Below are 57671 nucleotides of genomic sequence, written 5' to 3'. Positions count from 1 at the left end.
GTGCGGAATCCCGCGCCGCTCCGCTACGGGCAGTTTCGCGGTCCCGATGTCCATCCCCCGGTACTGCTGCATCGCGTCGATATTGACGATTTCGCCGCCGAGTTCCTCGGCCAGATCGAGAGCCAGGTCGGATTTGCCTGCGGCAGTCGGTCCGATGACCGCGACCGGAGTCGTGGCCGAGTCGCTCGCCCCGTCAGTCACGAGCCCAGGTCCCCACGAAGTACCCGACCCCGAAGGGCGCACCTCGGTAGAGCTCTCGCGTCGTCGTCGCATCGGGACCAGCGAGTGCTGCCAGCACCTGCCACGCCGCTCTGCCGCCGACACCGAGCGATGCGCACAGGTCCGGATCCAGACCCGCCAATGCATGGACGTCGGCCGTCGCGAGGGCATCGTCGATCCGGCGCTGGACCGCGTCGGCGCGCTCGTCGAACGATCCAGGGGCCTTCGAAGTCAGTGTGTTCGCCCCGTCTGCCAGCACCAGAACGCCCCAGCTCTCCGCCGAAGCGTCGAGCTCTCGGCGCAGCTCCTCCCCGAACTCTGCGCACCACCCGGTGCTCGCATCGGCCGGGATCGTGCGGACCTCGACCGCATCGTCGGGGGCAGCCACTCCTCGCAGCCACCCGGCGATCAGAACGGCCAGCGGCAGGTCCGGGTCTGCGGCAGTCTGCGCTGTGCCGCCGGACAGGCTCACCACGACATCGACTCCGAAGCCCCGCAACGTTCCGACCGTGGCCTCGCCGTACGTGGAGGACGTGCGATCGACGCCGACGGCGATCCAGCGGTCGACCGTCGACGCCAGGTGTGTCGTCGCGCCGACGGCGGCGGTCCGAAGATCGGCTGCCTCGGCCGCCCTCGCGCCCATCAGTTCGGGGACCAGCAACGGTGGAGAGGGCACCAGGGCCGCGACACGAAACACGTGCACCACGCTAGTCGTTGACGCGACTTGGCCGGACGAGTCCACCTCGAGTCGTCTGAGCTGTTTCAATGGTCCGATCGGTCGTCACCTAGTTCAATGGTGTCCAGATCGCGATTGAGGCAGCCGTGACGCGCGGCAGAGATGAGGAACAATGACCGACCCGAACGCCGGCACCCCCACCACCCCCGAGGCCGCATCCTCGGATGCACCCGCACAGACCCCCGGTGCCACCGCGCCCGGTGCGGCGAACCACGGCGGACCCAAGCCCGGAGGTGGACCCAAGCCGGGCGGTGGACCGAAGCCCGGTGGAGGACCCAGGCCCGGCGGCCCGGGTAACGGTTCTCCTCGTCCCGGTGGTTCGGCCGGTGCCAAACCTCACCCGACCCCCTCACACGTCCCGACCGCGATCCCGACGGTCGCGCCGGCGAGCGATCCCAGCACGTTCGGCAGAGTCGACGACGACGGCACCGCGTGGGTGACCACCTCCGACGGCGAGCGGCAGATCGGGTCATGGCAGGCCGGAGACGCAGCGGAAGGACTCGCTCATTTCGGTCGGCGCTACGACGATCTGGCCACCGAGGTCGGTCTGCTCGAAGCTCGATTGACCTCCGGTACGGGCGATGCGAAGAAGACCAAGGCCGCAGCGTCAGCGCTGCTGGAGAGCCTGCCGACTGCGGCAGTGATCGGCGACCTCGATCTGCTCGCCAGGCGACTCGACGCGGTCGTCGAGCATTCGGACGCAGCAGCAGCGGTGGCCAAGCACGAGAAGGAGCTCGAACGCGCCGAACATACGGCACGTAAGGAAGCGCTCGCCGTCGAAGCCGAGCAGATCGGCAGCGAATCGACCCAGTGGAAGCACGCGGGAGATCGGCTGCGAGAAATCCTCGACGAGTGGAAGACGATCCGCGGGGTCGACCGCAAGATCGACGATGCCTTGTGGAAGCGATACTCCAAGGCACGGGAGAACTTCAACCGTCGCCGCGGCGCACACTTCGCCGATCTCGATCGTGAGCGCGGTGCGGCCAAGACCCGCAAGGAAGAACTCGTCGAGCGGGCCAAAGCCTTGTCTTCGTCCACGGATTGGGGTCCCACCGCAGCCGCGTTCCGCGATCTACTGGTGGAGTGGAAAGCATCCGGTCGTGCCCCACGCGATGCCGACGACGCCCTGTGGAAGAACTTCAAGGCCGCACAGGACGTGTTCTTCGCTGCCCGCAACGCGGCTGCCTCCGAGCGGGATGCCGAGTTCGAGTCCAACGCCGATGCCAAGGAAGCCCTGCTGGCCAAGACTCACATCGATCCGAGCAAGGACCTCGATGCTGCCCGTTCGGCGCTGCGCGACCTGCAGGACAAGTGGGATGCCATCGGCAAGGTTCCGCGCGAGAAGATGCAGGAACTCGAGGGCAAACTGAGGGCCATCGAGAAGTCGGTCCACGACGCGGTGGAGTCGCAGTGGCGTCGTTCCGACCCCGAGGCCGTCGCTCGCGCCGCGCAGTTCCGCGAGCGGGTGGTTCAGTTCGAGGATCAGGCCGCGAAGGCGACCGCAGCAGGCAAGACCAAGGACGCCGAGCGTGCGCTCGCACAGGCGCAGCAGTGGCGCGAGTGGGCCGACGCAGCAGAGAGCGCCGTCGACGAGTTGTGATTCGCCGGCTGCACTCCTGACCGGGGACGGCCGTTCGGGCCTACGGGGCCGAGTGGCCGTCCCACAGTCGCAACTTCTGTTCACCCGACGCGGCGGCGATGCGCCGCTGCTCCTGAGCGGCGAGCTGGGCGTTCGTCTTGTTCCACACGGCCTTGAGCCAGTGGAACGTCAATGCGATCACGGCGATCCACGCGATGATCAGGCCGATCCCCGGTCCGCCGCCCTGCAGGTTGTCCGGCACGGTCTGCCGCGTCCAGATCGAGAACATTCCGTACACCGACGACACCGCACACCCAGCGAGGGCAGCCCAGGCCAGCGCCCATACACGGGTGACGAGCGCGAGCACCGACATCACCACACCGAACGTCAGCACCAGCACGACAAAGACGCGCGACGGCAGTGCAATCGACTCCGCAACTGCGGCGTCGCTGCCCGTGAGCACGTCGAACCCGCTGGCCGATCCGGTGTGCGGCAACGCGAACGTGACCAACAGGACCAGCACCAGCCCGGCCACGACCAGGGCCCGCGCTCCCGGGTCCAGCTCGGTCATCACCGCTCTCTCCGTACGTCCGAGTTCTTCTGCGGATCGAGAGGGTACGACGCGATCGGGTCCGTCTGTGTCTGTCATGCGGTGCATCCTGTCTCTGCCGGTAGCGGCGCCGGTGCGCCGATCGAGGGAAGTCCGAGGCCGACGCCGATCGGTGCCGTCTTCGGCATCACTCCGCGTTCGTGGGCGTCTCCTGCTGCCGTACGGCGGTGGGTGAGCACGCCGGCATCGGCGATGAGGTGGTACGGAGCGGCCGCAGTGAGCGTGGTCGTGACGACGTCACCCGGGCGAATCTCGCTCGCCCTGTCGGCGTCGACGGCGAAGTGCACGAGTCGCCCGTCCCTGGCTCGCCCGCTCATCCGATGGGTTGCCGCGTTCTTCCGGCCTTCACCAGTGGCGACGAGCAGTTCGACCTCGGTACCGATCAGAGCCTGGTTGGCAGCGAGAACGATCTCTTCCTGCAACGCGATCAATCGCAGGTACCGTTCTTGCACAACTTCTTTGGGCACCTGGTCGGGCATGTCGGCGGCAGGCGTTCCTGGCCGCTTGGAGTATTGGAAGGTGTAGGCGTTGGCGAACTTCGCCCTCCGCACCACGTCGAGCGTCTGCTCGAAGTCCTCCTCGGTCTCGCCGGGGAAACCGACGATGATGTCGGTGGTCACGGCCGCATGCGGCATCACCTCGCGGACCTTGTCGATGATGCCCATGAACTTGCTCTGTCGATAGGACCTGCGCATCGCCTTGAGGATCCGGTCCGAACCGGACTGGAGTGGCATGTGCAAGGTGGGGCAGATGTTCGGGGTGGACGCCATCGCGTCGATGACGTCGTCGGTGAACTCGGCCGGGTGCGGTGACGTGAACCTCACTCGCTCGAGACCCTCGATCGAGCCGCATGCGGTCAGGAGCGACGCGAAAGCACCGCGGTCGCGAGGCATGTCCGGATCGGCGAACGAGGCACCGTACGCGTTGACGTTCTGGCCGAGCAGCGTCACCTCGAGTACGCCCTGATCCACCAAAGCCTGTACCTCGGCGAGGATGTCGCCCGGCCTGCGGTCGATTTCCTTGCCGCGCAGGGCCGGGACGATGCAGAACGTGCAGGTGTTGTTGCACCCCACCGAGATCGACACCCAGCCGGCGTACGCGGATTCGCGTTTCGCGGGCAGGGTGGACGGGAACGCATCGAGAGATTCGAGAATCTCGACCTGCGCCTGGTCGTTGTGCCGGGCGCGCTCGAGCAATACCGGCAGCGACCCGATGTTGTGGGTACCGAAGACGACGTCGACCCAGGGAGCCTTCTCGACGACGGTGTTTCGATCCTTCTGCGCCAGGCAACCGCCCACAGCGATCTGCATGTTGGGGTTGCGCGTCTTCGCCGGGCGCAGCATGCCGAGGTTGCCGTACAGCTTGTTGTCGGCGTTCTCTCGTACCGCGCACGTGTTGAACACGACCAGATCTGCGTCGGTGCCTGCGTCTGCCGGAACGTAGCCGGCTTCCTCGAGCAACCCGGACAACCGCTCCGAATCGTGGACGTTCATCTGGCAACCGTGCGTACGCACTTCGTAGCTGCGGGGACTCGTTGCCGACCCGTCGGTGAACGGCACGGGTTCGTAAACCCCGTGTTCTGTCACGTCCACGGCCGGAAAAACACTCGTTTGCACCCCTCCAGGGTACGGCCATCGCACCGACGGACACGCCGGGGTCGAGGGCCCCACCGGAGACTGTCCAGGGCCGATGCGGACCGTCAGTAAAGTTTCCATTACATAATCGAAGATGACGGGCGAAAACGCCGGTCGGCGAGGAAACTACGCATAGGGTTTCGATCTATGACGCACGCCACCGACGCGCCGGCATCGACACCCCAGCCGAACGCACCTTCGATGATCTCGCTCAAATCCGTCGACAAACATTTCGGTGATCTGCACGTCCTCAAGGACATCAACCTGGAAGTGCCGGCCGGACAGGTCGTCATCGTCGTGGGTCCTTCCGGATCGGGCAAGTCGACCCTGTGCCGGACGATCAATCGGTTGGAGCCGATCGACTCCGGTGCCATCGAAGTCGACGGAGACCTGCTCCCCGCCGAGGGCAAGGCCCTGGCCGCACTGCGTGCCGACGTGGGCATGGTGTTCCAGTCGTTCAACCTGTTCGCGCACAAGACGATTCTGCAGAACGTCATGCTCGCGCCGATGAAGGTACGCAAGCAGAAGAAGGACGAGGCAGAGAAGAGCGCCCTGGCCCTCCTCGAGCGCGTGGGCATCGCCAACCAGGCAGACAAGTATCCCGCTCAGCTGTCCGGTGGTCAGCAGCAGCGCGTCGCCATCGCTCGATCTCTCGCCATGAATCCAAAGGTGATGCTCTTCGACGAGCCCACCTCGGCCCTCGACCCCGAAATGGTCAACGAGGTACTCGACGTGATGACCTCGCTCGCCAAGGAGGGGATGACGATGCTCGTCGTCACCCACGAGATGGGCTTCGCCCGCAAGGCCGGCGACCGCGTCATCTTCATGGCCGACGGTGCCGTCGTCGAGGACACCGATCCGGAGACCTTCTTCAAATCTCCCAAATCCGAACGAGCCAAGGACTTCCTCGGCAAGATCCTCGGCCACTGACCCGCTTCACCGTTCATCCCGTTTGCCCGACCCGATCCTTAAGGACATTCACAGTGAGAATCACCCGCCCGATCCGCCTCGGAGTTGCCATTGCAGCTCTGTCCATCGTCGCGACCGCCTGCGGCGGCGGCGAGGAAGCTCGCACCATCTCGACGAGCGCCGAGTCCGGCAACCTCATCGTCGGCATCAAGTTCGACCAGCCCGGCCTCGGGCTGCGCAACCCCGACGGTACGTTCAGCGGATTCGACGTCGAGGTGGCCAAGTACGTCGCCGGTCAGCTCGGTGTCGACGAGGCGAACATCGAGTTCAAGGAGTCCCCCTCGGCCCAGCGCGAGACCCTGATCGAAAACGGTGAGGTCGACTACATCGTCGCCACCTACTCGATCACCGATACGCGCAAGGAAAAGGTCGGCTTCGCCGGACCGTACTTCGTGGCGGGCCAGTCGCTGCTGGTGAGCCAGGACAACACCGACATCACCGGTGCCGATTCGCTCGAGGGCAAGCGTCTGTGCTCGGTCACCGGCTCCACTCCCGCACAGAACATCGCCGACGAGTACCCGGGCGTGCAGCTCCAGCCCTTCGACACGTACTCCGCCTGCGTCGAGGCACTGCGCAACGGCACCGTCGATGCGGTGACGACGGACGACATCATCCTCGCCGGCTACGCCGCACAGTCTCCCGGACAGTTCAAGGTGGTCGGTGAACCGTTCACCACGGAGAACTACGGCATCGGCCTGAACAAGGACGACACCGAGGGACGCAACCAGATCAACGACGCCATCGAAGAGATGGTCTCCAGCGGTGCCTGGGAGCAGGCCTTCAACGACACCGTCGGTGCATCGGGCTACCCGCTTCCCGCCGAGCCCACAGTCGACCGCTACTGATCGACTCGATCGTCGTGTCCCGCAGCCTCGCTGCGGGACACGACGGTTCGATCTCTCCTAGCCGTGAGGATCAACAAGCACCGTGAATCTATTGAGCAAGTACGGCGATCAACTGATCGACGCATTCCTGACGACCATCTATCTGACATTGGCATCCCTCGTCGGTGCGCTGATCATCGGAACGATCGTCGCCGCCATGCGGGTATCGCCCATTCCGATCGCGCGCGGAATCGCTGCCACGTACGTCACCATCTTTCGTAACACTCCGCTGACCCTGGTCATCCTGTTCACCTCGTTCGGCCTGTTTCAGACGATGGGTGTCTCTCTGGCCTCTCAGTCGTCCCCGACGGGCCTCGCGGACAACAACTTTCGCCTGGCAATCCTCGGTCTGAGCATCTACACCGCGTCGTTCGTCGCCGAATCGCTGCGGTCGGGAATCAACACGGTCCCGGTCGGGCAGGCCGAAGCGGGCCGCTCTCTCGGCATGACGTTCACGCAGAACATCTCCATCGTCGTTCTCCCACAGGCATTCCGAGCCGTGATCGGACCTCTCGGCAGCGTCGTGATCGCGCTCACCAAGAACACGACCATCGCATCGGTCATCGGCGTCGCCGAGGCGTCGTTCCTGATGAAGAACATGATCGAGAACGAGGCCGCGATCTTCGTGGTCGGCGGCATCTTCGCGCTCGGTTTCATGATCCTGACGCTCCCGACCGGGTTGCTGTTCGGCTACATCAGCAAGCGATTGGCGGTGTCCTGATGAGTGATGCAGTAGCAGTTCTCTACGACGTTCCGGGACCCAAAGCGGTTCTGCGCTACAGAATTCTCTCCGGAGTAGTTGCAGTCGTCTCCCTCGGAATTGCGTTCCTCATCTACCGTGCGTTGGACTCGAAGGGCCAGCTGACCGCGGAGAAGTGGGACCCGTTTCTCCAATCGACCACGTGGACAACGTATCTGTTGCCCGGCATCCAGGGCACGCTGGTGGCAGCGGCCCTGTCGATCGTGTTCGCCCTGATTCTCGGTGCTGCACTCGGTATCGGCAGGTTGTCCGATCACCGGGTGGTTCGGGTGATCAGTGGCGCATTCGTCGAGGTGTTCCGCGCCGTTCCCGTGCTGATCCTGATGATCTTCCTGTACGCCGTCTACGCCGATTACGAGGTCTTCAAGGTCAAGTACCTGGCCTTGGCGGCAGTGGTCACGGGCCTGACGCTGTACAACGGTTCGGTCATCGCAGAGATCGTGCGTGCCGGTGTCAATTCGTTGCCCAAGGGCCAGAGGGAAGCAGCGTCGGCTCTCGGAATGCGTAAGAGCCAGGTCATGCTCCTGGTCCTTCTCCCCCAAGCCGTCACCGCCATGCTTCCGGCGATCATCTCGCAGATGGTGGTAGCGCTGAAGGACTCGGCGCTCGGTTACGTCATCGGTTACGTCGAGGTCGTCCGTTCCGGTCAGCAGGTGGGTGCGTTCTACAGCAACTACCTGCCGTCTCTGATCATCGTCGCCGTCATCATGATCATCATCAACTCTGCGTTGACGAAGTTGGCCACCGTGGTCGAACGTCGTCTGCGTTCTCGTAAGCGCAAGGCCGGGGCGACTGCAGTTGTGCCGGCTCTCGACGGCGGTCAGGCAGCCTGACCTCGCGTCGGCCGCAACTGAGGAAGCCCTCGACGAGTAAGGCCCGCAACACCAGTGGTGTTGCGGGCCTTACTGTTTCTCGACGGCACCGGCTCGAGGTGGACGATCACATCGAGTCGGGGCCGTCGAAGTCTTCGGTGTCGGCACCTGCGTGGTCGAGCTGTTCTTTGACCACCGCAAATGCCATCGACTGGGAGTAGCCACGGCGTGCGAGCATGCCGACCAGTTTTCGCACTACCTTGTCTCGATCGGCGCGAGCGTCGGGTCCACTCGGATCGGGCAACTGCAGTGTGCGAAATCGCTTGCGTACCAACTCGGCTGCGCGCTGACGCTCGTCGTCGGCGTCGATCAGATCCAGTGCATGCACTGCGAGTTCGTTACTGACTCCCTTGTTGCGGAGCTCCATGCTCAGTGCACGTTTGCCCTTGCCGGAGTATTTGTGCCGAGATTGGACCCACTGCTGCGCGAACGATTCGTCGTCGACCAGTTTGGCCTTCTCGAGCCGGTCGAGAACGGCGTTCGCGATCTCGGTGGTGAAACCCTTCTTGGCAAGGCTGGCTTCGAGTTCGTGCCTGCTGCGTGCTCGGTCGGTCAGCAGCCGAAGGCAGGCATCTTTCGCCTGCGCCTCGGTGCCGCCGCCTTCGTCTCGCTGCTGCACAGCGACGACAGGTTAGAAGTCGACCGGAGCAGCTGCGGGCTCTTCTGCGGTGACGTCCGCGCCGATCTGCAGCTTCTCCATGATCTTCTTCTCGATTTCGTCCCGCACGTCCGGATTCTCGAGCATGAACTTGCGGGCGTTCTCCTTGCCCTGGCCGAGCTGGTCCCCTTCGTAGGTGAACCACGAACCCGACTTACGGATGAAGCCGTGCTCGACGCCCATGTCGATCAACGAGCCTTCGCGGCTGATGCCCTTGCCGTAGATGATGTCGAACTCGGCCTGCTTGAACGGCGGCGCAACCTTGTTCTTGACGACCTTGACCCGGGTGCGGTTACCGATGGCGTCGGTTCCGTCCTTCAGGGTCTCGATGCGGCGGATGTCGAGGCGAACCGAGGCGTAGAACTTCAATGCCTTACCACCGGTGGTGGTTTCGGGAGAGCCGAACATGACGCCGATCTTCTCGCGCAGCTGGTTGATGAAGATGACGGTGGTACCGGAGTTGCTCATGGCACCGGTGATCTTGCGCAGCGCCTGGCTCATCAGGCGGGCCTGCAGACCCACGTGACTGTCGCCCATCTCGCCCTCGATCTCGGCGCGCGGTACCAGTGCCGCCACCGAGTCGATCACGAGGATGTCGAGAGCACCCGAACGGATCAGCATGTCTGCGATCTCGAGAGCCTGCTCACCGGTATCGGGCTGCGAGACCAGCAGTGCGTCGGTGTCGACACCGAGCTTCTTCGCGTAGTCCGGATCGAGGGCGTGCTCGGCGTCGATGAACGCAGCGATGCCGCCTGCCCGCTGCGCACTCGCTACCGCGTGAAGGGCAACGGTGGTCTTACCCGAGGATTCCGGACCGTAGACCTCGATGACACGTCCACGCGGCAACCCTCCGATGCCGAGTGCCACATCGAGCGCGATCGATCCCGTGGGGATGACGGCAATGGGCTGGCGAACCTCGTCACCGAGGCGCATCACCGAACCCTTGCCGAAGTTCTTGTCGATCTGCGCGAGTGCGAGATCGAGTGCTTTGTCGCGATCGTATGCAGCCATCGTGAGCTCCCTGTGTCGTGTCGTTCAGCTGTGTCGTGTCGATCAGCTTTGTCGTCGGTAACGCTAGATCGGGGTACCGACAAGAAGTTTCTCGAAACCGCCCGGCAACCGTTGACACAAGCATAGGGGAACACGTGTTCGAGTCAACTACCGCAGCACTCGACACGCCGAGAGGATCGAAAGGACCCGAGGAGCTACCAGCGTTCTTTCGGCACATCGAACTCGTAACAGATCGATCGCCACACTTCCCGTGGATCGACGCCGTCCTCGATGGCTTGCGCTCCGGTTCGGCCGATACCGGACAGCACATGATCGGTCAGCAGGGAATCGCCACGAACGGAGCCGAACTCCTCGATGAGCAGTTCACGAAATTCGGTCAGACGCACAACGACAACCCTAACGCCCGCGCCGTGGAGTGCCGCGGGCGAGCACCCTATGACAGACAGACACCGGATCCTCGACGGACTTCGCCCCGTCCGCCGCCGTCTCCGCTGCCCGGGCGAAGCGCGGATCGGACAGTACGGTGGCCACCGCGTCGGCGATCGAAGTCGGCGTCGGGGGTCGCACGATGACGGCACTCCCCTGCCGGGCGGCCCGATTCGCCAGCTCCCATTGATCACCACCGCCGGGGACGGTCACCACCGGAACGCCGTGAATGAGCGCCTTGGCCAGCATGCCGTGTCCACCGCCGCACACCACCACATCGGCATCTCGCAGCAGTTCGTCCTGGCGGCCCAGTCCTGCGTTCGCCCAGTTCGGGAGTACGTCGGGACCTCCGTCGAGAACGGAGGCCACGACCCGGACTCCTCTACCGTCCAACCCCTTCAGCGCCATCTCGAGCATTCCCTCCGCACCGGTGAACGCTGTCGACGGCGCGACCATCACCAGCGGTGACGATCCGTCGGGAGTATCGAGCAGGTCGTCCGTCGGTTCCCACAGCAGCGGGCCGACCACGTGTGCGTCCTCCGGCCAGTCGGGACGTTGCACCTCGAGCGCGGGAATGGTGGCGACGAGCCGAGCAGCCGGGCCCGGATCCTCGGCAGGCAGCCCGATGCTCGTTCGTGCGCTGGACCGCTGAGCTCGCCCCTGAGCGATCGAGCGTGCCGTCAACGCGCGCATCACGGTATCGCGCAGCCTGCCGCGAACCCCGGTACCTGGAGCCAAGCCACTTCCGATGGGAGGCAAACCTTTCGAGGGCGAATACAGCGGATGTGGCGAGAGCTCGACCCAGGTGATACCGAGCCGCTCGGCGGCCATGCCGCCCCCTGCGGTCAGGATGTCGGACACGACGAGATCGACGTTCTCCCGCTCGAGGTCGGGCAGCAGCTCGGTCGCAACGAACGCCGCCCGTGAGTGGATTCGTTGTCCGGCATCGAGATCGTCGTCCTCCGGCCGCGGTGCAAGACCACCCAGCGGAAGCGTCCGTAGCCCCGCGGCGTGCGCGTCGGGCACCCACCGGCTACCGGTGAAGAGGATCGGTTCGTCGCCCGCCTCGCGGAAGAGCAGAGCGAGCGCGATTGCCGGAAACGCATGCCCCGGATCGGGCCCGGCCACCACTGCTACTCGCACGAACCCAGCGTGCCACACTCGAGCCGTACCGCTCGACGTGTGCCGAGATCAGCTCGTGAGGGCCGACCTTAACCTGAGCGGCGACATGTGCAACAGGTCCAGACCGCGATCGACGAAGCCTCGTTCATGCACTCTCGGGCCGGAGGTAACTGTCCACCGCATACGCCATCTGGCGCGTCACCTCGGTACCGGAGACACGCTCGGACACCATCTCGGCGGACTGCACCGCGGACTGCACCATCAGTAGCACCAGCGTGGCGAGAGTGGTGGGGTCCCCCGCGCGAATCGAGGAATCACGTTGTCCGGCAACGACCAGGGAAGACAATGCGTCGATGATCAACGACTGACTGGTTCCGAGTCGATGCAGAATGTAGGTGGCGAGCACGTCGGAATCGGAACGCAGAATCTTCACGAACAGCGGATGGAGTCGAACGCGGTCGGCCACTTCGCCCACGGCAGTCACGATCTGATCGCGAGCCGACGCCGTGGCGTCGAAACTCGGAATCAGGGCGCCGATCTCACGAGTGAGCAGGCTCGACACCACCGCTCGTGTATCGGCCCATCTCCGGTACACGGTGGGCCTGCTGACCTTGGCACGACGCGCGATCTCGGCCAAGGTCGTGCGCTTGACTCCGTGTTCGAGGATGCAGGACCGGGCCGCGTCGAGAACGGTGTCTTCGACCGACTTCTCGGGAGCCTCGGTTCGGGAGGGCGACTGAGGGGGCTCGGACGAGGCAAGACTCGACACCGGCTGCTCGATCACGTTCCACCCTTCGCAATTCGGACATGAGGACTGCATCTCCAGCGATAACAGTCATTTTCGTTACAGTACCTCACGGTTACACGCACATTCGGCTCGAAAGTCACCGGTAACACGCATGCACACTGTGCGCCGGAGGCATTCGGCCATGAATCGACTCGGTCACCACCACGGCAATCGTCAACCCTGGCAAGCTGATCGATGTGATCGACGAATCGTTGCGACCATGACCCGATCGGTGACCGTGTTGACCAATCCGATGGCCGGCGGTGGGCGCGCAGGGCATGCCGGACGGTGTGCCGTGGCTCGCCTGCGGGAGCGGGAACTCGACGTCACGGCCATCGAAGGCCGCACGCCCGGGGATGCGTTGACATTGCTCGAGAAGGCCGTCGGCAGCGGTACGGACGCCGTGGTCGCCGTCGGCGGCGACGGGCTCGTCAATCTCGTCGTTCAAGTGCTCGCCGGCACCGACGTCCCGATGGGCCTGATCCCGGCCGGCACCGGCAACGATCTGGCCCGCACTCTGGGCCTGCCTCGCGACGACGCTACCCATGCAGCCGACATCGTCGCCGACAACGTCACGCGCGCAATCGATCTCGGACGAATCGGCGAGCGCTGGTTTGCCACCGTACTATCCAGCGGCTTCGACTCGCTGGTCACCGAGAGGGCCAAGCGACTGCGCTGGCCGCGCGGACCTCTCCGGTACAACGCGGCCATGATGCTACAGCTGGCGTCACTCCGAAAGCTCCCGTACGTCATCGAACTGGACGATGCCGAGCTTCGTCTCGACGCCACCTTGGTCGCGGTCGGAAACGGCAGGAGTTACGGAGGTGGCATGGTCGTGTGCCCTGCCGCGCGGATGGACGACAGCCTTCTCGATGTCACCGTCGTTCGCGGGGTGAGTCGGACTCGACTGCTCGGACTGTCGCCGACTCTCTATCGGGGAACACATATCGACTTGCCGGAGGTCGACACCTACACCTCGACGCAGGTCACGCTGCGGTGCGATGGAATCGTCGCCTATGCGGACGGTGAACGTGTCGCGGAACTACCTGTCACCGCACGCTGTGTACCGCGGGCACTCAGGGTGTTCGTCGATCAGGGTTCTGTATCTCGAGGGTGACCGGACCGCCGCGTCAGAACTTCAGCGACGAGCGATCGTCGTTCGAGGAGATCGCTTTGTACAGCCACACCAGTCCCAACACGATCGCGCCGGCCACCACCAGCCAGAAGACACCCTTGATGATGGTGCCCAGAAGCGCGAGCGCAATCCAGATCAGAACGATGAATCCCAGTACTTTCCAGAACATGAGTGCTCCTGCCGTGTCTCCGCGCACCGTGTCGTATCGCGTACTTCGATACTGGCACTCGAGCGCGACGAACACATCGGGGTGAACCCTGAATTGTCTCAGCGGTGCCGCGACCGGATCTGGTCGATTTCGGTGAGCGCCTCGGCCCATCCCTGCAGTCGATCCGTCGCCGACAGCAGCTCGCGTCGATGCGATTCCACGACCGTCGTCGACGCCGATCCGGCCGGTCCGGTCATCCGCGCGGCCGCGGCGACGAGCTGCTCGTACTGATCGACCCCGGTGGCGAGTTCGGCTGCAGCCGAAGCTATTCCGCTGCGCAGGTGTTCGAGGGTCACAGCGCTCGCCGCCCCCGCACGTTCCAGAGCGGCGATGTCGACGGCGACTCCTTCGAGACCGCGGGCTGCATCGGAGGTCACCCCGATCATCTCCTCGACGTCGTCGGCACCGATCGTCTCGGACCTCGCCAGGATCCCCAGTAGCTCGAACAGACTCTGCTCGGCACCGGCCAGTCGGGTCATCGACTCGTACGCGGCAGATCCGCGCTGCGGCAACACGCGCTTGGTCGGTAGGCCCACGGGGACCGGTTGGGCTCGAAGACGCCGCAACCGCGTCACCGCGAATGCCGCCGGGACGGCCATCAGTGCAGCGCTACCGCCGCCCACGAACAGAGTCCACTCCGGGGCCGACAGCACGGCCATCCCCGCAGTTCCCACCGCTGTCGTCGTGGATGCGGCACCGAACCTGATTCCGCGTCGTCTGGCGCGGCGAATCTTCTTCAGATGCTTGACGCGGGGGTCTCTCCGACGTCCGGCGGCGTCGAGAATCGAGGTACCGACACTACGAGCGGACTCCGCAAGAGACCTGACCACTGCGCCGGACTCGGTGACGGCTGCGGTCACGGACTCTCGATCGAGCGAAACGGCCGGCCGCTTACGCGACCGGCCGGATTCGTGATCTCTTCTACTCATGTCGACGCTGCTGTCGGACGACCGAGCTGTTCGTCAGGTCGATCTACGCCTGAGCCGGGGGCTCGGGCGTCGCGTCCGGGGACTTGGCAATCGAGGGCTTCGCCGCGGCATTGCCGGACGGCAGCGAGTCGCCTGCCATCGATGCGCGGATCTGCTCCAGGCGACTGTGGCCCGCCATCTGCACGGATGCCTGCTGGACCTCCATCATGCGACCGGAGACCGAGTTCTGAGCCAGCTCCGCCGATCCCAGTGCATCTGCGTAGCGACGTTCGATCTTGTCGCGCACAGCGTCGAGGCTCGGGGTGTTGCCGGGCGCGGACAGGGTGCTGTCCATCGACCGGAGGGATTCGCTGACCTTCTCCTGCATCTTCGCCTGCTCGAGCTGGCTGAGCAGCTTGGTGCGTTCTGCGACCTTCGACTGCAGAGCCATGGCGTTCTGCTCGACGGCCTTCTTGGCCTGGGTGGCCGCCTGCAGAGACTGGTCGTGCAGGACCTTGAGGTCCTCGACGCTCTGCTCGGCGGTCACCAGCTGCGCGGCGAATGCCTCGGCTGCGTTCGTGTACTGCGTGGCCTTCTCGATGTCGCCTGCGGTGGCGGCCTGATCGGCCAGCGTCACCGCTTGCCGAGCATTCGCGTTGAGCTTCTCGACCTCGTCCAGCTGCCGGCTGAGCTTCATCTCGAGCTGGCGCTGATTACCGATGACGGACGCGGCCTGCTGGGACAGCGCCTGGTGCTGCCGCTGCGCGTCTTCGATCGCCTGCTGAATCTGAACTTTGGGGTCGGCCTTCTCGTCGATCTTGGAATTGAAGAGCGCCATCATGTACTTCCAGGCTTTGACGAAAGGATTAGCCATGGGGTGGTCCTGCCTCCATCTGTTGCGCCGCGGTGGCCGCGTACGGGTCGGCTGCTCTCGCAGTGACCGAAATGAACCTGTCCGTGCTGTGAAAGTCGGGTGCGTGGTCTGGGTCAGGAGTGGAAACTGGGTACTTTTCCGATCTTAGGCGGCGGCGAGAGCTCTGGCAGCAGGTGCCGGAATCACGACGCGAGTATCGCCGTCGATGCGGGTGGCGACTGCCGCCTCGTCGAGCCGCGCGGCGGCGGTGGAGGCGTCGGACAGCGTCACACTGACATCACTCATGACGTCCGAGAGCGGGACGGCGAGGGCGTCGCAGATCGCGGCGAGGAGTTCGCTCGACGCCTCCTTGCGACCGCGTTCCACCTCGGAGAGGTACCCGAGGCTGACACGTGCGGTGTTCGAGACTTCACGCAGGGTTCGGCTCTGTGCGACGCGAGTACGCCGCAAACTGTCGCCGAGTGCTTCACGCAATAGCAGCGCCATCTCGCTCCTCCTCGTTGGTGTTCGTGCCGACGACTGTGCCGTCGAGACGACAACGTTCATATCTCGTTCGTCCGGAGCCGTCACGATGTTCAACGTCCCAGTCGGTCCGATTGGTTCCCGACCCTATATGCCCGTTCACTCCGACACGCGCCGAAGCTGCTTCGACACGGCTGCCAAGACTGTATCTCGCCGAATGGTTCACCTGCTCGCCTGCGCGCGACATGGCCGCTGCAGAGGTCACGTCGGAACGATTCACGTCGAGGACACGCCTCGGCGCAGGCGAACGGCCTGCACCACGTAGTCCAGGCCGGTGTACACGGTGAGTAGTACCGCCAGCGCCATCAAGGCCACCGCGACCGGGTCGACAACGCTCGGCAGCGGGCACAGATACACCCCTATCGCGAACGTCTGCACCAGAGTCTTCACCTTGCCGCCGCGCCCTGCGGGGATGACGCCGTGGCGGATGACGGCGAACCGCACGGCGGTGATGCCGATTTCCCGCACCCCGATGATCACCGTCACCCACCATGACAGTTCGCCCAACATCGACAGTCCGACGAGCGCGGCACCGATCAGCGCCTTGTCGGCGATGGGGTCGGCCATCTTCCCGAAATCGGTGACGAGACCGTACTTGCGGGCCAACTGGCCGTCGATCCGGTCGGTGATGGCTGCAGCAGCGAAGATCGCGGTTGCCGCCAGCCGCCACGACGTGTCCTGGCCGTCGCCGACGAACAGCGCTGCGAGAAAAACCGGAACGAGCGCGATCCGGAGCACCGTGAGGACGTTCGCGATATTGAGCAACGGCACTTCGTCCGGCCCGCCGGTGACAGCGTTGCCGTGGGGCAGCCCCGAGTTGCGCGGAGAATCCCCTGGTCCGGACACGGGGTTGCCCGGAATCTCACCACTGGACGGAACGCCGTGATCGGGCGCAACCGGCCCACTCATCGGCAGACCCGCGAGCCGTCGACGACGTACCGGTCGGTGTGTCGGCTTTTGCGCAGCACCCAGCCGCCGAGACCGGGACACAGCTCACTGAACGACACACGAAAAGTTTATCGGTTGCGGTACTGACTACTGTTCACCCCATGACTTCTGGGCCGAATCGGGCGAGTCGCGACATCGCAGACCCCGAATCCGACGTGCATTCCGACATCGCGGACCGTGGCTCAGCGAACGACGGCACCCTCGTCGTGCGTCGAGCCAGGACCTCCGACATCCCCGGGATCAAGCGTCTGATCGACATCTACGCAGGACGCATTCTGCTGGAGAAGAACCTCGTCACCCTGTACGAGGCGGTGCAGGAGTTCTGGATCGCCGAGCGTGACGGCGAGATCATCGGCTGCGGTGCGTTGCACGTGCTGTGGGCCGATCTGGGCGAGGTTCGCACGGTCGCCGTCGACCCCGCCGCGAAGGGACACGGTGCAGGCCACCTGATCGTCGCCAAACTGATCGAGGTCGCTCGTGATCTGGCACTGCAGAAGGTGTTCGTGCTGACCTTCGAGGTGGACTTCTTCTCCCGACACGGGTTTGCCGAGATCGACGGAACCCCTGTGACGGCCGAGGTCTACGCGGAGATGTGCCGTTCGTACGACACCGGCGTGGCGGAGTTCCTGGACCTGAGTTACGTCAAACCGAACACTCTGGGCAACACGCGGATGCTGCTGTCGCTCTGACAGAATTCTGGGGTCACCCCTCGAATCCGGAAGAGAGCTCCATGCCCCTGATCGCCGTCAGCTACACCTACTCACCTTCCACCACGGACGGACGCGACACCCACCGCGCAGCACACCGTGCCTGGTTGGCGGACCTGCTCGACCGGAAGACTCTGGTTTCGAGCGGACCGTACGCCGACGGCAGCGGCGCGCTGCTGCTGGTGGAAGGCACGGACGCCGCCACCGTCGAAACGCTGTTCGCGCAGGACCCGTTCGCAGTGGAGAACCTGATCGAGTCGGCGACGTTCCACGAGTGGACGCCCGTCATGGGCACCTTCACGTCCTGATCGGCTCGCTCACCCGGTTCGCGTGAATGGACCATTGCACTGCCCAGACGGCTGCAATGGTCCATTCACCCGGCTCAGGAGACCTTCGTAACCGTCAGAACTCGTCCGACGCGGGCTGCTCGTCCGGGTCGCCGCCCTTGATCGACCACAGCAGACCGTCGAGCTCGTCCGGTTTGACGAGCACCTCGCGGGCCTTCGATCCCTCGCTCGGGCCGACGACTCCGCGGTTCTCCATCAGGTCCATCAATCGCCCGGCCTTGGCGAAGCCGACTCGAAGCTTGCGTTGCAGCATCGACGTCGAACCGAACTGACTCGTCACGACCAGCTCGACCGCTTGCAACAGCACGTCGAGGTCGTCGCCGATGTCGGGGTCGACATCCTTCTTGTCCGAGACCTTCGCTGCGGTGACGGTGTCGTTGTACTCGGGCTCGGCCTGGGTCTTGGCGAAGTCGACGACGGCGGCGATTTCCTCATCGGTGATGAACGCACCCTGCAGACGCGTCGGCTTACCTGCACCCATCGGTAGGAACAGTGCATCGCCCATGCCGATCAGCTTCTCCGCGCCCGGCTGGTCCAGAATGACGCGGGAGTCGGTCAGTGACGAGGTTGCGAAGGCCAGTCGCGACGGCACGTTCGTCTTGATCAGTCCGGTGACCACGTCGACCGAGGGACGCTGGGTGGCGAGCACCAGGTGGATTCCGGCTGCACGTGCCTTCTGCGTGATCCGCACGATCGCTTCCTCGACGTCGCGGGGAGCGGTCATCATGAGATCGGCCAGCTCGTCGACGATCGCGAGGATGTACGGGTAGGGCCGATACACGCGTTCGCTGCCCAGAGGTGCGGTGATCTCGCCGGAACGCACCTTCTTGTTGAAGTCGTCGATGTGGCGGACCTTGTTGATCTGCATGTCCTGGTAGCGCTGCTCCATCTCCTCGACGAGCCAGGCCAGCGCCGCGGCAGCCTTCTTGGGCTGCGTGATGATGGGGGTGATGAGGTGCGGAATGCCCTCGTAGGGCGTCAGCTCCACCATCTTCGGGTCGATCAGGATCATCCGAACCTCGTCCGGCGTCGCCCGTGCGAGCAGCGAGACGAGCATCGAGTTCACGAAGCTCGACTTACCGGAACCGGTGGATCCGGCCACCAGCAAGTGGGGCATCTTCGCGAGGTTGGCACTGACGAAGTCGCCCTCGATGTCCTTACCCAGTCCGATCACCAACGGGTGGTGATCCTTTCGCGTCGACGGCGCAGTCAGCACGTCGGCCAATCGGACCATCTCGCGGTCGGAGTTGGGGACCTCGATACCGACCGCGGACTTACCCGGGATCGGCGCGAGCAGGCGCACGTTGTCGGTGGCGACGGCATAGGCGATGTTGCGTGCGAGTGCGGTGATCTTCTCGACCTTGACGCCGGGGCCGAGCTCCACCTCGTAGCGGGTGACCGTGGGCCCGCGAGTGAAACCTGTGACCGCAGCATCGATCTTGAACTGTTCGAGCACCTCGGAGATGGCCTCGATCATGGCGTCGTTGGCCTGGCTGCGGGTCTTGGGCGGATCCCCGTCGATCAGTAGCGACAACGACGGAAGCGTGTAATCCCCGTCGACGACGCGATCGACGACGATCTTGTCGTCCTCGGCTGCCTTCTTCGGTTCGGCCGCCTTGACGATGAGCTTGGGCTTCGGCCGCGGGGGCGCGACCGGCTCGGGGGCAGCGGCGGCAGGCGCGATGACCTCGGTGGCGGCCTCGGGTGGCGGGGTCTTGCGCGCGCGTGGCGGCTTGGCGACCGGGATGTATTCCTCGGTCGGGTAGTTGTCGTACGGGTCCGCGCCGCCGTGGACGGGGTAGCCGTCGGCGTCGAAGTTGCTGTCGTAGTCGCCGTAGCCCTCGTCACCGAACTCGGAGCCGAAGTCGGCCGGGTCGTACTCGTCGTATTCGTCGCCGCGACTGTCGGTGCCGAACAGGGCACGCATCCGATCAGGTACGTCGCGCACGGTGGTACCGGTGAGCAGCAGTACGCCGAACAGACCCGCGAGCAGCAGCAACGGCACGGCCAGCCACACGGTGAGGCCGTCGGCGATGGGCCCGCCCGCTACGTATCCGACGAAGCCTGCGCCCTCGGATCGGCCGGCGGCGTCGGTCGGTGAGCCGGCGGCCATGTGCCACAGTCCGAGGATAGGCAGGCCGAGCAGAATCGAGCCCAGGACCAGTCGCGGCCGTACCTCAGGATGCGGTTCGGAGCGCATCAGAACCACGGCGATTGCGACACCGAGCACGGGCGCGACGTAACCGGCTTCGCCGATCACGGCGCGGATGCCCACCTCGATCCATTCGCCGACCGGTCCTCCGGCGCTCAACCACACACTCGCGGCGACAACCACACTGACGGCGATCAGTCCGAGGGCGATCCCGTCCCGGCGGTGGCCGTGCTCGATGTCGGCGGCCTTGCTCACCGTCCGGGTCGTGGCGCCGACTCCGCGTGCCGCCATCGACCAGGTGGACGCAATGCCCCGCCCGACTGCGTCGAGGGCACCGCGCGACTTCTTCTTCGCCGCAGGCCGCCGAGCCGTCGACGCGCCCCTGCCGGGGGCCTTGCCTCGCGAGGATGCGTTCGCGCGCGAGGTCGCCGGGTTGCGGGGCGCGGTGGGCTTCTTGGGCGTGGTGACGGTGCGCGCGGTACGGCCGCCACCGGATTTACGGGCGGTGCCGGACGCGCGCGAGGAGCCGGATCCGCTGGACCCGGCCCTGGCGGTGGAGGTGCTGGTCTTTCCTGCCATGCCCCCAGGCTAGTCGCAACAGCCCCGTCGAAACCATCCGCAACACCAGTAACAGCGGACGTGAATGTGTCAGAAGCTCAGATCGAGCGCCTTCACGGCCGCGACGTCGTCTGCCGAACCCTCGTACAGCACCTCGATCTGGTCACGTCCGAACGCGTAGAGAAGCAGTTCCGACGGCTCCCCCACCACGGTCACCCCGGGGCCCGACCCGCCCTTGAACGTGGCCCGTCGGCCATCGGGCGTGCGCACGTGGACCGGCACGGGTGAGGAGCGGTGTCCGCCCTTACCCACCAGACGAACCTGCGGCCAGAGCCGGGTCTCCACCGCGGTGGGCAACACGCGCCGAGTCCAACTCTCGCCTGCACGGCGCAGATCCTCGTGATGAACGAACATCTCACCGAGATTGATCAACGGATCCAGCAGTGCGAACGGCGACCAGATGGGCGGCCCCGTTCGTACGTCCTCCACCACGGTCGCGAACGGCTTGTTCGCCACGGATCGCTGGACCCGCTCCGTGTACCCCGCGAGCGGAGAAAGAAATATGCCCGGCGAGGCGTCCAGGCGTCGCTCTCGGACGACGAGATGCGCCGCCAGATCGGCCGCTGTCCACTCACCGCACAGCGTCGGCGCATCGGGACCCACGTCGAGAAGGGTCTGGACCAGTTGAGAACGTTCATCCTGGGCAAGGCTCACACAGCCCACGGTACGTCCCGAGCGAACCGACGGCATCCCGCCGGCCCCACACTCCCCGATGTTCGATGCAGCCGAGGCGTCGGTAGCCTCCCCACAGTGCCGGTATCGGAAATTCTCGTCATCCTGCTCGCCGGTCTCGGAGCCGGAGCCATCAACGCCGTCGTCGGTTCCGGGACGCTGATCACGTTTCCGACGTTGGTCGCATTCGGCTATCCCCCGGTGGTCGCCACCATGTCCAATGCTGTGGGACTGGTCGCGGGAAGCGTCTCGGGCACGTGGGGTTATCGCCGAGAGCTGCGCGGACAGTGGCATCGACTGCGGTGGCAGTTGCCCGCCTCGTTCTTCGGAGCGCTCGGCGGGGCCTGGCTGCTGCTGCATCTACCCGAAACGGTGTTCGCCGCAGTGGTTCCGGTGTTGCTCATCGGCGCGCTGATTCTCGTTGTCGCACAACCGAGAATCCAGGCCTGGGCCAAGCGGCGATCGGAAGCCGCGGGCAAGGCCGCGAATCACATCAGCCGTACCCGGATGGCATTGGTCACCGGAGGCACTCTGCTGGTCGGCATCTACGGCGGCTATTTCACTGCCGCACAAGGCATTCTGCTCATCGGAGTCATGGGGGCACTGCTCCCCGAAACCATGCAGCGGATGAACGCGGCCAAGAATCTGTTGTCACTGGTCGTCAATGTCGTTGCTGCGGTGACGTACACGATCTTTCGATTCGACGACATCAGCTGGCAGGCCGCCGGACTGATCGCGGTCGGCTCCCTGATCGGTGGGGCCGTCGGAGCACGCTACGGCCGCCGGCTCTCGCCGGCGGCCCTGCGTGGTGCCATCGTCGTTCTCGGTCTGATCGGACTCTGGCGACTGCTCGTCTAGACGATCGCGTCCAGTTCGGCTGCGGGCGCGCCTAGTTCGACTGCGGTTGCGGCTTCACCGCGATGATGGTCGGAACGATCATCGGCTTGCGGCGATACTTGTCCGCCACCCACCGACCGACGACACGGCGCACGGCCTGCGCGATGCGGTGCGTATCGGACACGCCGTCGGACGCCAGACGCTGCAACTCCGACTCGACGAGTTGACCGGCTTCCTTGAGTGCGGCCGGATCGTCGGAGAATCCGCGACCGGACACCTCGGGTGCGGTCACCGCACGTCCGGTGGCCGAATCGACGGCGACGCTGATCGCGATGAATCCGCCTTCGCCCAGTACGAGTCGATCGGACAGCGTCGAATCGCCGACGTCACCGACCGAGAGGCCGTCGACGTAGACATGCCCCACGGGCACCTGTCCGACGATCTCGGCGAGACCGTCGACCATGTCGACCACCACGCCGTCCTCGGCCAGCACCACACGGTCCTCGGGGACACCCGTCGCCTTGGCCAGAGCGGCGTTGGCACGCAGATGACGCCACTCGCCGTGCACCGGCATGGCATTGGTGGGCCGTACCGCGTTGTAGAGGTACAGCAGCTCACCCGCCGAGGCGTGGCCCGAGACGTGAACCTTCGCATTCTGCTGCGTCACGACGGTGGCTCCACGCTTGGCGAGGCCGTTGACCACAGCGAACACCGAGTTCTCGTTGCCGGGGATGAGCGAGGACGCCAGCACCACGAGATCGTTCGCCTTGACGTTGATCTGGCGGTGCTCGCCGCGAGCCATCCGGGACAGCGCCGACAACGGCTCGCCCTGCGAACCGGTGGAGATGAGTACCAACCGGTCGTCGGGAAGCGTTGCAGCAGTGTCGACATTGACCTCGAGACCGTCGGGCACACGCAGGTAGCCGAGGTCCTGAGCGATCTGCATGTTGCGGACCATCGACCGGCCGACGAATGCCACGCGACGGTTGTACCGCTCGGCGACGTCGATGACCTGCTGGATGCGGTGCACGTGACTGGCGAACGACGCGACGATGACGCGCTGCTTCGCCTTACCGATGACGGTGTCGAGCACGCCGCCGATCTCACGTTCCGGGGTGACGAATCCGGGCACCTCGGCATTGGTGGAGTCGACCAGAAAGAGGTCGACGCCCTCGTCGCCGAGCCGCGAGAAGCCGGCCAGGTCGGTCAGGCGACCGTCGAGCGGCAGCTGATCGAGCTTGATGTCACCCGTGTGCAGCACCAGACCGGCATCGGTCCTGATGGCAATGGCAAGCGCATCGGGAATCGAGTGGTTCACCGCGAAGTACTCGCAGTCGAACGGGCCGTGCTGCGTGTGCTGGCCTTCGATGACCTCGACGAGGTTCGGACGCAACCGATGCTCACGGCACTTGGCCGCGACGAGCGCGAGGGTGAACTTGGATCCGACGACGGGCAGGTCAGGGCGCAGACGAAGCAGGAACGGGACAGCTCCGATGTGGTCCTCGTGACCGTGCGTCAGGACCACTGCCTCGACGTCGGCCATGCGGTTCTCGATGTGCCGGAAGTCGGGCAAGATCAGGTCGACACCCGGCTGCTGATCCTCGGGAAAGAGCACGCCGCAGTCGATGATCAGCATCTTGCCCTGGTGCTCGAACACCGTCATGTTGCGACCGATTTCGCCGATACCACCGAGTGCGACCACTCGCAGGCCTTTGAACGGGGCCTTCGGCGGTGTGCCGAGGCGCTCCGTCGGGTCGAATTCACGACGCTTGTCGGGACGCTGAGTGCGCGCCGAGTTCTGCACCACCGGCTTGCCCTGCCGGGCTCCTGCCGGTTGGCCCTGCTTCGGGGCCGGACGCTCGGAGGGAGGTCCGGCGTTTCGGGTTGCGCGTCCGCGCGATCTGTTCGGTCGTGTCATACAAGAACTCCTGCCGCCCGCAGCTCTGCTGCAAGCAATTCGATGTGGTCGATGCTCGGTGGCACCTGGGGAAGTCGTGGTTCGCCGACATCGATTCCGATGAGGCGAAGGCCTGCTTTCGATGCGCTGACGCCGCCGAGGCGCGCGACCGAACGAATGACCGGGATGAGGCTGACGTTGATCGCCTGTGCACGCGCGATGTCGCCCATCATGAACGCGGTGTGCAGCTCACGGAGACGAGCCGGAACGAGGTGGCCGATGACGCTGACGAAGCCGGTTGCACCGACCGAGAGCCAGGGCAGGTTCAGCGGGTCGTCGCCGGAGTAGAACTGCAATCCGGTCGACGCGATCAGTTCGGCACCGGCGTTCAGATCGCCCTTGGCGTCCTTGACCGCGAGGATCCGTGGATGCTCGGCGAGCCGACGCAATGTCTCGGTCTCGATCGGAACGACCGACCGCGGCGGAATGTCGTAGAGCATCACGGGCAGGTCGGTGGCGTTCGCGACCGCGGTGAAGTGCGCGTACAAACCGGCCTGCGGTGGCCGGGAGTAGTACGGGGTGACGACCAGGAGACCGTGCGCGCCTGCGCGGGCGGCGTCACGAGCGAGTTCGACGCTGTGCGCGGTGTCGTTGCTGCCGGCCCCGGCGATGATACGAGCTCGATGACCGACCGCGGCGATCACCGCGCGGAGCAGTTCGAGCTTCTCGTTCTCGGTGGTGGTCGGCGATTCGCCCGTCGTGCCGGCCAGAACCAATCCGTCGTTGCCCTGCTCGACAAGATGATGTGCCAGCCGAACGCCCGCATCGATATCCAACTTACCGTCCGCTGTGAACGGGGTCACCATGGCGGTGAGCACCGTACCGAACACTGGCGCAACGGAAGGAGCGGCGTCACCGTAGGTCATGGCAGCAGATTACCCGGTGCTTTACCCACTCTCGCGCAGCGGGACTCCCCGCCGACACCGTCCACGCATACCCGGTCTCCGCCGCAACCGAACCTCGTCGTCAGACCTCGGTCACGAACGGGCTGCGGGCCACTTCCGTGCCGTCCGGCAGCGTCGAGATCTCGAAGTCGCCGAACACGTCCGGAGCCACTCCCACGAGCTTACGCAGACATTCGACGGCAACACGGCGTATTTCCACGTCCGCATGCTCCGAGGCACGCATGGACACGAAATGCCGCCATGCACGGTAGTTTCCGCTCACCACCACCCGCGTCTCGGTCGCATTCGGCAACACCGACCGAGCCGCCTGCCGCGCCTGTTTGCCCCGCAGGGCAGCGTTGGTGACCGATTCGAGCTTTCCCTCGAGTGCACCGAGCAATTCGGTGTAGGCCGCCCGGCTCGCCTCGGTCGCCGACGCGAACAGCGCCTCGAGCTCGGGATCGCCTTCGACAGCCGGCGGAAGAACCACGTTGGCGTCGTGCTCGGGAACGAATCGCTGCGAGAGCTGCGAGTAGGAGAAGTGCCGGTGCCGAATCAGCTCGTGCGTGCACGATCGCGAGATTCCGGTGATGTAGAAACTCACGCTCGCGTGTTCGAGGACCGAGAGGTGTCCGACGTCGAGCAGATGACGCAGATACGACGCATTGGTCGCGGTCCGTGGATTGGGCTTGGACCAGCTCTGATAGCAGGCACGACCGGCGAACTCGACCAACGCCTGCCCGCCGTCCGCGTCGGTTTCCCAGGGAATGCCGACGGGCGGAACGAACTCGGTGCGGGCGACCAGTTGCACTCTCAGCGCAACCGTCCGCGGCACAGCTCTACCTTCGTTTTCTGCTGACACCGCACAACCCTAAACGCGGTACCGATGCCCGGCGAACGATGACGTCACAGTGCTGCCACATGACGCCACCAGGGCTGCTTGACCGACGTCACCAATGACGTCACACTGGCGTCATGGAACTGGACAAGTACACCGCGTCGCTACGCACGGATCTACTCGCGGCGGCCGCTCTGGGAGACGAGCACACCCGCCGGACGGCCGAAGCACTCGGCAAGACTGCGGAGGCGTCGGCCAGATTGATGCTGCTCACGGCGCTGTCGGACTTCGCAGCAGAGGTATCGAACGACCTGGACGGTCATACGGTCACCGTTCGTCTCGACGGTACGCAGGCGCACGCCGATGTTCGACGCGACAGCCCGGTGCCCGGTCTGCACGACGACGATCCGGCGGAGCCCGTCACCGAGGACTACCCGACCATGGACGATGTGTCCGGTGAGGTCAGACGGGTGACGCTGCGACTGGTCGAGCAGATCAAGGAACGTGCCGAGGACGCCGCGAACAACAGCGGAGTGTCGCTCAATTCGTGGTTGTCGCAAGCAGTTCAGGGCGCACTGCGCGATCAGATGCGCAAGGATCGCGGCTGGAACAACTGATCGGCCTACTTCTTCTCGCGCCACTCCCGCTCGAACGGCAACCGCCATGCGTGTGGGGCGATGAGTTGATGGATTGCGTTGGGACCCCATGACCCCGGTGCGTACAGCCGGACCGGAGGCGGGTCGGCGAGCAGCGGCTCGGACACCTGCCACAGTCGCTCGATGCCCTCGGCCGTGGTGAACAGCGTGTGGTCGCCGTACATGGCGTCGAGGATCAGCCGTTCGTACGCTTCCAGGACGTCGCCGACCCGCTCGGTTTCCTGGATGGCGAACTGCATGCTGAGTTTGTCCAGGCGCATACCGGGTCCGGGACGCTTGCCGTAGAACGACAGTGACACCTTCGAGGCATCCGCAAGGTCGAAGGTCAGGTGGTCGGGACCTTGCGCACCCACGCCCGAGCCGGCCGGGAACATGCTCTTCGGTGGTTCCCTGAAGGCGATCGAAATGATGCGCTGCCCCTCGGCGAGGCGTTTTCCACTGCGTAGGTAGAAGGGCACTCCGGCCCAGCGCCAGTTGTCGATCTCGCACTTGAGCGCGACGAAGGTGTCGGTGTCGGAATCGGCAGCCACCCCCTCCTCCGAGCGATAGCCCGTGTACTGCCCTCGCACAACGTTTTTCGGATCCAGGGGCATCATGGATCGAAAGACCTTGTTCTTCTCCTCGCTGATGGCGCGGGGTTCGAGCGCCGTCGGCGGTTCCATCGCCATGAATGCCAGCACCTGGAACAGGTGGGTGACCACCATGTCCTTGTACGCACCGGTGGATTCGTAGAATCCGGCTCGTCCGTCAAGGGCGAGCTTCTCCGGGATGTCGATCTGGACGTGATCGATGAAGTTTCGATTCCAGATCGGCTCGAACAACCCGTTGGCGAAGCGGAAGGCCAGGATGTTCTGCGCGGGTTCCTTGCCGAGAAAGTGATCGATCCGGAAGATCTGATCCTCGTCGAACGTTTCGTGAACCCGAGCGTTCAGCGCGATCGCGCTCTCGAGGTCGGTGCCGAACGGCTTCTCCATGATGATCCGGGAGCGCTTCACCAGATCTGCCGATGCGAGCGTATCCACCACTGCGAGAGCAGCTCTCGGCGGAACGGACAGGTAGTGCAGCCGTTTGGCGCTGCCTCCGAGTTCGATCTCGGCCTCGGCCACGGCCTCCCCCAGCGCCGCCGGTCCTGCCTTCTGCGACACGTAGGTCAGTCGCGAGGCGAAATGACTCCATTGCTCGTCGCCGACTTTGCGACTCGAGTAGGTGTTGATCGATTCGCGAGCGAGAGCGCGGAATTCGTCGGTCGACATCTCTTCGAGTGAGGTGCCGACGACGCGGATGTTCGGCGCGAGATCCGACAGCGCCAGATGCATCATCCCGGACAGCAGTTTTCGTTTGGCCAGGTCTCCTGTCGCCCCGAACAGGACGACGACCTGGGGTGGGAGTTCCGTGGCGGTGTCCGTCCGGCGTGAAGTCACGGTTCGAATAGTGGCACCGATCCTGCCCGAGTGCACTTCGGCAGGATTCGACCCGGCCGACAGGAGTCGACTCACCGACAGAATCAACGCAATGCGGCGACGAGGTCTCCCCGGTCCCCCACCACCACGCGTTCGAGTTCGAGCCAGTCCGCCATCTCCCGCAGTACCTCTCGTAGTCGAGGCGCGATGTCACCGGCGTTGCGGTCGCCTTCGACGTAGGCCGCGATCACGTGCAGTTCGGACTGCGCTCGCACTGCCTTGAGATCGAGTCGGGCCACCAGATGCCCGTCGAGCAGAAAGGGAAAGACGTAGTAGCCGTGAATTCGCTTGTGCTGCGGGGTGTAGATCTCGATGCGGTAGTGGAAGTCGAAGATTCGCTGCACCCGCGGACGATAGAAGATCATCGGATCGAACGGACAGAGCAGTGCGGCAGCGGTGGTCGTTCGCGGTGTTCTGGCCTCGCGGTGCAGGTATGCCGGTGCGTTCCAGCCTCGGACGGTCACCTGTTCGACCGAGCCGTCCTCGACCAGTTCGCCGATCGCTGCCTTGGCCTGCTTCTGCGAGAGTCGGTAGTAGTCTCTCAGATCCGGCTCGGTAGCGACTCCCAGTGCCCGAGAGGACTTTTCGACCAGTGCACGTATCGCGTCCGGTTCTTCGACGCGCCTGTGCAGAACGTCCTCCGGGATCACCCGTTCGCTGAGCTCGTACCGGCGTACGAATCCCGTCCGTGCCGGCACGGTCACCACGCCTGCCGCGAACAGCTGTTCGCAGACGACCTTGACATCGCTGCGATCCCACCACGGCCCCTTGCGACCGGGTGTGTCCACCTCGAGGTGCTTCTCGATCTCGCCCGCGCTGGCCGCACCGTTGTCGCCGATCACCGCGAGAACGTCGTCGACGAGCGTCGGTTCGCGATCGAGAATGTGGGCAGCTCCGCCCCACCGCCCGTGTCGATACAGCTCCATCCGCCACCGCATCAGCGACCAGTCCTCCACGGGCAGTAGTGCGGCCTCGTGAGCCCAGTACTCGACCAATCGACGAGGCCGACGCGCAGTGTCGGTCCATGCGGCGTCGTCGACGATCGTGCGGTCGTAGCCACCGACGCGGCTGAACACCGGTGCGTAGTGCGCGCGCACCACCACCGACACCGAATCGATCTGCAGCAACCCGGTGGTGTCGATGGCTGCGTGAACCGCGGCCTTGCTCGCCGGCCGAGTACGCGACCGCCTCGATGCCAGCCCTTGGGCGGCCAGGGCGGTGCGACGAGCGGCGGCGGCACTCATCTCCTGCATCGGATCAGCCTGTCACGGCCCACCGACACATCGACTCAGGTGCTGAACAGGTTCGCCGCCTTGAGGATCAATTCGTACAGTCCGTAGGCGAACGGCACGGCAACCCACGCCCATGCGACTGCCATCGTGACCTGCTTCTGTCCGCCGCTCATGCCTTCACTCCTGTAGGGGCTGCAGAACCCGCGTGATCGGATTCGTGGTACTTCGAGGCGACCGGCTTGATCGCTTCGTTCGCGAGGAAGCCGACCACCAGAAGTCCGATCATCACGTAGAACGCCGGCAGGTATCGGCCGGTGGTTCCGGGCTCTCCGGCGTCGGCGATGGCGTTGACGATCAGCGGCCCCAGGACGCCGGCCACCGACCACGCGGTGAGGAGTCGTCCGTGGATCGCGCCCACCTGATACGTACCGAAGAGGTCCTTGAGATAGGCCGGAACCGTCGCGAAACCCGCACCGTAGAACGAGAGAATCAGCAAGGCCGAGACCATGAACAGGATCTTGTTGGTGTTCGTGAACAAGGCGATGTAGAGGTACAGCAGTGCGCCGACACCGAGGTACATCCGGTAGATGTTCTTGCGCCCCACCACATCGGATACCGAAGACCAGACGAACCGTCCGATCATGTTGGTCAGGGAGAGGAACGCGACGAAGCCTGCGGCCGCAGCGGCGAGGGATTCGGGCGAGGTGGCGTCGGGAAAGAAGTCCTGATAGATGCCCGATCCGCGTTCGAGAATGCCGATTCCGGCAGTGACGTTGAAGCACAACACGACCCACAGCAGCCAGAACTGCGGAGTCTTCACTGCGTTCGCGGCCGAGACGTTGTGCGTCGAGATCATCGACGACGACGCGGGCGGGGTCCATCCGGCCGGCGTCCATCCCTCGGCGGGCACTCTGATCAGAACGACTCCCAGCGCCATGAACACCGCGTATCCGACGCCCAGCGTGAGGAACGTCTTGGCGATGGACCCGTCGGTGAAACCGCCGAAGTTCACCATGAGCTGACTGGTGAGCGGAGACGCGATCAGTGCGCCGCCGCCGAATCCCATGATGGCGATACCGGTGGCCATGCCCGGCCGATCGGGGAACCATTTCATCAAGGTCGAGACAGGTGAGATGTAGCCGATGCCGAGTCCGATACCGCCGACGAATCCGTAACCGAAGATCACCAGCCAGAACTGTCCCAGGGCCATGCCGAGTGCGGAAATCAGCAGTCCCGATACGAAGAACACCAGCGAGACCGCCATGGCCCACCGTGGGCCGTTCTTCTCGACGCGGGTCCCGAAGATCGCCGCGGACAGGCCGAGCATCACGATGGCGAGCTGGAACGGAATGGCGGTGACGGTGCCGCTGAGCCCGAGTGCGTCGGGCTGCGAGATGGCGTTCTTGAACACGCTCCACGCGTAGGCGGACCCGATCGCGAGGTGAATCGACAGCGCAGCCGGGGGTATCAACCAGCGGCTCCACTCGGGTGTCGCGACGATGGCGGAGCGATCGAGAATGCGGAGGGTCATCGAAATCCCTTGATATAGAATGTGGTACAAAATTGCACTATCCCCTGCAGTCAAACACGGCCACCGCTCTGCTCGCTCACAACCTGGAATACTTTCTTCACCGAACTCACTTTCCTGACCCGCGTATCCTCGAGGCAGTGGATATCGAGCGGTGGCGCAGCAGATTGCCGGTGAGACGAGCCTCCGACGGCGAGGTGATCGGGTGGACCGTCGCCCACGACACGAGTGCACAGGACGAATACGACGACGGCTATGTGGTCGACGCCGTCAATCCCGCCGGAATCACCGTTGCGCAGGGCGTTCCGATCGAGACCGCGATCGCCCACCTCGAGGATCGCGGTCTGGCATCGCTGTCGGCTCCACACTGGACGAAGGCTCCCTTGCCACTGGAATCGGAGACCGATCTGTCTGCACCGCAGGACGATTGGCCGTGGCGGCGGGTGCTGATGACGCAACTCGACGACAACCGAGTGTGGATTCGGCCCGCGTATCCGAGTTGGCCGGAGCGCCTCCTCGAGATTGCACTACCGATCCCGGCCGATGACATCCTTCGTCGGGACTCCCCCGAGAATTCCGACTGAGTCAGTAGCGTCCCAGGACGGACCTCATGGTGTCGGCAAGCTGGGTCAGCCCGGGTTCCTCGACGGGCAGGTGACCGCACCCGTCGAGCATCACGATCTCGGTGTCGGCCCGAATGCGTTCCAGGAAGCGGATACTGACCTCCGGTGGCGTCCACCGGTCGTCGGCGGGGTGGGTCAGGAGTACCGGCGGACCGTCGTAATTCTCGGGTCGGGTGTGCGAGTAGCCGAAGAAGCTCGCGAGGAAGCCGATCGGAACACGCACCCCGCCGCCTCGGGGGTCACGTGCGCACAGACCGGACAGCTCCGCGTTCAGGCTCATGTTCGCCATGTCGGCCATCCACCTGACCGGAATACGTACTCGGCCTGCGACAGCCGCCGGCATCCGAAGCAGCAGTGGAGCCGGCCCGCCGAGTACGTCGAACCGTGCCGCTGCACGGCGAGCGCTCGGATCGGACGGATCGAGTAGACAGGTCGTGATCACCCTGTCCACCAGCCCCGTTCGGTGCGCGACTTCGTACGCGAGCATGCCTCCCATGCTCGCGCCCAACAGTACGAGAGGACGACCGTCGCGGGACTTCTCGGCGACCACGAGCTCGCACAGCAGGTCGATCCAGTCGCGGTAGCGAACGGACGCGGGGTCCGAGACGACGGTGTCTCCGTAGAGGGGAAGGTCGGGGCACATCACCTCGACGCCCTCTCGGGCGGCGATGGCGGCATACGGCCACAGCAGACCGGAGTAGCCCCCGGCACCGTGCAAGGCCATGACGCGGACCCTGGACTCGGGCCGCGCAGCGCGGGCGATGTGAACGCGCTGCTCGCCCCACATCCAGTACGTCGACTCGGGCCTCTCCCCTGCTACCGGCCGATACTGCTCGGGCAGGAACCGGGCATAGCGGTCTACGTCCATCGACACACGCTAGCCGTCAGATCGACAGTCCCGCCGCGACGGTTCCACCGAGTTCGTAGCAGCGTTCACGTGCGGGCTTGCCGCTCTCGGCAATGTGCACGGTCCCGAAGACTTTCTCCAGGCCCCACCCCGACGCGATCTTCTCGATCGCCCGTCCGGCACCCACGGTGTCGTCGTTGCCGTGAACCCAAGCGGCGTAGGGCTTTCCGGCCACGGCACCGAGGCACGGGTAGTAGACGGTGTCGAAGAAGTGTTTCAGCGCCCCGCTCATGTAGCCGAAGTTCGCCGGCGTGCCGAACAGGAAGCCGTCGGCACCGAGGACATCCGGGACCGTCGCCCCGAGAGCAGGCACACTCCGCACGTCCACACCAGTGATCTCGGGGTCGTGTGCGCCATCGAGAACTGCCTCGAGCAGCTCACGAGTGAGCGGGCTCGGGGTGTGATGAACGACCAGCAGGGTGCGGGGCATCGACGGTCAGTTCTCGTTCCGTTCGAGTGCCACGGCACGCTTCATCGTCTCGCGGGCCCGCCCACGGTCACCGGCGTAATCGTAGGCACGAGCCAGACGGTAGGAGTTGCGCCAGTTGTCCGGATCCTTCTCCCACTCGGTCTTGACCTGTTGGAACAACTCGTCTGCGGCATCACGTTCGATCCGTCCCGACGGCCTGCGCGGAAAATCCGCGACATCGAGTTCGAGGCCCTCCTCGTGAATGCGCGAGGCCAGCCTCTGGTGATCGAAGCCGGCTTTGAGGGTCGCCCACACGATCCACAACCCGAGTATCGGCAGCAGCAGGACCCCGATCCCCAGCGCAATGCTTGCCACGCCACCGTTCTGGATCAGCGTCACACCGCGCTGGCCGAGCAGAAAGAAGTAGAAGCCGAGGACCAGCACCATCACCGTGATGATGGCGAGGACCTTTGTCGTTTTGTTCACGGTCGATCAGCTCACAGATCCAGCAGCGGATCGAGGCCGACGGTCAACCCCGGTCGTCCGGCGATCTCGCGGACTCCGAGAAGCACTCCGGGCGCGAAGGACGTTCGATCGAGCGAGTCGTGCCGAATGCTCAGCGTCTCCCCCTGCGTGCCGAGCAGAACCTCTTGATGCGCAACGAGTCCCGCGAGCCGGATCGAGTGCACGCGCACTCCGTCCACGTCGGCACCACGAGCGCCGTCCAGTTCGGTCGTCGTCGCATCGGGGCTCGGCGGAGTGCCTGCGGCGGCGCGTGCCTCGGCGATCAGCGCGGCAGTGCGATACGCCGTGCCCGACGGCGCGTCGGCCTTGTTGGGGTGGTGCAGTTCGATCACCTCGACGGAGTCGAAGAACCGGGCCGCCTGCTGGGCGAATCGCATCGACAGCACCGCGCCGATGGCGAAGTTCGGCGCGATCAGTACACCCGTCTGCGGCGATCCCGCCAGCCACTCGCGAACCTGCTCGAGCCGCCGGTCGTCGAATCCGGTGGTGCCGACCACTGCATGGATGCCCTGCTCGATCAGGAACTGCAGGTTGTCCATCACCACGTCGGGATGGGTGAAATCCACGACCACCTGGGCATTCGCATCGACGAAGTTCGCCAGCGGATCGCCCTGGTCGACGGTCGCCACGAGCTCGAGATCGTCGGCTGCCTCGACGGCGGCACAGATGGCCTGACCGACCTTGCCGCGTGACCCCAGTACCCCTACTCGAACAGGTGCCGTTGCACTCACGTCGTACCCACACTCGTTTCGTCGTCGTCTTGTCGGTTGTACCGACCTCAGAGCCTACTTCTCCACGGTCCGCCCCGGCCGCTACGGTCGTCCGGTGACCTCCAGCGTCCTGTTCGCCGACCGAGTCGATCTCGTCCGCGGCGGCCGATACCTGCTCAGCGATGCAACGATGCGGGTCGAGGAGGGTGAACACTGGGTGTTGCTCGGTGCCAACGGCGCAGGCAAATCCACCCTGCTCAGCTTGCTCGGCGCACTCGTTCATCCCACGCACGGTTCCGTGCACGTTCTGGGTCATCGCCTCGGCCGGGTGGACATGCGCGAATTGCGGACGCACATCGGCCACGTCGATCCCCGCCTGAAGGTCGAGGCTCCGCTGACGTTGCTCCAGGTCGTATTGACCGGACTGACCAACACCCCCGATTTGATCCCGAGATGGTCGGCCACCGACAGCGAGACCGCCCGGGCTCACCGGCTCGTCGAGTCCCTCGGTGTCGCCCATCGACTCGACGCGTCGTGGCACACACTCTCGCAGGGCGAGCGAGGCCGAGCACTCATCGCCCGCGCTCTACTTCCCGACCCGGCGCTGCTGTTGCTGGACGAGCCTGCCACCGGGCTCGATCTCGCTGCCCGCGAACAACTTCTGAGTGCACTCGACTCGCTGCGCGCCGGACACCCGACCTTGGCCAGCATTCTGGTGACTCATCACCTCGAGGAAATCCCGACCTCGACCACCCACGCCCTGCTCATCCGCGACGGAAAAGTGCAGACGCAGGGAGCCGTGGACGCAGTGCTGACCACCGACAACATCAGTGAGTGTTTCGACCATCCCATCGAGATCTCGAAGCAACGCGGCCGGTGGGTCGCCACGGCGTCCCACCGCTGATGCTCAGTCGAAGACGATGACCTGACGGATCGCGTTGCCGTCGGCCAATTCGTCCATGCCGCGGTTGATCTCGTCCAACGTTATTCTCGACGAGATCAGCTTCTCGACGGGAAGCCGCCCCTCACGCCACATCTGGGCGTAGGTCGGGATGTCGCGTGCCGGCACAGCGGAGCCCAGGTAGCTGCCGATGATCGTGCGCGCCTCCGCCACCAGGCCAAGCGGCGAGATGGACGAGCGGGCGTCGGGTGCGGGGAGACCGACGGTGATGGTCTTGCCGCCGGGAGCCGTTGCAGCGACGGCAGTTTCGAAGGCTCGGGCGTTGCCAGCGGCCTCGATGACGATATCGGCTTTGATGCCCTTCTCGGCGAGCTCGGCCGGCGAATATACCTGCGTTGCGCCCAGATCGGTTGCGGTGGAAAGCTTGTCCGGAACCCCGTCGACTCCGATCACCTCACCGGCACCCACCGAGACGGCCGTCAGAACAGCGGCCATGCCGACTCCGCCGAGACCCACCACCATCACCGACTGCCCAGGTTTCGGCGTACCGGCGTTGAGCACCGCGCCGCCACCGGTCAGTACCGCACACCCGAGGACTGCTGCGATATCGGCCGGGATGTCGTCCTCGACCGGAACCACGGACTTTCGGCTCACCACAGCATGTGTGGCGAATCCGGAGACTCCGAGGTGATGCTTGACCTCCTCCCCGTCACGGTGCAACTTGATGCCGCCGCCGAGCAGTGTCCCGGCATTGTTCGACGCACTGCCGGTGACGCAGGGCATCTGGCCGTCGGTGGCGCACCCGGCGCACTCACCGCATCGTGGCAGGAATGTCATGACGACGCGGGTGCCGACCGTGATGTCGTCGACACCGGTGCCGACTTCCTCGACGCGTCCTGCAGCTTCGTGGCCGAGCAGCATCGGAACCGGTCGAACACGATTGCCGTCGACCACCGACAGATCAGAGTGACACAGCCCCGCCGCTTCGATTCTGATGAGCAGTTCGCCCTCACCCGGCGAGCCGAGTTCGAGGTCGGAGATCGTGATGGGATGTGAGTCCGCGAAGGGACGAGATCGGCCGATTTCTTCGAGTACTGCGCCGCGAATCTTCATCCCGCCAGACTATGCGGCTCCGCCGCATGTGCGTGGAACTTCGTAGTGGGCTACGAAGTTCCACGCACATGGGCCGCAGGCCCTCAGAGCGGCAGACGCGGCCTGAGCAGGTGCGCAACCAACGCAGTCCACCCGGTTTGATGCGTTGCCCCGAGTCCCTCGCCGGTGTCTCCGTCGAAGTATTCGTTGAAACTGGGATGCTCGCTCCACAGTGGGTCGAGGCTGGATTCGATGCGCTGTCCGTCCGCAGGCCTGCGGCCGTCGACCGGCCGGAACAGTCCGGCGAGACCGTTGTCGATCAGATCGGCGGCGTCGGTGAGGGTCCGATGGTTGCCCGAGCCGGTGGGGATCTCGATGGTGAACGAGTCGCCGTAGTATCGGCCGTACGCACGCAGCTTGTCGGCCAGCAATACGTTCACCGGGAACCACACCGGTCCGCGCCAGTTGGAGTTGCCGCCGAACATTCCGGTACGCGACTCGCCCGGCTCGTATTCGATGGACAGGCTACGGCCGTCCACGTCGAACGTGACCGGTTCGCGGTACGAGGCCGAGAGCGATCGAATCCCGAAGTGCGACAGAAACTCCTCGGAGTCGAACATGCGGGCCAGGATGCGCTTGAGCCGCTCGGGCTGCACGAGCGTCAGCAGCATGCGCACCTCGCCGCCCTCACGCCGAGCCAGCAGCGGGCTGACCATCTCCGGTCGTCGACGCTGAATCCAGCGCAGGCGGGCGGTGAGGTCCGGGCATTCCTCCTCGACCCAGGGCGGGATCTCGGTCGCGCCGAGAATCGGGAGTAGGCCCACCATCGACCGCACCCGCATCGGTACCGCATCCCCCTCGGGCTGGACGAGCACGTCGTAGAAGAAGCCGTCCTCCTCGTGCCACAGCGAAATGTGTCGAGAACCGAACGAATTGACCGCCTTCGCGATCGAGAGGAAGTGCGAGAAGAACTTGGTCGCGACGTCGTCCCAGGCGCTGTCGTGCCGCGCGAGTTCCAGTGCGATCTTGAACATCTGCTGGCAGTAGAACGCCATCCAACTCGTCGCGTCGGACTGCTCGAGCCGGAAGCCGGGAGGCAGCGGTGCAGATCGGTTGAACAAGCCGATGTTGTCCATGCCGAGGAATCCACCCTCGAAGATGTTCGAGCCCTCGGAGTCCTTGCGGTTGACCCACCAGGCGAAGTTGAGCAGCAGCTTGGTGAACACCCGCACCAGGAATTCGCGATCCCGGTAGCCGTCGATGCGATAGACGTGCCACGCCGCCCACGCGTGCACGGGTGGGTTGACGTCCCCGAACTCCCACTCGTAGGCGGGCAGTTGGCCGTTGGGGTGCATGGCCCATTCCCGGCACATGAGTACCAACTGTTCCTTGGCGAAATCGGCGTCCACGTGCGCCAACGGAATCGCGTGAAAGGCCAAGTCCCAGGCGGCGAACCACGGGTACTCCCACTCGTCGGGCATCGAGATCACATCGGCCAACGCCAGGTGGCGCCAGTGCGCATTGCGCCCACCCGGGTCCTGCCTCGAGTCCGGCGCCGGCGCTCCGACCTTGTCGCCCTCGATCCACTCCTCGACGTCGTATCGATAGAGCTGCTTGGTCCACAGCAAGCCGGCGTAGGCGCGCCGCGCCACGTGCCGGTCGACGTCGGTGAGGTCGGCACCGATCACGGCGCCGTAGAACTCGTCGGCCTCGGCCCGGCGATCGACGTTGACGGCATCGAATCCGGCCCCGAACGTCTGCTCGTCCGGCCGGTTGGGCGACAACCGCAGTTGGACCGATTCCGTTGCACCGGGGGCGATGTCGTCGAAGCGGTACCAGAACGCAGCCTTCGTGCCGGTCTGCTCGGGGTTGACCGCGTCGAGATCCCCGTCGACGACCCGGCGGCCGATGCCGTCCTTGGGGTAGGCCGAGATGTTCTCCTGCCCCCACAGGGCTTCGGCATTGGTTTCGTTGTCGCAGAACAGAACTGCCGGCGTTCCTTCGGCACTGAGGTAGTAGCGACCGAGAAAACCGTGGTCGACGGCGATGGCTTCGAGTCCACCTGCCATGAGGTCCGGCGGGCTCAGCTGCGCCAGTGTTCCGCCCCGCTCGTCGCGTCCCCAGGACCAGGTGTTGCGCAGCCACAAGTGCGGCAGAAGGTCGACCGACGCCGCCTCGGGGCCGTGGTTGGTGATGGAGATGGTGATGCAGATGTCGTCGGGTGAGGCCTTGGCGTACGTGACCTGGACGTCGAAGAATCTGTTCTCGTCGAGGATGCCGGTGTCGGCCAGCTCGTACTCGCGGTCGTCACGCCCGCGTCGAGCATTTTCTTCCCGCAGGTGGGCGTAGGGATACTCCGCGTGCGGATAGCGGTAGAGCCATTGCATCCAGCTGTGCGTCGGCGTCCCGTCGACGGCCCAGAAGTACTCCTTGACGTCCTCGCCATGATTGCCCTCTTCGTTGGCGAGACCGAACAACCGTTCCTTGAGGATCGGATCCTTTCGATTCCACAGTGCGAACGAGAAGTTCAGGAACCCGAAGCGATCGCAGATTCCGCCGATACCGTCCTCGCCCCAGCGGTATGCCCGTTTGTGCGCTTGATCGAACGGGAACGATGCCCAGGCATTGCCGTCCTCGGAGTAGTCCTCGCGCACTGTGCCCCACTGGCGTCCCGCCAGGTATGGGCCCCACTGACGCCACGGGCCGCTGACCCCGGGCGATTCTGCCAACCGATTGTGTTCGACGGTGGACGGGGTGGGAACGGTCACGGGATTGGTGGTCACGGCACACAGTCTGGTCGTTCGCGCTCAACGATGCACGCCGACGTTGGCCGCCAGATACCCGACGCGACGCTGCACCGCGGCGATCTCGCGGATGCCGTCGGTCAGCAGACTCCGTTCGAGTGGTGACAGATCGGCCATGATCAGCACGTCACCCGGTCGGTGGCCCGCTGTGATCTGATCGATCTGATGCGACAGTCGGAGCCTCTGCAGCAGGGCGAACACCTCGGTCAGTGCGGCCACGTCGCGTTCGGAAAGCATGCCGTTGCCCGACGCCGCCGCGAGCCGCGCGGGGGTGGAGGACGAGGAGATGCCGACCGACAACCCACCCCACCGAGCGAGGTTGACGATGGGAGTCAGTGCATGGGCCTTGAGGTCGAACGTCCCGCCTCGCCGAGCCAGCACGTCTCGCAGCGATCGCAACCGGGCGCGGCCGGCGAGCGCATCACGCAGTTGCAACCGCAATGCGTCGGGGTGATCGACCAGGAGTCGACGGTAGGCCTCGGGCACGGTGTGCAGTTCCCTCGGGCCCCACACCACTCTGCCGTCGATCATCAGCGAGGACATGATCAGGCCGGAATCTTCTGCCGGATTGCCACGCTCACCGAAGGGGTTGCTGAGCCAGTGAGCCGCGGCGCTTTCCCACTGACCCGCCGAGCGTGCGAATCGGGGCGAGCTCGCAACCGCGCCGTTGGTGTCCGACGGTAGCCCGGCACCGTCGAGGCTGACGTGCACGCGAGCGGCCAAGTCCATCAGCGCCTCGTCGCGGGTTCTCGGCACGGCGTTCGATTCCCCTCGCACATGGGGGTCCGCGGTGGCGTCCGCCCAGGTCAATGCGCTGTCGACATCCGAAGAGGGCATGGCTTCTCGACGCGCCACACTGCCGAGAGTGATCCAGGCGAAGTGGTCACGCGGCACGTCCGGACGTGCGGTCCATTCGATCTCGACGGCCCGGCGGACGAGGCTGTCGACCACGACGGAGAGGATCCCGCTGACCGCCATCGCATCGGTTCCGCCCTTGAACAGATCCACCACCAGGCGCGGCACGAGCCTGCCTGCGTCGGCGAGTTCGGCGGAGGTCGATGCCGATGCCACAGCTCGGCGGACCACGAAACTGCGTCGGGTCGATGCGGCATGCAGATCCGAATCCTCGACGACGCCGAGTATCTCACCGCGGGTCGACACCACCGGCATGTGCCGCAGGCCTCGCTCGAGCATGTCCATCAGCACGGTGCCGGCCAACCGGTCCGCCGTGACGGTCTCGGCGGGCGACGTCATGACCTTCTCGATCGGAGTATCGACGCCGATCCCTGCGGCCACCACACGAATTCGGAGGTCACGGTCGGTGAAGATGCCGTGCCGCGAACCCCGCAGGGGCACGAGGACGTACGAGCTCCCCTGCTCGGTCATGTGCCGGACGGCATCTCGAACGGTGGTCCCGACGGGCGTGAACACCGGGGGCGCCGAGAGCAATTCACCGACAGTGCGGCCGGCGCTACCCTCGACCGGCCCGCCGCGATTCGCGGTGGCCGAGGTGACGGCGTCGGCCAGGAACGCCAGCCCGGTCGGCGTCGCGAACAACGGTCGAATCAGCTCACCCGGCAATCGAATCACGATGCTCGGTTCCGTTGCCCGCGCCCGGAACTCGACGGTTCCGCCAGACAGCAGAGCCGAGAACCCGAAGACTCCACCGGGACCGATGGTGTCGATCGGCACCTCTGTGGGAGAGGTCGCGTCCGGGTGCGTGATCACCACGCGCCCGGTGCGCACCACCCACACGGTGTCGGCATCTGCCGAGACGTCGGTACGTGGAGGGTCGACGACCCATGCCCCACCGCCGTACTCGCGTTCGACGGCAGCTGCGGCCATTTCGGCCAGGACAGCCGGTGGCGCGCCCTGAAACGGTGGATGCGCGCCGAGAAAATCGGCCAGCTCCGGTCTATCCGCCACGGATCAGGTCGGCGCATTTCTCCGCCATGGTCATCACCGTGATGTTGGGATTGACGTACGGAAGCTTCGGCATCGCCGACGCGTCGACCACGCGCAGGTGCGAGATGCCCTTGACGCGCAACTCGGGATCCAGCACGGCCATGGTGTCGTCCACCGATCCCATCCGCGCCGTGCCTGCCGGGTGATAGACCGTGTTGTGGGTCTTGTGCACGTAGTCGAGCAGGTCGTCGTCGGTGACGGCGTCCGGTCCGGGGGCGAGTTCGCGTTCGATCCATCCCGAGAGTGGACCGTCTGCGGCGATCGCGCGAGCCAGCTTCAGACCGGCGAGCATCACCGCGTCGTCGTGGCCGTCGGCGTCGGTGAAATAGCGCGGGTCCACTTTGGCACGGTCGCGAAAGTCTCTGCTGCGCAGACGAACAGTGCCTCGAGACCGCCCCTGCGTGACGTTCGGAGTCAAGCAGAACCCATTGTCGGTGGTCGGGTAACCCCATCGCAGGGTGTTCATGTCGAACGGCACGCTGCCGTAATGCATCATGATGTCCGGGTAGTTCAGCGAGTCGTCGGTCTGCGCGAACACTCCGATCTCCCACCATTGCGAGGACGTGGTGACCATCGGCTTGCTCGCCTCCCAGAACACCAGCCCTTCGACGTGGTCGTCGAGGTTCTCACCCACACCGGGCGAGTCGACCCGCACCGTGATTCCCATCTCGCGCAGCTGAGCCGCCGGTCCGATTCCGGAGAGCATCAACAACTTCGGCGTGTCGATGGCCCCGGCAGTCACGATCACCTCGCGCCGCGCAGACACGGTGTCATGTCCGGTGAGATCGGGCCGTTGGTACCGCACTCCGGTCGCGGTCAGCGATTCGTCGATCAGAATCTCGCTGATCCAGCAGTCCGTGCGCACCTCCAGGTTCGGGCGCGTGCCGATGATCGGGTGCAGGTAGGCGTGCGAGGTGGACATACGCGAGCCGTCCTCACCCGCATTGATCTGGAACCAGCCGGCACCGTTGAGTACCGTCGTTCCGCGGTTGAATGCGACCGTGGGAAGACCTATCCCGGCGGCTGATTCGAGCACTGCCGCACCGCACGGATCGTTCGGCGGCACGTCGCGAAGCCGCACGGGGCCGTCGTGTCCACGGCCGGTGTCGTTGTTCTCCACGCGCGCGACGAACGGCAGGATGTCCGACGCGCCCCACCCCGTCGCTCCCGCAGCCGCCCAATCGTCGAGGGTTTCCGCCGGCGGGTGAAAGGCGATGCAGGAATTGTGCGAGGAGCAGCCACCGAGCACTTTCGCTCGGGCGTGCCGCATGAAGCTGTTGCCGCGCTCCTGCGGTTCGACGGGATAGTCCCAGTCGTAGCCGGAGTCGAGCAGATGCATCCACTCCACCAGTTCGAGAATTGCCTTGTCGCCGACGTCGGTCGGCCCTGCTTCGACGAGGCAGACACTGACGGAGGGGTCCTCGCTCAGCCGTGCAGCGAGGACGCACCCCGCCGTCCCGCCACCTGCGACGACGTAATCGAACTGGGTGTCTGTCACTGCACGCTCCTTCTAGTCGCCCGTGGAGGCATGTGATTTCAGAGTGCCGATGTGCTTGCGTCCCTTGACTGCGTACCACAGCAGGCCGACGCCCAGGATGCCGCCGATGTAGACGAACGCACCGAACGTGTTGTACCAGGGGGTTCCGTATACGGCCTCGCGCGGCCAGGCGAGGTTGATCGCCATCGCTGCGCCCCACACCACTGCCGCGATGTTGATCGGCAGGCCCCACTTGCCCATCGTGAAGTAACCGCCGGGCTTCAGGTCTTCCGGCGGCCATTGCCCCTTGATGCGTTTGACCAGCAGCGGCCCGGTGACCATCAGATACGCGAGGTAGATCATGATGATCGCGATCGAGGTGAGGACCGTGAAGATCTGCGGCTGACCGATGTTGACGACGAGAATGACGATGGCCAGCACGCCGATGGTCACCGCGGGCACCACCGGGGTCTGGGTCTTCGGATTCACCTTGGCCAGGCTCTCGCCGAAGGGCAACGCGTTGTCCCGCGCCATGGCGAACGTCAGCCGGATCGCTGCGGTGTGCACTGCCAACGAGCAGACGAAGACGGCGATGACGATGCAGATGAGGAAGACGGTGCCCAGTGGGCCCCACATCACCGCTTCGACGATGGACTGCAAGCTACCGTCCGGGCTGCCGAGCGACGGATCGTCCAGATCGGGCGCGGCCATGACGGCGAACACCAGGATGGCTCCACCGATGACGAACGACGCGAGGATGGCGCGCAGGATGGCCTTCGGCGCGGTACGCCGGGGTTCGACGGTTTCCTCGCCGAGCGAGCTTGCAGTGTCGAACCCGTACATCACGTAGCCCGACGCCAACGACGCCACCAGGAAGGCTCCGAGGTAGCCGCCGCTCTCACCGGCACCGTAGCCGTTGGTGGAGAAGAACACCTCGGGGCCGCGGTTGATGTTGGCCGCGAGCAGAATTGCGATCAACACGGCGGCGATGAGCTCGATGAACACTCCTGCGCTGTTGATCATCGCCATCAGCCGGACCCCGAGCGCATTGATCGTGGTGGTGATGGCGATCAGGATCGCACCGAGCAACACCGCGTTGGCCGCGAAATCGCTGGCACCGGAACCGTCACCGATGATCTGGAATCCGCTCCAGATGCGGGGCAGGTTCAGCTGCAATGCGAGCGCCACGGCGGACAGCGTCACGATCGAGGCCGTCAGCATCAACCAGCCCGCAGACCATCCGACAATTCTGCGGCCCAACAGCTTTGCCCAGTTGTACACCGATCCCGCTACCGGATACTTCGCGGCCAATTCCATGAAGCACAGCGCCACGCAGAGCTGACCGACGAAGACCGCAGGCCACGACCACAGATACGCCGGTCCGGCTGCGCCGAATCCGAAATAGAAGAGCTGAAACGTACCGGTGAGAATGGAGATGTAGCTGACGCCAGCGGCGAAGCTGGCGAATTTGCCGAGACTTCGATCGAGTGACTCCTTGTAGCCGAAGTCGTCCATTCCGCTCGAACTGTCGTTCAATAGTGCCATGCGCCTGGCCTTTCCGATCTCTTCGCTATCGGGTGCCGAACCACCCCGCCGCCGTGGGTGAGGTGTTGTGCCAAATATGCTTCGCCTCTTGATATTCGGACATTCCGGACGGTCCGAGCTCCCGGCCGTTGCCGGACTGCTTGAAGCCGCCCCATTCTGCGGCCGCGGTGTAGACGCCGAAGTCGTTGAGCCACACCGTGCCATGGCGAAGCCCACGTACCATTCGTTCGCCTCGTGCGGCGTCGGATGTCCGAACTCCCGCGGCGAGACCGTAATTCGTATCGTTGCCCAACAGGAGCGCTTCGGCCTCGGTGTCGAAACGCTCCACAGTGAGTATGGGCCCGAATGTCTCCTCCTGCACGATATTCATCGACCGATCGCAATGGTCGAAAATCGTGGGTAGAAAGTAGCTGCCCTCGTCCAGAGCGGAATCTTCCGGCTTCGTTCCACCGATGACCAGCTTCGCACCTTCTGCGATACCGCCCGCGACGAAGCCTTCGATCTTCTCGCGCTGTGCCCGTGACACCAGAGGTCCGGTCTCGCTGGCCGGGTTCATGCCCGGCCCGATCACGATGGTCTTCGCGCGCTCGGCCACAGCAGCGACGAACCTGTCGGCCACGGACTCCTCGATGATCAGGCGAGTACCGGCCGAACACACCTGGCCCGAGTGCAGAAACACTCCGGTCAGAACGTTGTCGACCGAATCGGCGAACGCCTGATCGTCGGCTACCGCGTCGGCGAAGACGATGTGCGGGTTCTTGCCACCGAGCTCGACGGCAACCTTGGTGACGTTCTCGGCGGCCGCGGCCAGGATGTGTCTACCTGTCGCCAGCCCACCGGTGAAGGAGATGAAATCGACGTCTGCGTTCCTGGTGAGTGCATCCCCGAGGACCGCGCCACTGCCCTGCAGCAGATTGACCACGCCCGCCGGCACTCCGGCTTCCTCCACGAGTTTGGTGAACGCGATGGTGCTGAGCGGAGTCACCTCGCTCGGCTTGAGCACCATCGTGCAGCCGGCCGCCAAGGCCGGGGCGATCTTCCACGAGATCTGCAGCAGCGGATAGTTCCACGGTGCGATCATGACGCAGACGCCGATCGGCTCGTGCACCACGCGGCTGAGGATTTCCGGTCGGTCGACGTCGATCAGACGATCGGCCTGCACCACTGCAAGATCGGCGTAGAAGCGGAAGACCGACGTCACGTCGTCGATGTCGATTTCACTCTCGCCGAACGTTTTTCCGGTATCGAGAGTCTCGATACGCGCGAGCTCGGCCTTGTCCCTCTGGAGCAGATCTGCGATGCGGTTCAGCAGATCGCTGCGCTCACCCACCGTCACCGAGCGCCACGGCCCGTCGTCGAACGCCGTCCGCGCCGAGGCCACCGCGCGCAGAGCGTCGTCCGGCGTGGCCTCGTCCACGACGGCAACCGTGCTGCCGTCCGCGGGGTTCACGATGTCTCGGGTTCCGCCGTCACCGGATCCCTGCCACTGCCCGTCGACGTACAACGACGGCCGTAGCGAGGTCGGGTCGAATACTGCATCGGAGTCGGTCACTGAAACACCTTATTCCGTATGGGGGTCGGGTCGTGTGTCTACGCTATGCCCTCAGCGGCCGATGACTCCATCGATCTGCTCGCGGATGATGTCCGCGTGTCCGTTGTGTCGGGCATATTCACCGATCATGTGCACGTAGACCGTCCGCAGCGACATCGGCCCACCTCGGGAGTCGACCAGGTCGTCCAACGAGTGTCGGCCCGCAATCTCGTCCGAGGCCACGCACTCGGCGGAGAATCGCGCGACGTCGGCTTGGGCCCCGGCCTCGGTTGCTCCCAGAAAGTCGGAGTCCTTACCCAACGCCGCGTCGTACATCGGGTCGAACGACATCGAGCCCAATCGCTCTCGGAACCAGATGCGTTCGACCTTGGCGAGATGACGAACGAGTCCGAGCAGCGAGAGCGTCGAGGACGGGAACGGACGTCGTGCCAGCTGCTCCGAATTCGCGCCTGCGCAGACGTTGAGCAGCGTCGCTCGATGCCATTGCAGCATTCCTTCGAGAATCGGCCGCTCGTCGCCGAGGAGTGGACCGTCGACCGGTTCCGGTGTGGGCGCTGTCCATGTCTTTCGCCTGTCGGTCATGCTGCGATTGTCGAACATGCGACGGCACTGTGCAGCGCAGCGCATTACGGTGGGATTCATGACTATCGAAGATGTGGGCGGCAGACGAACGGTGACGGCGGACGAGCTTCTTCTCCTGGTGGGTGATCATCTGCTCATAGAGGAGGGTGTCGCGACCGGGTTCATCGAAAGCGCGGGCCAGGTTGCCGAGAGCGTGGCGGTGACGGTGACCGATGGCGTCGACGGCACGACGACGACCGAGCGGGTTTTCCTTCCCGATGCCGAGGTGACCATCGAGCCCGCCGATCGCGGACGCGCCCCCGTCACTCTGTGACGTCAGCAGAGTCCCTGCTCAGAAGTACATTCGTGTAACTCGAACAACTCTGCTCACACCAGTCACACTGGCACCGAACTGAGCTAGGGTGGCGGAAACCCGCCACCGTTCGGAAGGACGTCAGTAGTGCGACAAGGCCGAGTACACCCGACCGTTCGCGTTGCCGTCGTGACCTGTGCCGCTGCGCTCGCTGTCGGTTTCGGCTCGATCACGGCGGTGGCCGAGCCCGAGGCGTCGGCCCCGGCAACCGTCGCCGAGTCGGTCCGTTCGGCCGACGTGGAGCAGTACAACGACGCGCAGGATGCGCTGGTGAAGGGTCGCTACGACGCCGGTTTCGCCGTACTCGATGCGCTCGCAACCGCCGCCCCGGAAGACGCCAATGTGGCAGCGCTGCAGACGTTCTACGCCAACGCGACCGCCGATACCGGTGCTCTGGCGGAGCATGGGGCTCGCCTACGCGGTCTGTCCCCCACCCTCGCCGACGCAGTCGATCGAGCCATCGCCGTCATCGACGACGCCGCCACTGAGACAATCGACTTCGCGCCGACCACCGACGGACCCCGCACCGCGATCGTGGTACTCGGGCTGGGCCTGAACGGCGACGGCAGTATGGCCCCGGAGTTGGTGGCACGTCTACGCTCGGCCGTCGCCGCGGCGGAGCGCTCCCCCGAGTCCCCCATCATTGTCACCGGCGGGAATCCGCAGAGCGGCATCACCGAGGCCGACGCGATGCAGCGGTGGCTCGTCGACGACGGGATCGCGGCCGACCGCATTCACACCGAATCCGCCGCGAATTCGACGGTGCAGAACACACAGCGCACCACCGCACTGGCAGCGGAGATCGACATCGAGAATCTGGTGCTGGCCACGACTCCCAGCCACCTGCGGCGAGCGATATCCGACTTCGAGATCGCCGGCTCCGACGTGATCGGTGCTGCGACGTCCACTCCCGACGATCTCCCGGACTTACCTGCGCTCGCACCCACAGCGCGGCTGGGGATGACCGTCGACGCCAGCAAGATCCTCGGGATACCGCGCACCTACTGACGCGTCCAACCTCGTAGTACCGACTCCGTCCCGGCGTCGAACATCGCCCGACGGGTCTCGTCGTCGTCGGTCGAGGGCATTGCCAATTCCAGCGACACCAACCCGTGCACGATCGCCCAGAACGAGTGGCTGATCGTTTCGACCGACGCCCCGGCCATGGTTCCTGCCGCGACGGCGCTCGCCACCGCCGCCCGCAGCGGATCCATCGCCGAGGAAGCGAGTTGTGCCTCTTCGGACACGTCGACGGAGCCGAGCACGCCGCCGAACATCACCGCGTACAGATGCGGATTACGTAGTGCCCAGTCTCGGTACGCGACGGCGAGTTCCCGCAGATCGACCTCCGGATCATCGGTGACCGGAACCCGGCGCTGCGCATCCCCGAAACTCGCGAACGACGTGGCGAACAGTGCCACGAGCAACTCGGCACGTCCGCCGAACAGTGAGTAGATCGCAGTCGTCGAGGTGCTCTGCGCAGCCGCGAGTTTACGCAGTGACAACGAGTCGACACCCTGGTGCGCAACGGTTTCCGCCGCTGCCTCGAGGAGCCTGGTCCGCAACTCCGCGTCGTGAATTCTTGGTCTCGCCACTTGCGAAACTTACCACAACGGTGTTTTATAACAGTGTCACACAAACTTCCAGTCACCTGACAGAAGGGAACACGTCATGCCACCCATCATCGACGGCCGCCGCACGGTCGAATCCGAACGAGACACCGTCACGGTCTTCCTCATCGGAATGCGCATCAACAATCCGGTGGCCGTTCGCTCGTGGCTACCCGCGGTGCGCGCGATGCCGCGGATGCTCAGCCATCTGGAGCAGGATCCCGCCTCCGGGCTGCTCGGCTACCACTCGTGGTTGGGACGCACCACCATGCTGGTCAGCTATTGGCGCAATGCCGAGGACCTGACGCGCTTCGCCTCCGATCCCGACGCACCACATGCACCCGCCTGGCGCGCCTTCAACCGATCGGTGGCCGCAACCCGCCACGTCGGCGTGTGGCACGAAACCTATACCGCGACAGCACAGAACAGTGAGGCGATCTACGTCAACATGCCTACGTTCGGCCTCGCGGGAGCCATCGGTGGACTCCCGGTCGGTACAGGCTCGCACACGTGGAAGCAGCGAATGAAGTCCGCGAAGTAACGGCTCGACGGCTACAGAAAGCTTCCGGCACGCGCAGCAAGGTCGAGAACGGGCTGCGGGAAGACTCCGAGAGCTACGGTGACCACCACCGAGACCCCGATCGCGCACGACACCGACGCGCTCGGGCGCACGATCGTGGCGGTCCGCTCTCCCGGATCGGTGAAGAACATCAGCACGATCACCCGCACGTAGAAGAACGCTGCAATCGCGCTGCACACCACTCCGACCACGACCAGTGCCGCTCCCCCGGCACCCGAGGCCGCGCTGAACACCGCGAACTTGCCGATGAACCCACTGGTGAGCGGAATGCCGGCGAACGAGAGCAGGAACAACCCGAACACTGCCGCCACCAGCGGTGACCGACGACCGATTCCGGCCCACCGTTCCAGATCGCTCACCTCACCGCGTTCGTCGCGAGCCAACCCGATGATCGCAAACCCCCCGAGAGTGCTGAACGCGTACGCCAGCAGATAGAACATCGTGGCCGACACACCAGAATCGCCCACATCACCTGAATTACCCAGTGCCGTCACTCCGGTGAGGATGAATCCGGTGTGCGCGACGGACGAGTACGCCAGCATCCGTTTGACATCCGTCTGCGTCACCGCGACAACGGAACCCAGCACCATCGTCGCGATGGCGACGACCCACAGCATCGGCCGCCAACTCGATTCGAGACCGGGTAGCGCCATCCCGAAGATGCGAAGAATCGCACCGAAAGCCGCGACCTTGGTCACCGTGGCCATCAGAGCCGTCACCGGTGTGGGGGCACCCTGGTAGACGTCGGGAATCCACGAATGAAACGGCACAGCACCGACCTTGAACAGCAGACCCACTGCGAGCAAGGCGGTTCCGATCAGCGCGAGCGATCTGCCCTGACCGTCCACCGCGATGGCGTCGGCGATGCCGTCCAACCGAACGGTTCCGGCGTAGCCGTACAGGAACGCGACCCCGAACAGGAAGAACGCGGACGAGAACGCGCCAAGCAGAAAGTATTTGAGGGCCGCTTCCTGAGAGAGCAATCGCCGCCGTCGGGCCAGTCCACAGAGCAGATACAGCGGCAACGACAGCACTTCCAGCGCCACGAACATCGTCAGCAAATCCGTGGCCGCCGGAAACAGCAACATGCCGCCGATCGCGAACATCGCCAGAGGAAACACCTCGGTCTGGGCTACGCCGGCGTCGATGGCCTCCTTCTCCGCCACGCTGCCCGGAGTGGTCGATGCCTGCGGAGTGAACGAATCGATGCGGCGCTCGGCACCGGTCGAGGTGACTGCAACGGTGCGCTCAGCCATCAGTGCTATTGCCGGAATCGACACCAGCACAATGGTTCCCTGTAAAAACAGGGTCGGCCCGTCGATCGCGACCGCCCCGGACATCGCCGAAGCCTCGGTGCCTGCCAGAGCGAGGATCGCCGCCAGCGCTGCCACCAGACCCGCGAGAGCGAGGCCCAGATGCGTGATCCGACGGGCCCGCAGCGGCACGAACGCCTCGACGAGAACACCGAGAACTGCGACCGAAAAGACGATCAGCATCGGTGCCAGCAGACCGTACTGCACCTCGGGTGTGGTCATCGCTGACCTCCTGAACTGTCGACGATCGTGGATTGCACTGCCGGAGTGATGACATCGAGCGCAGGTTTCGGATACACACCGAGCACGATCAGCAACGCGATCAACGGCACGACGACGGCCAGTTCGCGGCGAACGAGATCGGACACCGTCTCGTTGCCCTCCCGGACCGGCCCGGTCATGACGCGCTGGTAGAGCCACAGTATGTAGATCGCCGACAGCACGAGGGCTCCGGCGGCCACTATCGCGGCGACTCCGTATCGACCGAACGTGCCGATCAGCACGAGGAATTCGCTCACGAACGGGGCGAGGCCGGGTAGCGAGAGAGTGGCAAGTCCCGAGATCAAGAACGTTCCGGCAAGCACCGGCGCCACCTTCTGCACACCGCCGTAGTCGGCGATCGCTCGTGACCCTCGACGCGACACGAGGAAGCCCGCGATCAGGAACAGTGCGGCCGTGGAGATTCCGTGGTTGACCATGTACAGCGTGGCACCGGCCTGACTCTGACCGGTCATGGCGAAGATGCCGAGGATGATGAATCCGAAGTGCGAAATCGACGTGTAGGCAATCAGTCTCATCATGTCGGTCTGACCGATCGCCAGTATCGCGCCGTAGACGATGCCGATGACCGCGAGAGTGATGATCCACGGCGCGAACGTCTGCGACGAGCCAGGGAACAGTTCGAGACAGAACCGCAGCATCGCGAAGGTGCCGACCTTGTCCACCACCGACATCATCAGCACCGCAGTCGCGGGTGTCGACTGCACTGCGGCGTCGGGTAGCCACGAATGGAACGGCCACAGCGGTGCCTTGATCGCGAAAGCGAACATGAAGCCGAGGAACAGTGCGTTCAGAACCATCGGATCCACACCGAGTCCGCCCGATGCCGCCGCGTCGGCGATCGCGCGCAGATCGAATGTCCCGCCGTCGAAAGGCCCGTCGGGACGCGCGGTCACCACGTACAGACCGATGACGGCCGCCAACATGACCAGACCGCCGAACAGGTTGTACAACAGAAACTTAACCGCTGCGCGCGTTCGATGAACACTCCCGAAGCCACCGATGAGGAAGTACATCGGAATCAGCATCGCCTCGAAGAAGATGTAGAACAGCAATACGTCCAGTGCGAGGAACGAGACGATCACCATGGACTCGACCACCAGGATCAACGCCATGTACGTGTGCGACACCCGGCGGGAGCCGTAGTGCGCGACGCGACTGCCGTCGTACCAGCCCGCGACGATCAGCAAGGGCGTGAGAACGGTGGTGAGCAACACCAGGACCAGTCCGATTCCGTCCAGACCGAGGGTGTACCGCGCACCGAAAGCCGCTATCCACGAATGGTCTTCGACGAACTGGTACCGATCACCACCGGAGTCGAACGACACCGCCAGGGCGACCGATACGGCCAAGGTCCCGGCAGCGAAACCCACTGCGACACTGCGCGCTACCGTCGGACGAGCGGCGGGCACCAGGGCGACGACGATGGCACCGAGAATCGGGAGCACCCACAGTACGGTCAACCAGGAAATCGTCACAGAGCCACCACCATCAGTACCACGAGAACGGCTCCCGCGAACATCGCCAACGCATACGACCGCACATAACCCGTCTGCAGCCGCCGGGACCGCGTCGATGCGCCACCGATCGAGCTCCCCACCCCGTCCACTACTGCGTCGATACCGTTGTCGGCGTGCACCAGTGCGCGCGTCAATGTCTGTCCAGGACGCATGAATGCCGCCTCGTTGACGGCATCTCCGTAGAGATCGGCACGTGCAGCTCGGGTCAGGGGCGACACATCCTCGGGTGGTATCGGCGGAACCTCGTTCACGATGTACTTGCGGTAGGCGACGGTCGCGCCGACCAGCACGACCACCAGGACGGCGACGGTGACCACCCAGGCCGGAATCGCGTGTTCCTCGGGTGCCGATCCCACCACGGGTTCCAGCCATGCCTCGAGACGCCCGCCCACCGCGAGGAAGGCTCCCGACGCCACCGAGCCGACGGCCAACACGATCATCGGGGCAGTCATCGTCGCCGACACCTCGTGCGGATGTGCCTGCGCGGACCAGCGTTTCGGACCGAAGAACGTCAACAGCATCACTCGAGTCATGTAGAAGGCCGTCAGACCGGCACCGAGCAACGTCACGCAGCCGAGAATCGGACCTGCCACTCCCTCGGCCGCGAATGCGACCTCGATGATCGGATCCTTGGCGAAGAAGCCGGAGAACGGCGGCAGTCCGATGATGGCCAGATAGCCGAGGCCGAACGTGACGAACGTGATCGGCATCGCGGCGCGGAGTCCACCGAACCGTCGCATGTCGGTCTCGTCGTTCATCGCGTGCATCACCGAGCCCGCGCCCAGAAACAAGCCCGCTTTGAAGAAGCCGTGCGAGATCAGCAGCACGATGGCGTAGGCGTACCCGGAGGGGCCGAGCCCGGCCGCGAGCACCATGTACCCGATCTGACTCATCGTCGACGCCGCGAGCGCTTTCTTGATGTCGTCCTTCGCACAACCGATGACGGCACCGAACAGCAGGGTGACCGCACCGACGGTGACGGTGGCCGCGCGGGCGGCAGGCGACGCCTCGAACACCGGTCCCGAGCGCACGATGAGATACACCCCGGCCGTGACCATCGTGGCCGCGTGAATCAATGCCGACACCGGTGTCGGGCCCTCCATGGCGTCACCGAGCCAGGACTGCAGCGGCACCTGCGCCGACTTTCCACACGCCGCCAACAGCAACATCAGCGCCATGGCGGTGGCCACCGATTCGCTCGCCTCGCCGATTCCGGCGAACACGTCGTCGTACTGAACGGAGCCGAAGTTCACGAACATGATCATCAGCGCAACGGCAAGGCCTATGTCACCGACTCGGTTGACCACGAACGCTTTTCGGGCGGCCGACGCAGCCGACGGCTTGTGCTGCCAGAAGCCGATGAGCAGATACGACGCCAGACCGACACCCTCCCACCCCAGGTAGAGGCCGAGGAAGTTGTCGGCCAGAACCAGCAGCAGCATCGCCGCCAGAAACAGGTTGAGGTACGCGAAGAAGCGCCGCCGCTCGGCGTCGTGGCTCATGTAGCCGATGGAGTACACGTGAATGAGCGACCCGACCCCGGTGATCAGCAGGACGAAGCAGATCGACAATTGATCTGCGCGCAACCCGAACTCGACCTGTAATTCGTCGACCGGAACCCATCGGAACAGGGTCTGGGTGAGGGCTCGGCCCGATTCCGCACGGCCCAGCATCGATGCGAACACCATCGCGGCCACGACGAACGAGGACACTGCTGCTGCCGTCGCGACGAGATGCCCCCACCCGTCGGTGCGCCTGCCTGCGAGCAGCAGGAGCGCCGCACCGAACGCCGGCAGAGCCGGAAGAAGCCACAGTATCGACATCATTTCTGCGCCCCCGTCAATTCTTCATCAGGGAGTTCTCGTCCATCGAAATCGACCGACGAGAACGGAATATGGCCATGATGATGGCCAGGCCCACCACCACCTCGGCGGCGGCGACCACCATGGTGAAGAACGCGAACAACTGTCCGTCGAGATTGCCGTGCATCCGGGAGAACGTGACGAACGCGAGATTGACTGCGTTGAGCATCAATTCGATGCACATGAACACGATGATGGCGTTGCGTCTGACGATGACACCCGCCGCGCCGATCGTGAACAGCAGAACCGACAGGTAGAGGTAGTTCTCGGGATTCATCGCTCGTCACCCCCGTCCACCTTGTACTGACTCCGTCGATCGGCGAACATGGCGTTGACGGAGGACTCGGATTCGGTTCCGTCGGGCAACAGAGCGCGGCGATCGACCCCGTTGTGTCTGGCGTACACCCCTGGGCTCGGCAGCGGTGTCACCCTCGAGCCGTCGCGGAATCGATCCTGAGCCATTTCTCGCTGACCCTTGACCGGCCCCAGAGCTTCCCGGTGCGCCAGGATCATCGCCCCGATGGTGGCCGTGATCAGCAGCGCCCCGGTCAACTCGAACGCCCACACGTACTCGACGAAGATCAGCTCTGCCAAGCCCTCGACGTTTCCGGTGGAGTTGACTGCGTCGAGACCGGCGAAGTCGAGCCGACCGGCACGGGCAGCGTCGCGCAGCAGTACCCCGATGATCAACAGTCCGAAGCCGATTCCGATGACGACGGCCGCGATGCGGTGTCCGCGCAGGGTTTCGGTCAGCGACTCGGAGGTGTCGACTCCGACGAGCATCAGAACGAACAGGAACAGCATCATGACCGCGCCGGTGTAGACGACGATCTGCACGACACCGAGGAACAACGCCCCCTGCGCCATGTAGAAGATCGCCAGTACCACCATCGTGGCAGCGAGGAACAACGCCGAGTAGACGGCTTTGGTGCTCATCACCACGCCGAGCGCACCGATCACGGCAACGACACCCAGGGTCCAGAATTGCACGGCCTCACCGGTGGACGTGGCATCGAGGGCCAACTGCACAACGGCTTCCGGTGCACTCATCGCACCGAACCGCCCTCGGGTTCGGCTGGGGACTCGGGTTCGGCTACGGACTCGGGTTCGGCTGCGGACTCGGCCGGTGACTCGTGGCCGGTGACGGTTCCCCGGTAGTAGTCCTCGGCCGAAAGGCCCGGTGCCATCGCGTGCGGCGGTGCCGTCATGTCCGGCTCCAGCGGTGCCAGCAGCGAGTCCTTCTCGTAGATCAGATCAGCTCGGTTGTCACCGGCCAGTTCGTACTCGTTGGTCATCGTCAGAGCCCTGGTGGGACAGGCCTCCACGCACAGGCCGCACCCGATGCACCGCAGGTAATTGATCTGATAGACCCCGCCGTAGCGCTCGCCCGGAGAGAACCTCTCGGTCTCGGTGTTGTCGGCTCCTTCGACGTAGATCGCGTCGGCCGGGCAGGCCCACGCGCAGAGCTCGCAGCCGATGCACTTCTCGAGACCGTCGGCGTACCGATTGAGCTGATGACGACCGTGGTAGCGAACCTCGGTCGGCTTCTTCTCCTCCGGATACAGCTCCGTCTCGGCCTTTTTGAACATCGTGGCGAAGGTGACCCCGAAACCGGCTATGGGACCGAGAAATTCAGGCATCGGCGTTCTCCTTCGGTGACCTGGCTGCGGATGAGCGCACACCTGCGTGCCGGCTCGGGAAATTCGAGCCCTGCGCGGGAATGGGAGGTATCGGGAATCCGCCTGCCACAGCATCGAACTCGGCGACGGGTACAGGAGGCGGCACGTTCCGCTCCCGTGCACGCCTGCGCACCATCAGCAACAGCGCACCCAGCACGGCCACCGCGAAGATCATCGACACGCCGAACGTGACCAGCGGTACGTCGTACCGATCGACCCCGAGTACCCGCACCGTCGCGATCACCATCACCCAGATCAGGGCAACCGGAATGAGAATCTTCCAACCGAAGTTCATGAACTGGTCGTAGCGCAGCCTCGGCAGCGTCGAACGCAGCCAGATGAACACGAACAGGAACACCCAGACCTTGAGGGTGAACCACAGCACCGGCCACCACCCCGAATTGGCACCGCTCCACAGACTCAGCGGAATCGGAGCCTGCCAACCGCCGAGGAACAGCGTGGTCGCGAGTGCCGACACGGTGACCATGTTGATGTACTCGGCGAGCATGAACATGGCGAAACGAAGAGACGAGTACTCCGTGTGGAATCCGCCCACCAGCTCACCCTCCGCCTCGGGCAGATCGAACGGAGCGCGGTTGGTTTCGCCGACCATCGCCGTCACATACACCAGGAACGACGGCAGCAGCAGAAACACGCACCAGGTGTTCTGTTGCGCAGCAACGATTCCGGACGTCGACATGGTGCCCGCGTACAGAAAGACCGCCGCGAACGACAAGCCCATCGCAACCTCGTAGGAGATCACCTGCGCCGTCGAACGCAGCGCACCGAGCAGCGGGTACGTCGAGCCCGACGCCCACCCCGCCAACACGATCCCGTACACACCCACCGACGTGACCGCGAGAATGTACAGAACCCCGACCGGCAGGTCGGTCATCTGCAGCGGCGTCGTCGTACCGAACACCGACACCTCGGGCCCGAACGGAATCACGGCGAATGCCATGAACGCAGGAACCACCGAAATGATCGGAGCCAGAACATAAATAGGCTTGTCGACGCCGGTCGGAGTGATCCCCTCCTTCAGCGCCAGCTTGATCCCGTCCATCAACGACTGCAACAGACCCCACGGGCCCACCCGGTTGGGACCCACCCGCATCTGCATCCACGCCATGATCTTGCGTTCGGCATAGATCGCGACCAGCGGCGTGAGCACCAGGAACACGAAGACCGCCAGAGCCTTCCCGACAACCAACCACCACGGATCGTTGCCGAACATCGACAGATCGGTCGGCGCGGCCACGATCATGACTGCCCACTTTCTGGTCGTTCCGCAGAACCACGACGAATGCTCACCACCGCGCCCGACTGCACCCCCAGCGAGCGATACACCGCCGAACCGGGCGAGTTCATCGGTACCCACACCACGGTGTCGGGCAGGTCGGTGATCGTCAGTGGCAATGTGATCGAGCCACGGTCCGTCCCGACGCTCACCAGGTCACCGGTCTCCGCTCCGATGGCCGAGGCCCTCGCCGCCGACAACCGAACAGTGGGCGTGCGGCCGGTCGCGGCGAGGTTGTCCTCACCGTCCTGCATCCGTCCCGCGTCGAGGAGCATCCGCCACGTGGCCAGAATCGCGTCCCCGGAGCCGACGGCCGGAACGTCCGCGCGAGGCGCCACCCGGGCCACCGCGGTGCGCGGGCCGTTCCACCCACCGAGGAGAGCCAACTCGGCGCGTGCCGCTGCCGCGTCGGGCACGGCCAGTTCGATGCCCATCTGCGCGGCGATGGCGTCGAGGATGCGTTGATCCGGCATCACCGCGCCTGCACCGAGTGCAGTGTCGAACGTGCGAGGTCGTCCCTCCCAGTCGACGAAAGTTCCCGACTTGTCGACCACCGGCGCCACCGGGAACACCACGTCGGCCCGCTCTGTGACCACACTGCGGCGTAGCTCGAGGCTGACCACGAACGCCGATCGGTCGAGTGCATCGAGTGCGCCCCGAGGGTCCGGCAGATCGTCGAGATCGATTCCGGCAGTGACCAGGACACGATTCGGTCCCGCGTCGGCCAGGATCGCCGCGGTGTCGCGGCCCACCTCCACCGGCAGCTCGGGCACTCCCCACACCGCGGCCACCTCGGCGCGCGCAGCCGCATCGGCCACAGGACGCCCGCCGGGCAGAACGTTCGGCAGCGCCCCTGCGTCGAGGGCACCGCGTTCTCCAGCACGTCGCGGAATCCAGGCCAGGCTCGCCCCGGTGTCGTCCGCCAGTTTCGAAGCCGCCGCCAGACCCCCGGGAACGGAGCCGAGCCGCTCGCCCACGAGAACGATCGCACCAGGCTCCCGGAGGAGGCGTGCAATCGATTCGGTGCCACGATCGCCGACGTGCAACGCATCGAGCCACCCCGGTTCGTCACCGGGAATCGACTGCAGCAGGATGCCGTCGAGCTTTCGTAGGCCTCGGGTGGAGAACGGCGCGATCGATGCCACCACCACTGCGCTGGTGCGGTGCGCCTTTCGAAGCCTCAGGAACACCAGTGGTGATTCTTCCTCGGGCTCGAACCCGACGAGCACCACCACCGGGGCGTTCTCGAGATCGGTGTAGGTGACACCCAACCCGGTTGCTGCGATTCGACCGGCCAGGAAATCCGCTTCCTCGGTACTGTGGCTGCGATTGCGGAA

General features: G+C 64.9%; 57 protein-coding genes (2 of these 57 only partly in view). 15 read left to right on the top strand and 42 right to left on the bottom strand.

Going from position 1 to position 57671, the window contains the following annotated elements:
• Together miaA and R4P57_RS04250 are read right to left on the bottom strand one after the other, a co-directional pair.
• A protein-coding gene (gene miaA / locus R4P57_RS04255; protein ID WP_317801571.1) for a tRNA (adenosine(37)-N6)-dimethylallyltransferase MiaA crosses the window boundary here: on the bottom strand, positions 1–201 show its 5' portion. Its footprint begins 729 nt before the window's first position; only the first 201 of its 930 coding nucleotides appear in the window; the start codon lies at positions 199–201; its stop codon lies beyond the left edge, outside the window.
• Positions 194–916, bottom strand: a complete 723-nt coding sequence (locus tag R4P57_RS04250; protein ID WP_317801570.1) for a class III extradiol dioxygenase subunit B-like domain-containing protein — start codon at positions 914–916, stop codon at positions 194–196. Before R4P57_RS04250 ends, miaA begins: the two co-directional genes overlap by 8 nt.
• Positions 917–1067: 151 nt before the next feature.
• On the opposite strand from R4P57_RS04250, the gene R4P57_RS04245 reads away from it, so the two are divergent.
• Positions 1068–2555, top strand: a complete 1488-nt coding sequence (locus tag R4P57_RS04245) for a DUF349 domain-containing protein (RefSeq protein WP_317801569.1) — start codon at positions 1068–1070, stop codon at positions 2553–2555.
• A 40-nt stretch (positions 2556–2595) separates the two neighbouring features.
• Here the strand turns inward: R4P57_RS04245 and R4P57_RS04240 are convergent, their stop codons facing one another.
• On the bottom strand, positions 2596–3183 hold the full coding sequence (locus R4P57_RS04240; RefSeq protein WP_317801568.1) for a hypothetical protein: 588 nt from the start codon (positions 3181–3183) through the stop codon (positions 2596–2598).
• The gene (miaB, locus tag R4P57_RS04235) at positions 3180–4637 is read right to left on the bottom strand and encodes a tRNA (N6-isopentenyl adenosine(37)-C2)-methylthiotransferase MiaB (protein WP_411742287.1); all 1458 of its coding nucleotides are present in this window, start codon (positions 4635–4637) and stop codon (positions 3180–3182) included. The genes R4P57_RS04240 and miaB overlap by 4 nt, the downstream gene beginning before the upstream one ends.
• 342 nt (positions 4638–4979) lie before the next feature.
• Between miaB and R4P57_RS04230 the strand changes: the two genes are divergently transcribed.
• The 4 genes from R4P57_RS04230 to R4P57_RS04215 all read left to right on the top strand — a co-directional run bounded on the left by R4P57_RS04230 (position 4980) and on the right by R4P57_RS04215 (position 8224).
• Positions 4980–5708 carry an amino acid ABC transporter ATP-binding protein gene (locus R4P57_RS04230; protein WP_170944851.1) on the top strand — a complete coding sequence of 243 codons (729 nt, stop codon included), beginning with the start codon at positions 4980–4982 and terminating at the stop codon, positions 5706–5708.
• A 53-nt stretch (positions 5709–5761) separates the two neighbouring features.
• Complete coding sequence (locus tag R4P57_RS04225; RefSeq protein WP_317801567.1) at positions 5762–6592, top strand: glutamate ABC transporter substrate-binding protein; 831 nt, start codon at positions 5762–5764, stop codon at positions 6590–6592.
• 82 nt (positions 6593–6674) lie between these two features.
• Positions 6675–7352: an amino acid ABC transporter permease gene (locus R4P57_RS04220; protein ID WP_317801566.1), complete on the top strand. Its 678-nt coding sequence runs from the start codon at positions 6675–6677 to the stop codon at positions 7350–7352.
• Positions 7352–8224 carry an amino acid ABC transporter permease gene (locus tag R4P57_RS04215; protein WP_317801565.1) on the top strand — a complete coding sequence of 291 codons (873 nt, stop codon included), beginning with the start codon at positions 7352–7354 and terminating at the stop codon, positions 8222–8224. The genes R4P57_RS04220 and R4P57_RS04215 overlap by 1 nt, the downstream gene beginning before the upstream one ends.
• A 106-nt stretch (positions 8225–8330) precedes the next feature.
• Here R4P57_RS04215 and R4P57_RS04210 read toward each other — a convergent pair whose 3' ends face one another.
• The 5 genes from R4P57_RS04210 to R4P57_RS04190 all read right to left on the bottom strand — a co-directional run bounded on the left by R4P57_RS04210 (position 8331) and on the right by R4P57_RS04190 (position 12264).
• Entirely contained in the window at positions 8331–8882 is a 552-nt protein-coding gene (locus tag R4P57_RS04210) for a regulatory protein RecX (RefSeq protein ID WP_317801564.1), read from the bottom strand.
• A 12-nt stretch (positions 8883–8894) separates the two neighbouring features.
• Entirely contained in the window at positions 8895–9932 is a 1038-nt protein-coding gene (gene recA, locus R4P57_RS04205) for a recombinase RecA (RefSeq protein ID WP_008716921.1), read from the bottom strand.
• A gap of 194 nt (positions 9933–10126) precedes the next feature.
• Positions 10127–10318, bottom strand: a complete 192-nt coding sequence (locus tag R4P57_RS04200; protein ID WP_317801563.1) for a DUF3046 domain-containing protein — start codon at positions 10316–10318, stop codon at positions 10127–10129.
• Positions 10319–10328: 10 nt separating this feature from the next.
• On the bottom strand, positions 10329–11501 hold the full coding sequence (locus tag R4P57_RS04195) for a glycosyltransferase (protein WP_317801562.1): 1173 nt from the start codon (positions 11499–11501) through the stop codon (positions 10329–10331).
• A gap of 124 nt (positions 11502–11625) precedes the next feature.
• Entirely contained in the window at positions 11626–12264 is a 639-nt protein-coding gene (locus R4P57_RS04190; RefSeq protein ID WP_317801561.1) for a helix-turn-helix domain-containing protein, read from the bottom strand.
• A gap of 223 nt (positions 12265–12487) precedes the next feature.
• On the opposite strand from R4P57_RS04190, the gene R4P57_RS04185 reads away from it, so the two are divergent.
• Positions 12488–13384, top strand: coding sequence for a diacylglycerol kinase (locus R4P57_RS04185; protein WP_317801560.1), 897 nt, complete (start codon positions 12488–12490; stop codon positions 13382–13384).
• A 13-nt stretch (positions 13385–13397) separates the two neighbouring features.
• On the opposite strand, the gene R4P57_RS04180 is transcribed toward R4P57_RS04185, so the two are convergent.
• From R4P57_RS04180 to pgsA, 5 genes are all read right to left on the bottom strand, one after another.
• Entirely contained in the window at positions 13398–13571 is a 174-nt protein-coding gene (locus R4P57_RS04180) for a hypothetical protein (protein ID WP_037190120.1), read from the bottom strand.
• A gap of 98 nt (positions 13572–13669) precedes the next feature.
• Positions 13670–14539 carry a phage shock envelope stress response protein PspM gene (pspM, locus tag R4P57_RS04175; protein ID WP_317801559.1) on the bottom strand — a complete coding sequence of 290 codons (870 nt, stop codon included), beginning with the start codon at positions 14537–14539 and terminating at the stop codon, positions 13670–13672.
• A gap of 43 nt (positions 14540–14582) precedes the next feature.
• Complete coding sequence (locus R4P57_RS04170) at positions 14583–15392, bottom strand: PspA/IM30 family protein (RefSeq protein WP_037189526.1); 810 nt, start codon at positions 15390–15392, stop codon at positions 14583–14585.
• A 144-nt stretch (positions 15393–15536) separates the two neighbouring features.
• Positions 15537–15878 carry a helix-turn-helix domain-containing protein gene (locus tag R4P57_RS04165; protein WP_032397883.1) on the bottom strand — a complete coding sequence of 114 codons (342 nt, stop codon included), beginning with the start codon at positions 15876–15878 and terminating at the stop codon, positions 15537–15539.
• 252 nt (positions 15879–16130) lie between these two features.
• The gene (gene pgsA, locus R4P57_RS04160; protein ID WP_411742286.1) at positions 16131–16823 is read right to left on the bottom strand and encodes a CDP-diacylglycerol--glycerol-3-phosphate 3-phosphatidyltransferase; all 693 of its coding nucleotides are present in this window, start codon (positions 16821–16823) and stop codon (positions 16131–16133) included.
• Positions 16824–16963: 140 nt separating this feature from the next.
• Here pgsA and R4P57_RS04155 point away from each other — a divergent pair, with 140 nt between their 5' ends.
• Together R4P57_RS04155 and R4P57_RS04150 are read left to right on the top strand one after the other, a co-directional pair.
• Entirely contained in the window at positions 16964–17551 is a 588-nt protein-coding gene (locus R4P57_RS04155; RefSeq protein WP_317801558.1) for an amino-acid N-acetyltransferase, read from the top strand.
• Between the two features lie 41 nt (positions 17552–17592).
• A complete protein-coding gene (locus R4P57_RS04150; RefSeq protein WP_317801557.1) occupies positions 17593–17877 on the top strand; it encodes a YciI family protein in 285 nt (94 codons plus the stop codon).
• Between the two features lie 94 nt (positions 17878–17971).
• Here R4P57_RS04150 and R4P57_RS04145 read toward each other — a convergent pair whose 3' ends face one another.
• Complete coding sequence (locus tag R4P57_RS04145) at positions 17972–20647, bottom strand: DNA translocase FtsK (protein ID WP_317801556.1); 2676 nt, start codon at positions 20645–20647, stop codon at positions 17972–17974.
• A 69-nt stretch (positions 20648–20716) separates the two neighbouring features.
• Complete coding sequence (locus tag R4P57_RS04140; RefSeq protein ID WP_317801555.1) at positions 20717–21340, bottom strand: TIGR03085 family metal-binding protein; 624 nt, start codon at positions 21338–21340, stop codon at positions 20717–20719.
• Positions 21341–21436: 96 nt separating this feature from the next.
• On the opposite strand from R4P57_RS04140, the gene R4P57_RS04135 reads away from it, so the two are divergent.
• Positions 21437–22216, top strand: coding sequence for a sulfite exporter TauE/SafE family protein (locus R4P57_RS04135; protein ID WP_037189530.1), 780 nt, complete (start codon positions 21437–21439; stop codon positions 22214–22216).
• 31 nt (positions 22217–22247) lie between these two features.
• On the opposite strand, the gene R4P57_RS04130 is transcribed toward R4P57_RS04135, so the two are convergent.
• The 3 genes from R4P57_RS04130 to thyX form a co-directional block, all read right to left on the bottom strand.
• Positions 22248–24113 carry a ribonuclease J gene (locus R4P57_RS04130; protein WP_317801554.1) on the bottom strand — a complete coding sequence of 622 codons (1866 nt, stop codon included), beginning with the start codon at positions 24111–24113 and terminating at the stop codon, positions 22248–22250.
• Positions 24110–25018, bottom strand: coding sequence for a 4-hydroxy-tetrahydrodipicolinate synthase (gene dapA / locus R4P57_RS04125; RefSeq protein ID WP_032377140.1), 909 nt, complete (start codon positions 25016–25018; stop codon positions 24110–24112). Before dapA ends, R4P57_RS04130 begins: the two co-directional genes overlap by 4 nt.
• A 100-nt stretch (positions 25019–25118) precedes the next feature.
• Complete coding sequence (thyX, locus tag R4P57_RS04120) at positions 25119–25871, bottom strand: FAD-dependent thymidylate synthase (RefSeq protein ID WP_317801710.1); 753 nt, start codon at positions 25869–25871, stop codon at positions 25119–25121.
• Positions 25872–26011: 140 nt separating this feature from the next.
• On the opposite strand from thyX, the gene R4P57_RS04115 reads away from it, so the two are divergent.
• Positions 26012–26491 carry a hypothetical protein gene (locus R4P57_RS04115; RefSeq protein ID WP_317801553.1) on the top strand — a complete coding sequence of 160 codons (480 nt, stop codon included), beginning with the start codon at positions 26012–26014 and terminating at the stop codon, positions 26489–26491.
• Between the two features lie 5 nt (positions 26492–26496).
• Here R4P57_RS04115 and zwf read toward each other — a convergent pair whose 3' ends face one another.
• The 3 genes from zwf to R4P57_RS04100 all read right to left on the bottom strand — a co-directional run bounded on the left by zwf (position 26497) and on the right by R4P57_RS04100 (position 30753).
• Positions 26497–27951 (bottom strand): glucose-6-phosphate dehydrogenase, encoded by a 1455-nt coding sequence (gene zwf, locus R4P57_RS04110; protein WP_317801552.1) that lies wholly within the window; start codon positions 27949–27951, stop codon positions 26497–26499.
• Between the two features lie 83 nt (positions 27952–28034).
• A complete protein-coding gene (locus R4P57_RS04105; protein ID WP_317801551.1) occupies positions 28035–29243 on the bottom strand; it encodes a winged helix-turn-helix domain-containing protein in 1209 nt (402 codons plus the stop codon).
• Between the two features lie 148 nt (positions 29244–29391).
• Complete coding sequence (locus R4P57_RS04100) at positions 29392–30753, bottom strand: OFA family MFS transporter (protein WP_317801550.1); 1362 nt, start codon at positions 30751–30753, stop codon at positions 29392–29394.
• Positions 30754–30890: 137 nt separating this feature from the next.
• Here R4P57_RS04100 and R4P57_RS04095 point away from each other — a divergent pair, with 137 nt between their 5' ends.
• Positions 30891–31334 (top strand): hypothetical protein, encoded by a 444-nt coding sequence (locus tag R4P57_RS04095; RefSeq protein WP_317801549.1) that lies wholly within the window; start codon positions 30891–30893, stop codon positions 31332–31334.
• Position 31335: 1 nt separating this feature from the next.
• On the opposite strand, the gene R4P57_RS04090 is transcribed toward R4P57_RS04095, so the two are convergent.
• From R4P57_RS04090 to dapB, 4 genes are read right to left on the bottom strand one after another with little or no spacing between them, the layout of a single operon-like run.
• On the bottom strand, positions 31336–32241 hold the full coding sequence (locus tag R4P57_RS04090; protein WP_317801548.1) for an alpha/beta hydrolase: 906 nt from the start codon (positions 32239–32241) through the stop codon (positions 31336–31338).
• 16 nt (positions 32242–32257) lie between these two features.
• Complete coding sequence (locus R4P57_RS04085; RefSeq protein ID WP_121870072.1) at positions 32258–32710, bottom strand: flavodoxin family protein; 453 nt, start codon at positions 32708–32710, stop codon at positions 32258–32260.
• A 6-nt stretch (positions 32711–32716) separates the two neighbouring features.
• A complete protein-coding gene (locus tag R4P57_RS04080; RefSeq protein WP_317801709.1) occupies positions 32717–33136 on the bottom strand; it encodes a hypothetical protein in 420 nt (139 codons plus the stop codon).
• Positions 33137–33186: 50 nt separating this feature from the next.
• Positions 33187–33945: a 4-hydroxy-tetrahydrodipicolinate reductase gene (gene dapB / locus R4P57_RS04075; RefSeq protein ID WP_317801547.1), complete on the bottom strand. Its 759-nt coding sequence runs from the start codon at positions 33943–33945 to the stop codon at positions 33187–33189.
• Positions 33946–34039: 94 nt separating this feature from the next.
• On the opposite strand from dapB, the gene R4P57_RS04070 reads away from it, so the two are divergent.
• A complete protein-coding gene (locus tag R4P57_RS04070) occupies positions 34040–34828 on the top strand; it encodes an ABC transporter ATP-binding protein (protein ID WP_317801546.1) in 789 nt (262 codons plus the stop codon).
• Positions 34829–34831: 3 nt separating this feature from the next.
• On the opposite strand, the gene R4P57_RS04065 is transcribed toward R4P57_RS04070, so the two are convergent.
• The 7 genes from R4P57_RS04065 to R4P57_RS04035 form a co-directional block, all read right to left on the bottom strand.
• Entirely contained in the window at positions 34832–35938 is a 1107-nt protein-coding gene (locus R4P57_RS04065; RefSeq protein WP_317801545.1) for an alcohol dehydrogenase catalytic domain-containing protein, read from the bottom strand.
• Between the two features lie 83 nt (positions 35939–36021).
• Positions 36022–38700, bottom strand: coding sequence for an MGH1-like glycoside hydrolase domain-containing protein (locus R4P57_RS04060; protein ID WP_317801544.1), 2679 nt, complete (start codon positions 38698–38700; stop codon positions 36022–36024).
• Between the two features lie 24 nt (positions 38701–38724).
• Positions 38725–40566, bottom strand: a complete 1842-nt coding sequence (locus R4P57_RS04055; RefSeq protein WP_411742300.1) for a putative nucleotidyltransferase substrate binding domain-containing protein — start codon at positions 40564–40566, stop codon at positions 38725–38727.
• Between the two features lie 70 nt (positions 40567–40636).
• Positions 40637–42184 carry a GMC family oxidoreductase gene (locus tag R4P57_RS04050; protein WP_317801542.1) on the bottom strand — a complete coding sequence of 516 codons (1548 nt, stop codon included), beginning with the start codon at positions 42182–42184 and terminating at the stop codon, positions 40637–40639.
• A 12-nt stretch (positions 42185–42196) separates the two neighbouring features.
• Complete coding sequence (locus R4P57_RS04045; protein ID WP_317801541.1) at positions 42197–43708, bottom strand: APC family permease; 1512 nt, start codon at positions 43706–43708, stop codon at positions 42197–42199.
• Positions 43709–43733: 25 nt separating this feature from the next.
• Positions 43734–45212 carry an aldehyde dehydrogenase family protein gene (locus R4P57_RS04040; protein ID WP_411742299.1) on the bottom strand — a complete coding sequence of 493 codons (1479 nt, stop codon included), beginning with the start codon at positions 45210–45212 and terminating at the stop codon, positions 43734–43736.
• Positions 45213–45311: 99 nt separating this feature from the next.
• Complete coding sequence (locus R4P57_RS04035; protein ID WP_317801539.1) at positions 45312–45842, bottom strand: DinB family protein; 531 nt, start codon at positions 45840–45842, stop codon at positions 45312–45314.
• Positions 45843–45900: 58 nt separating this feature from the next.
• Between R4P57_RS04035 and R4P57_RS04030 the strand changes: the two genes are divergently transcribed.
• Entirely contained in the window at positions 45901–46155 is a 255-nt protein-coding gene (locus tag R4P57_RS04030; RefSeq protein WP_032378219.1) for a hypothetical protein, read from the top strand.
• 168 nt (positions 46156–46323) lie between these two features.
• Positions 46324–47202, top strand: coding sequence for a YdcF family protein (locus tag R4P57_RS04025; RefSeq protein WP_317801538.1), 879 nt, complete (start codon positions 46324–46326; stop codon positions 47200–47202).
• On the opposite strand, the gene R4P57_RS04020 is transcribed toward R4P57_RS04025, so the two are convergent.
• Positions 47196–47789 carry a TetR/AcrR family transcriptional regulator gene (locus tag R4P57_RS04020; protein WP_317801537.1) on the bottom strand — a complete coding sequence of 198 codons (594 nt, stop codon included), beginning with the start codon at positions 47787–47789 and terminating at the stop codon, positions 47196–47198. The genes R4P57_RS04025 and R4P57_RS04020 overlap by 7 nt on opposite strands.
• Before the next feature lie 76 nt (positions 47790–47865).
• On the opposite strand from R4P57_RS04020, the gene R4P57_RS04015 reads away from it, so the two are divergent.
• A complete protein-coding gene (locus R4P57_RS04015) occupies positions 47866–48345 on the top strand; it encodes a DUF4188 domain-containing protein (protein ID WP_317801536.1) in 480 nt (159 codons plus the stop codon).
• A gap of 11 nt (positions 48346–48356) precedes the next feature.
• Here the strand turns inward: R4P57_RS04015 and nuoN are convergent, their stop codons facing one another.
• The 8 genes in view from nuoN to R4P57_RS03975 are tightly spaced (at most 13 nt apart) and all read right to left on the bottom strand, a layout consistent with a single transcriptional unit that may run on beyond the window.
• Positions 48357–49919, bottom strand: coding sequence for an NADH-quinone oxidoreductase subunit NuoN (nuoN, locus tag R4P57_RS04010; protein WP_317801535.1), 1563 nt, complete (start codon positions 49917–49919; stop codon positions 48357–48359).
• Positions 49916–51454: an NADH-quinone oxidoreductase subunit M gene (locus R4P57_RS04005; RefSeq protein WP_317801534.1), complete on the bottom strand. Its 1539-nt coding sequence runs from the start codon at positions 51452–51454 to the stop codon at positions 49916–49918. The genes nuoN and R4P57_RS04005 overlap by 4 nt, the downstream gene beginning before the upstream one ends.
• Complete coding sequence (nuoL, locus tag R4P57_RS04000) at positions 51451–53322, bottom strand: NADH-quinone oxidoreductase subunit L (RefSeq protein WP_317801533.1); 1872 nt, start codon at positions 53320–53322, stop codon at positions 51451–51453. Before nuoL ends, R4P57_RS04005 begins: the two co-directional genes overlap by 4 nt.
• Before the next feature lie 13 nt (positions 53323–53335).
• Complete coding sequence (nuoK, locus tag R4P57_RS03995; RefSeq protein WP_008717020.1) at positions 53336–53635, bottom strand: NADH-quinone oxidoreductase subunit NuoK; 300 nt, start codon at positions 53633–53635, stop codon at positions 53336–53338.
• A complete protein-coding gene (locus R4P57_RS03990) occupies positions 53632–54408 on the bottom strand; it encodes an NADH-quinone oxidoreductase subunit J (protein ID WP_317801532.1) in 777 nt (258 codons plus the stop codon). The genes nuoK and R4P57_RS03990 overlap by 4 nt, the downstream gene beginning before the upstream one ends.
• A complete protein-coding gene (nuoI, locus tag R4P57_RS03985) occupies positions 54405–54998 on the bottom strand; it encodes an NADH-quinone oxidoreductase subunit NuoI (protein ID WP_317801531.1) in 594 nt (197 codons plus the stop codon). The genes R4P57_RS03990 and nuoI overlap by 4 nt, the downstream gene beginning before the upstream one ends.
• A complete protein-coding gene (gene nuoH / locus R4P57_RS03980) occupies positions 54991–56301 on the bottom strand; it encodes an NADH-quinone oxidoreductase subunit NuoH (protein WP_411742285.1) in 1311 nt (436 codons plus the stop codon). The genes nuoI and nuoH overlap by 8 nt, the downstream gene beginning before the upstream one ends.
• Positions 56298–57671 carry the 3' portion of an NADH-quinone oxidoreductase subunit G gene (locus R4P57_RS03975; RefSeq protein ID WP_317801530.1) on the bottom strand. Its footprint extends 1095 nt past the window's final position, so 1374 of the gene's 2469 nt are visible here — the last part of the coding sequence; the start codon falls outside the window, past its right edge; its stop codon occupies positions 56298–56300. Before R4P57_RS03975 ends, nuoH begins: the two co-directional genes overlap by 4 nt.

This window comes from Rhodococcus sp. IEGM 1330 (assembly GCF_033142445.1).
In the GTDB taxonomy this organism is placed as follows: domain Bacteria; phylum Actinomycetota; class Actinomycetes; order Mycobacteriales; family Mycobacteriaceae; genus Rhodococcoides.
The sequence above is the reverse complement of the archived record's forward strand: the minus strand, read 5'-3'. Positions and strand labels throughout refer to the sequence as shown.

What these genes read in the sequence shown, in the direction of transcription:
- R4P57_RS04055 (WP_411742300.1), bottom strand. Translation starts at nt 40,566, where the DNA reads ATGGCCGCAGCTGCCGTCGAACGCGAGTACGGCGGTGGGGCATGGGTC.
- R4P57_RS03990 (WP_317801532.1), bottom strand. Translation starts at nt 54,408, where the DNA reads ATGAGTGCACCGGAAGCCGTTGTGCAGTTGGCCCTCGATGCCACGTCC.
- R4P57_RS04015 (WP_317801536.1), top strand. Translation starts at nt 47,866, where the DNA reads ATGCCACCCATCATCGACGGCCGCCGCACGGTCGAATCCGAACGAGAC.
- R4P57_RS04045 (WP_317801541.1), bottom strand. Translation starts at nt 43,708, where the DNA reads ATGGCACTATTGAACGACAGTTCGAGCGGAATGGACGACTTCGGCTAC.
- R4P57_RS04145 (WP_317801556.1), bottom strand. Translation starts at nt 20,647, where the DNA reads ATGGCAGGAAAGACCAGCACCTCCACCGCCAGGGCCGGGTCCAGCGGA.
- R4P57_RS04245 (WP_317801569.1), top strand. Translation starts at nt 1,068, where the DNA reads ATGACCGACCCGAACGCCGGCACCCCCACCACCCCCGAGGCCGCATCC.
- R4P57_RS04105 (WP_317801551.1), bottom strand. Translation starts at nt 29,243, where the DNA reads ATGCAGGAGATGAGTGCCGCCGCCGCTCGTCGCACCGCCCTGGCCGCC.
- miaB (WP_411742287.1), bottom strand. Translation starts at nt 4,637, where the DNA reads ATGAACGTCCACGATTCGGAGCGGTTGTCCGGGTTGCTCGAGGAAGCC.
- R4P57_RS04065 (WP_317801545.1), bottom strand. Translation starts at nt 35,938, where the DNA reads ATGAAGATTCGCGGCGCAGTACTCGAAGAAATCGGCCGATCTCGTCCC.
- R4P57_RS04185 (WP_317801560.1), top strand. Translation starts at nt 12,488, where the DNA reads ATGACCCGATCGGTGACCGTGTTGACCAATCCGATGGCCGGCGGTGGG.
- recA (WP_008716921.1), bottom strand. Translation starts at nt 9,932, where the DNA reads ATGGCTGCATACGATCGCGACAAAGCACTCGATCTCGCACTCGCGCAG.
- nuoN (WP_317801535.1), bottom strand. Translation starts at nt 49,919, where the DNA reads ATGACCACACCCGAGGTGCAGTACGGTCTGCTGGCACCGATGCTGATC.
- R4P57_RS04080 (WP_317801709.1), bottom strand. Translation starts at nt 33,136, where the DNA reads ATGGTGCTGGTCCTCGGCTTCTACTTCTTTCTGCTCGGCCAGCGCGGT.
- R4P57_RS04090 (WP_317801548.1), bottom strand. Translation starts at nt 32,241, where the DNA reads ATGGACGTAGACCGCTATGCCCGGTTCCTGCCCGAGCAGTATCGGCCG.
- R4P57_RS04035 (WP_317801539.1), bottom strand. Translation starts at nt 45,842, where the DNA reads ATGACCGACAGGCGAAAGACATGGACAGCGCCCACACCGGAACCGGTC.
- R4P57_RS04170 (WP_037189526.1), bottom strand. Translation starts at nt 15,392, where the DNA reads ATGGCTAATCCTTTCGTCAAAGCCTGGAAGTACATGATGGCGCTCTTC.
- R4P57_RS04030 (WP_032378219.1), top strand. Translation starts at nt 45,901, where the DNA reads ATGACTATCGAAGATGTGGGCGGCAGACGAACGGTGACGGCGGACGAG.
- R4P57_RS04230 (WP_170944851.1), top strand. Translation starts at nt 4,980, where the DNA reads ATGATCTCGCTCAAATCCGTCGACAAACATTTCGGTGATCTGCACGTC.
- R4P57_RS04100 (WP_317801550.1), bottom strand. Translation starts at nt 30,753, where the DNA reads ATGACCCTCCGCATTCTCGATCGCTCCGCCATCGTCGCGACACCCGAG.
- pgsA (WP_411742286.1), bottom strand. Translation starts at nt 16,823, where the DNA reads ATGAGTGGGCCGGTTGCGCCCGATCACGGCGTTCCGTCCAGTGGTGAG.
- R4P57_RS04150 (WP_317801557.1), top strand. Translation starts at nt 17,593, where the DNA reads ATGCCCCTGATCGCCGTCAGCTACACCTACTCACCTTCCACCACGGAC.
- R4P57_RS04215 (WP_317801565.1), top strand. Translation starts at nt 7,352, where the DNA reads ATGAGTGATGCAGTAGCAGTTCTCTACGACGTTCCGGGACCCAAAGCG.
- R4P57_RS04115 (WP_317801553.1), top strand. Translation starts at nt 26,012, where the DNA reads ATGGAACTGGACAAGTACACCGCGTCGCTACGCACGGATCTACTCGCG.
- R4P57_RS04155 (WP_317801558.1), top strand. Translation starts at nt 16,964, where the DNA reads ATGACTTCTGGGCCGAATCGGGCGAGTCGCGACATCGCAGACCCCGAA.
- nuoK (WP_008717020.1), bottom strand. Translation starts at nt 53,635, where the DNA reads ATGAATCCCGAGAACTACCTCTACCTGTCGGTTCTGCTGTTCACGATC.
- pspM (WP_317801559.1), bottom strand. Translation starts at nt 14,539, where the DNA reads ATGAGTAGAAGAGATCACGAATCCGGCCGGTCGCGTAAGCGGCCGGCC.
- nuoH (WP_411742285.1), bottom strand. Translation starts at nt 56,301, where the DNA reads ATGATCGTGGCCGCGCCGACCGATCTGTCGATGTTCGGCAACGATCCG.
- R4P57_RS04085 (WP_121870072.1), bottom strand. Translation starts at nt 32,710, where the DNA reads ATGCCCCGCACCCTGCTGGTCGTTCATCACACCCCGAGCCCGCTCACT.
- nuoL (WP_317801533.1), bottom strand. Translation starts at nt 53,322, where the DNA reads ATGATGTCGATACTGTGGCTTCTTCCGGCTCTGCCGGCGTTCGGTGCG.
- R4P57_RS04240 (WP_317801568.1), bottom strand. Translation starts at nt 3,183, where the DNA reads ATGACAGACACAGACGGACCCGATCGCGTCGTACCCTCTCGATCCGCA.
- R4P57_RS04180 (WP_037190120.1), bottom strand. Translation starts at nt 13,571, where the DNA reads ATGTTCTGGAAAGTACTGGGATTCATCGTTCTGATCTGGATTGCGCTC.
- R4P57_RS04165 (WP_032397883.1), bottom strand. Translation starts at nt 15,878, where the DNA reads ATGGCGCTGCTATTGCGTGAAGCACTCGGCGACAGTTTGCGGCGTACT.
- R4P57_RS04130 (WP_317801554.1), bottom strand. Translation starts at nt 24,113, where the DNA reads ATGACACGACCGAACAGATCGCGCGGACGCGCAACCCGAAACGCCGGA.
- nuoI (WP_317801531.1), bottom strand. Translation starts at nt 54,998, where the DNA reads ATGCCTGAATTTCTCGGTCCCATAGCCGGTTTCGGGGTCACCTTCGCC.
- dapA (WP_032377140.1), bottom strand. Translation starts at nt 25,018, where the DNA reads ATGACCTACGGTGACGCCGCTCCTTCCGTTGCGCCAGTGTTCGGTACG.